Annotated in this window: 62 protein-coding genes and 1 other annotated feature (1 of these 63 only partly in view); of the genes, 45 read left to right on the plus strand and 17 right to left on the minus strand. The window is 35.6% G+C overall.

From position 1 onward, the window contains the following. Both HOY35_RS00240 and HOY35_RS00245 read left to right on the plus strand, forming a co-directional pair. Positions 1–155, plus strand: partial view of a CtsR family transcriptional regulator gene (locus tag HOY35_RS00240; protein WP_172210014.1) — the final stretch only. It extends 304 nt beyond the left edge of the window; only the last 155 of its 459 coding nucleotides appear in the window; the start codon falls outside the window, past its left edge; the stop codon is at positions 153–155. A 14-nt stretch (positions 156–169) separates the two neighbouring features. Next, on the plus strand, positions 170–2,665 hold the full coding sequence (locus HOY35_RS00245; protein ID WP_172210015.1) for an ATP-dependent Clp protease ATP-binding subunit: 2,496 nt from the start codon (positions 170–172) through the stop codon (positions 2,663–2,665). 89 nt (positions 2,666–2,754) lie between these two features. On the opposite strand, the gene HOY35_RS00250 is transcribed toward HOY35_RS00245, so the two are convergent. Together HOY35_RS00250 and HOY35_RS00255 are read right to left on the minus strand one after the other, a co-directional pair. Further along, positions 2,755–3,285 (minus strand): ClbS/DfsB family four-helix bundle protein, encoded by a 531-nt coding sequence (locus HOY35_RS00250; RefSeq protein WP_172210016.1) that lies wholly within the window; start codon positions 3,283–3,285, stop codon positions 2,755–2,757. A 41-nt stretch (positions 3,286–3,326) separates the two neighbouring features. Next, positions 3,327–3,704, minus strand: a complete 378-nt coding sequence (locus HOY35_RS00255) for a hypothetical protein (protein WP_172210017.1) — start codon at positions 3,702–3,704, stop codon at positions 3,327–3,329. A gap of 143 nt (positions 3,705–3,847) precedes the next feature. Between HOY35_RS00255 and HOY35_RS00260 the strand changes: the two genes are divergently transcribed. Next, on the plus strand, positions 3,848–4,663 hold the full coding sequence (locus HOY35_RS00260; RefSeq protein WP_172210018.1) for a MerR family transcriptional regulator: 816 nt from the start codon (positions 3,848–3,850) through the stop codon (positions 4,661–4,663). Positions 4,664–5,127: 464 nt separating this feature from the next. Here the strand turns inward: HOY35_RS00260 and HOY35_RS00265 are convergent, their stop codons facing one another. After that, positions 5,128–6,045 (minus strand): LysR family transcriptional regulator, encoded by a 918-nt coding sequence (locus tag HOY35_RS00265; protein ID WP_172210019.1) that lies wholly within the window; start codon positions 6,043–6,045, stop codon positions 5,128–5,130. 265 nt (positions 6,046–6,310) lie between these two features. Here HOY35_RS00265 and HOY35_RS00270 point away from each other — a divergent pair, with 265 nt between their 5' ends. Then, complete coding sequence (locus tag HOY35_RS00270) at positions 6,311–7,600, plus strand: HAD hydrolase family protein (RefSeq protein WP_172210020.1); 1,290 nt, start codon at positions 6,311–6,313, stop codon at positions 7,598–7,600. 150 nt (positions 7,601–7,750) lie between these two features. Then, positions 7,751–10,261, plus strand: coding sequence for a DNA gyrase subunit A (gyrA, locus tag HOY35_RS00275; RefSeq protein ID WP_172210021.1), 2,511 nt, complete (start codon positions 7,751–7,753; stop codon positions 10,259–10,261). 132 nt (positions 10,262–10,393) lie between these two features. Here the strand turns inward: gyrA and HOY35_RS00280 are convergent, their stop codons facing one another. Beyond that, positions 10,394–11,800: an MFS transporter gene (locus HOY35_RS00280; RefSeq protein ID WP_172210022.1), complete on the minus strand. Its 1,407-nt coding sequence runs from the start codon at positions 11,798–11,800 to the stop codon at positions 10,394–10,396. A 217-nt stretch (positions 11,801–12,017) separates the two neighbouring features. On the opposite strand from HOY35_RS00280, the gene rplK reads away from it, so the two are divergent. From rplK to HOY35_RS00310, 6 genes are all read left to right on the plus strand, one after another. After that, positions 12,018–12,443, plus strand: a complete 426-nt coding sequence (gene rplK, locus HOY35_RS00285; protein WP_172210023.1) for a 50S ribosomal protein L11 — start codon at positions 12,018–12,020, stop codon at positions 12,441–12,443. Positions 12,444–12,571: 128 nt separating this feature from the next. Beyond that, positions 12,572–13,261 (plus strand): 50S ribosomal protein L1, encoded by a 690-nt coding sequence (gene rplA / locus HOY35_RS00290; protein ID WP_172210024.1) that lies wholly within the window; start codon positions 12,572–12,574, stop codon positions 13,259–13,261. A 514-nt stretch (positions 13,262–13,775) separates the two neighbouring features. Next, positions 13,776–14,405: a DUF1533 domain-containing protein gene (locus tag HOY35_RS00295; RefSeq protein WP_172210025.1), complete on the plus strand. Its 630-nt coding sequence runs from the start codon at positions 13,776–13,778 to the stop codon at positions 14,403–14,405. A gap of 111 nt (positions 14,406–14,516) precedes the next feature. Next, positions 14,517–14,635, plus strand: a sequence feature (ribosomal protein L10 leader region). 48 nt (positions 14,636–14,683) lie between these two features. After that, positions 14,684–15,184: a 50S ribosomal protein L10 gene (gene rplJ, locus HOY35_RS00300; protein WP_172210026.1), complete on the plus strand. Its 501-nt coding sequence runs from the start codon at positions 14,684–14,686 to the stop codon at positions 15,182–15,184. A 46-nt stretch (positions 15,185–15,230) separates the two neighbouring features. Continuing rightward, positions 15,231–15,602 (plus strand): 50S ribosomal protein L7/L12, encoded by a 372-nt coding sequence (rplL, locus tag HOY35_RS00305; RefSeq protein ID WP_172210027.1) that lies wholly within the window; start codon positions 15,231–15,233, stop codon positions 15,600–15,602. Positions 15,603–15,959: 357 nt separating this feature from the next. Beyond that, positions 15,960–16,493 (plus strand): LysM domain-containing protein, encoded by a 534-nt coding sequence (locus tag HOY35_RS00310; protein ID WP_172210028.1) that lies wholly within the window; start codon positions 15,960–15,962, stop codon positions 16,491–16,493. A 604-nt stretch (positions 16,494–17,097) separates the two neighbouring features. Here the strand turns inward: HOY35_RS00310 and HOY35_RS00315 are convergent. Together HOY35_RS00315 and HOY35_RS00320 are read right to left on the minus strand one after the other, a co-directional pair. Further along, positions 17,098–17,613: a GNAT family N-acetyltransferase gene (locus HOY35_RS00315; RefSeq protein ID WP_172210029.1), complete on the minus strand. Its 516-nt coding sequence runs from the start codon at positions 17,611–17,613 to the stop codon at positions 17,098–17,100. A 111-nt stretch (positions 17,614–17,724) separates the two neighbouring features. After that, a complete protein-coding gene (locus HOY35_RS00320) occupies positions 17,725–17,874 on the minus strand; it encodes a hypothetical protein (RefSeq protein ID WP_172210030.1) in 150 nt (49 codons plus the stop codon). 296 nt (positions 17,875–18,170) lie between these two features. On the opposite strand from HOY35_RS00320, the gene prfB reads away from it, so the two are divergent. The 3 genes from prfB (at position 18,171) to ftsX (ending at position 21,012) form a co-directional block, all read left to right on the plus strand. Continuing rightward, positions 18,171–19,281 (plus strand): peptide chain release factor 2 gene (gene prfB / locus HOY35_RS00325; RefSeq protein WP_172210031.1). Its coding sequence is split into 2 segments (ribosomal slippage): positions 18,171–18,242 and positions 18,244–19,281, totalling 1,110 coding nucleotides; the frame shifts between segments, so codons are not numbered across the junction. 98 nt (positions 19,282–19,379) lie between these two features. Further along, positions 19,380–20,072 carry a cell division ATP-binding protein FtsE gene (ftsE, locus tag HOY35_RS00330; RefSeq protein ID WP_172210032.1) on the plus strand — a complete coding sequence of 231 codons (693 nt, stop codon included), beginning with the start codon at positions 19,380–19,382 and terminating at the stop codon, positions 20,070–20,072. Next, complete coding sequence (gene ftsX / locus HOY35_RS00335; protein ID WP_172210033.1) at positions 20,065–21,012, plus strand: permease-like cell division protein FtsX; 948 nt, start codon at positions 20,065–20,067, stop codon at positions 21,010–21,012. The genes ftsE and ftsX overlap by 8 nt, the downstream gene beginning before the upstream one ends. A gap of 109 nt (positions 21,013–21,121) precedes the next feature. On the opposite strand, the gene add is transcribed toward ftsX, so the two are convergent. The 3 genes from add to HOY35_RS00350 are packed head-to-tail and all read right to left on the minus strand — an operon-like array spanning position 21,122 to position 23,433. Beyond that, entirely contained in the window at positions 21,122–22,138 is a 1,017-nt protein-coding gene (gene add, locus HOY35_RS00340) for an adenosine deaminase (protein WP_172210034.1), read from the minus strand. Positions 22,139–22,158: 20 nt separating this feature from the next. Further along, a complete protein-coding gene (locus HOY35_RS00345) occupies positions 22,159–22,611 on the minus strand; it encodes a GNAT family N-acetyltransferase (RefSeq protein WP_172210035.1) in 453 nt (150 codons plus the stop codon). 15 nt (positions 22,612–22,626) lie between these two features. Continuing rightward, positions 22,627–23,433 (minus strand): Cof-type HAD-IIB family hydrolase, encoded by an 807-nt coding sequence (locus HOY35_RS00350; protein ID WP_172210036.1) that lies wholly within the window; start codon positions 23,431–23,433, stop codon positions 22,627–22,629. 184 nt (positions 23,434–23,617) lie between these two features. On the opposite strand from HOY35_RS00350, the gene HOY35_RS00355 reads away from it, so the two are divergent. Both HOY35_RS00355 and trxB read left to right on the plus strand, forming a co-directional pair. After that, on the plus strand, positions 23,618–23,848 hold the full coding sequence (locus HOY35_RS00355) for a DUF4059 family protein (protein WP_172210037.1): 231 nt from the start codon (positions 23,618–23,620) through the stop codon (positions 23,846–23,848). A 100-nt stretch (positions 23,849–23,948) separates the two neighbouring features. Then, a complete protein-coding gene (gene trxB, locus HOY35_RS00360; RefSeq protein WP_172210038.1) occupies positions 23,949–24,863 on the plus strand; it encodes a thioredoxin-disulfide reductase in 915 nt (304 codons plus the stop codon). Between the two features lie 61 nt (positions 24,864–24,924). On the opposite strand, the gene HOY35_RS00365 is transcribed toward trxB, so the two are convergent. Next, positions 24,925–25,689: an exodeoxyribonuclease III gene (locus HOY35_RS00365; RefSeq protein ID WP_172210039.1), complete on the minus strand. Its 765-nt coding sequence runs from the start codon at positions 25,687–25,689 to the stop codon at positions 24,925–24,927. Positions 25,690–25,789: 100 nt separating this feature from the next. On the opposite strand from HOY35_RS00365, the gene HOY35_RS00370 reads away from it, so the two are divergent. The 11 genes from HOY35_RS00370 to recN all read left to right on the plus strand — a co-directional run bounded on the left by HOY35_RS00370 (position 25,790) and on the right by recN (position 35,721). Next, positions 25,790–26,854 (plus strand): Xaa-Pro peptidase family protein, encoded by a 1,065-nt coding sequence (locus HOY35_RS00370; protein ID WP_172210040.1) that lies wholly within the window; start codon positions 25,790–25,792, stop codon positions 26,852–26,854. Positions 26,855–26,987: 133 nt separating this feature from the next. Next, the gene (gene efp, locus HOY35_RS00375; RefSeq protein ID WP_172210041.1) at positions 26,988–27,545 is read left to right on the plus strand and encodes an elongation factor P; all 558 of its coding nucleotides are present in this window, start codon (positions 26,988–26,990) and stop codon (positions 27,543–27,545) included. 236 nt (positions 27,546–27,781) lie between these two features. Further along, entirely contained in the window at positions 27,782–28,198 is a 417-nt protein-coding gene (locus tag HOY35_RS00380) for an Asp23/Gls24 family envelope stress response protein (protein ID WP_172210042.1), read from the plus strand. After that, complete coding sequence (nusB, locus tag HOY35_RS00385; RefSeq protein WP_172210043.1) at positions 28,191–28,613, plus strand: transcription antitermination factor NusB; 423 nt, start codon at positions 28,191–28,193, stop codon at positions 28,611–28,613. Before HOY35_RS00380 ends, nusB begins: the two co-directional genes overlap by 8 nt. An 86-nt stretch (positions 28,614–28,699) precedes the next feature. After that, positions 28,700–29,548 (plus strand): bifunctional methylenetetrahydrofolate dehydrogenase/methenyltetrahydrofolate cyclohydrolase, encoded by an 849-nt coding sequence (locus HOY35_RS00390; RefSeq protein WP_172210044.1) that lies wholly within the window; start codon positions 28,700–28,702, stop codon positions 29,546–29,548. A 327-nt stretch (positions 29,549–29,875) separates the two neighbouring features. Further along, positions 29,876–31,219 (plus strand): exodeoxyribonuclease VII large subunit, encoded by a 1,344-nt coding sequence (gene xseA / locus HOY35_RS00395; RefSeq protein WP_172210045.1) that lies wholly within the window; start codon positions 29,876–29,878, stop codon positions 31,217–31,219. After that, positions 31,220–31,447, plus strand: a complete 228-nt coding sequence (locus tag HOY35_RS00400; RefSeq protein WP_172210046.1) for an exodeoxyribonuclease VII small subunit — start codon at positions 31,220–31,222, stop codon at positions 31,445–31,447. It begins immediately after the preceding gene. Next, entirely contained in the window at positions 31,440–32,306 is an 867-nt protein-coding gene (locus HOY35_RS00405; protein WP_172210047.1) for a polyprenyl synthetase family protein, read from the plus strand. The genes HOY35_RS00400 and HOY35_RS00405 overlap by 8 nt, the downstream gene beginning before the upstream one ends. After that, positions 32,303–33,115: a TlyA family RNA methyltransferase gene (locus tag HOY35_RS00410; protein WP_172210048.1), complete on the plus strand. Its 813-nt coding sequence runs from the start codon at positions 32,303–32,305 to the stop codon at positions 33,113–33,115. The genes HOY35_RS00405 and HOY35_RS00410 overlap by 4 nt, the downstream gene beginning before the upstream one ends. 72 nt (positions 33,116–33,187) lie before the next feature. Further along, entirely contained in the window at positions 33,188–33,631 is a 444-nt protein-coding gene (locus HOY35_RS00415) for an arginine repressor (protein ID WP_172210049.1), read from the plus strand. A gap of 425 nt (positions 33,632–34,056) precedes the next feature. Further along, positions 34,057–35,721 (plus strand): DNA repair protein RecN, encoded by a 1,665-nt coding sequence (gene recN / locus HOY35_RS00420; protein WP_172210050.1) that lies wholly within the window; start codon positions 34,057–34,059, stop codon positions 35,719–35,721. 944 nt (positions 35,722–36,665) lie between these two features. Here recN and HOY35_RS00425 read toward each other — a convergent pair. Both HOY35_RS00425 and HOY35_RS00430 read right to left on the minus strand, forming a co-directional pair. Beyond that, positions 36,666–37,157, minus strand: a complete 492-nt coding sequence (locus HOY35_RS00425; protein ID WP_349627486.1) for a VanZ family protein — start codon at positions 37,155–37,157, stop codon at positions 36,666–36,668. Continuing rightward, positions 37,154–37,945, minus strand: coding sequence for a DUF1189 domain-containing protein (locus HOY35_RS00430; protein ID WP_172210052.1), 792 nt, complete (start codon positions 37,943–37,945; stop codon positions 37,154–37,156). The genes HOY35_RS00425 and HOY35_RS00430 overlap by 4 nt, the downstream gene beginning before the upstream one ends. Positions 37,946–38,160: 215 nt before the next feature. Here HOY35_RS00430 and HOY35_RS00435 point away from each other — a divergent pair, with 215 nt between their 5' ends. The 16 genes from HOY35_RS00435 to HOY35_RS00510 all read left to right on the plus strand — a co-directional run bounded on the left by HOY35_RS00435 (position 38,161) and on the right by HOY35_RS00510 (position 52,366). Continuing rightward, on the plus strand, positions 38,161–38,769 hold the full coding sequence (locus HOY35_RS00435; protein ID WP_172210053.1) for a superoxide dismutase: 609 nt from the start codon (positions 38,161–38,163) through the stop codon (positions 38,767–38,769). Positions 38,770–38,907: 138 nt separating this feature from the next. Further along, entirely contained in the window at positions 38,908–40,854 is a 1,947-nt protein-coding gene (locus HOY35_RS00440) for an alpha-amylase family glycosyl hydrolase (protein WP_172210054.1), read from the plus strand. 114 nt (positions 40,855–40,968) lie between these two features. After that, the gene (gene lysS / locus HOY35_RS00445; RefSeq protein ID WP_172210055.1) at positions 40,969–42,477 is read left to right on the plus strand and encodes a lysine--tRNA ligase; all 1,509 of its coding nucleotides are present in this window, start codon (positions 40,969–40,971) and stop codon (positions 42,475–42,477) included. 48 nt (positions 42,478–42,525) lie between these two features. Next, entirely contained in the window at positions 42,526–43,407 is an 882-nt protein-coding gene (gene scrK / locus HOY35_RS00450) for a fructokinase ScrK (protein ID WP_172210056.1), read from the plus strand. A gap of 464 nt (positions 43,408–43,871) precedes the next feature. Continuing rightward, on the plus strand, positions 43,872–44,186 hold the full coding sequence (locus tag HOY35_RS00455) for a PadR family transcriptional regulator (RefSeq protein WP_172210057.1): 315 nt from the start codon (positions 43,872–43,874) through the stop codon (positions 44,184–44,186). Continuing rightward, the gene (locus HOY35_RS00460) at positions 44,183–44,782 is read left to right on the plus strand and encodes a DUF1700 domain-containing protein (RefSeq protein WP_172285794.1); all 600 of its coding nucleotides are present in this window, start codon (positions 44,183–44,185) and stop codon (positions 44,780–44,782) included. Before HOY35_RS00455 ends, HOY35_RS00460 begins: the two co-directional genes overlap by 4 nt. Next, entirely contained in the window at positions 44,772–45,605 is an 834-nt protein-coding gene (locus HOY35_RS00465) for a DUF4097 family beta strand repeat-containing protein (protein WP_172210059.1), read from the plus strand. Before HOY35_RS00460 ends, HOY35_RS00465 begins: the two co-directional genes overlap by 11 nt. A 194-nt stretch (positions 45,606–45,799) precedes the next feature. Then, a complete protein-coding gene (locus HOY35_RS00470; protein ID WP_172210060.1) occupies positions 45,800–46,621 on the plus strand; it encodes an undecaprenyl-diphosphate phosphatase in 822 nt (273 codons plus the stop codon). A gap of 34 nt (positions 46,622–46,655) precedes the next feature. Next, a complete protein-coding gene (locus HOY35_RS00475) occupies positions 46,656–47,252 on the plus strand; it encodes a TVP38/TMEM64 family protein (protein ID WP_172210061.1) in 597 nt (198 codons plus the stop codon). 120 nt (positions 47,253–47,372) lie between these two features. Next, entirely contained in the window at positions 47,373–47,645 is a 273-nt protein-coding gene (locus tag HOY35_RS00480; RefSeq protein WP_172210062.1) for a Veg family protein, read from the plus strand. Between the two features lie 244 nt (positions 47,646–47,889). Continuing rightward, on the plus strand, positions 47,890–48,537 hold the full coding sequence (locus HOY35_RS00485) for an amino acid ABC transporter permease (RefSeq protein WP_172210063.1): 648 nt from the start codon (positions 47,890–47,892) through the stop codon (positions 48,535–48,537). An 8-nt stretch (positions 48,538–48,545) separates the two neighbouring features. Then, a complete protein-coding gene (locus HOY35_RS00490) occupies positions 48,546–49,181 on the plus strand; it encodes an amino acid ABC transporter ATP-binding protein (protein WP_172210064.1) in 636 nt (211 codons plus the stop codon). A 9-nt stretch (positions 49,182–49,190) separates the two neighbouring features. Then, positions 49,191–50,015 carry an amino acid ABC transporter substrate-binding protein gene (locus HOY35_RS00495; protein ID WP_172210065.1) on the plus strand — a complete coding sequence of 275 codons (825 nt, stop codon included), beginning with the start codon at positions 49,191–49,193 and terminating at the stop codon, positions 50,013–50,015. A 121-nt stretch (positions 50,016–50,136) separates the two neighbouring features. Beyond that, on the plus strand, positions 50,137–51,162 hold the full coding sequence (locus HOY35_RS00500) for an NAD(P)H-dependent glycerol-3-phosphate dehydrogenase (protein ID WP_172210066.1): 1,026 nt from the start codon (positions 50,137–50,139) through the stop codon (positions 51,160–51,162). Between the two features lie 22 nt (positions 51,163–51,184). Then, the gene (gene galU, locus HOY35_RS00505) at positions 51,185–52,099 is read left to right on the plus strand and encodes a UTP--glucose-1-phosphate uridylyltransferase GalU (protein ID WP_172210067.1); all 915 of its coding nucleotides are present in this window, start codon (positions 51,185–51,187) and stop codon (positions 52,097–52,099) included. A 66-nt stretch (positions 52,100–52,165) separates the two neighbouring features. Further along, complete coding sequence (locus HOY35_RS00510; RefSeq protein WP_172210068.1) at positions 52,166–52,366, plus strand: CsbD family protein; 201 nt, start codon at positions 52,166–52,168, stop codon at positions 52,364–52,366. A 113-nt stretch (positions 52,367–52,479) separates the two neighbouring features. On the opposite strand, the gene HOY35_RS00515 is transcribed toward HOY35_RS00510, so the two are convergent. The 5 genes from HOY35_RS00515 to HOY35_RS00535 all read right to left on the minus strand — a co-directional run bounded on the left by HOY35_RS00515 (position 52,480) and on the right by HOY35_RS00535 (position 55,489). Next, on the minus strand, positions 52,480–53,127 hold the full coding sequence (locus HOY35_RS00515) for a VTT domain-containing protein (RefSeq protein WP_172210069.1): 648 nt from the start codon (positions 53,125–53,127) through the stop codon (positions 52,480–52,482). Positions 53,128–53,662: 535 nt separating this feature from the next. Then, positions 53,663–54,070: a hypothetical protein gene (locus HOY35_RS00520; RefSeq protein ID WP_172210070.1), complete on the minus strand. Its 408-nt coding sequence runs from the start codon at positions 54,068–54,070 to the stop codon at positions 53,663–53,665. 11 nt (positions 54,071–54,081) lie between these two features. Then, positions 54,082–54,489, minus strand: coding sequence for a ribonuclease G (locus HOY35_RS00525; RefSeq protein WP_172210071.1), 408 nt, complete (start codon positions 54,487–54,489; stop codon positions 54,082–54,084). A 302-nt stretch (positions 54,490–54,791) separates the two neighbouring features. Next, a complete protein-coding gene (locus HOY35_RS00530) occupies positions 54,792–55,178 on the minus strand; it encodes an ImmA/IrrE family metallo-endopeptidase (protein WP_172210072.1) in 387 nt (128 codons plus the stop codon). After that, the gene (locus HOY35_RS00535) at positions 55,175–55,489 is read right to left on the minus strand and encodes a helix-turn-helix domain-containing protein (protein WP_172210073.1); all 315 of its coding nucleotides are present in this window, start codon (positions 55,487–55,489) and stop codon (positions 55,175–55,177) included. The genes HOY35_RS00530 and HOY35_RS00535 overlap by 4 nt, the downstream gene beginning before the upstream one ends. Positions 55,490–56,028: 539 nt before the next feature. Here HOY35_RS00535 and HOY35_RS00540 point away from each other — a divergent pair. Beyond that, on the plus strand, positions 56,029–56,457 hold the full coding sequence (locus tag HOY35_RS00540; RefSeq protein ID WP_216656300.1) for a transcriptional regulator: 429 nt from the start codon (positions 56,029–56,031) through the stop codon (positions 56,455–56,457). A gap of 392 nt (positions 56,458–56,849) precedes the next feature. Then, the gene (locus HOY35_RS00545; RefSeq protein WP_172210074.1) at positions 56,850–57,203 is read left to right on the plus strand and encodes a hypothetical protein; all 354 of its coding nucleotides are present in this window, start codon (positions 56,850–56,852) and stop codon (positions 57,201–57,203) included. Positions 57,204–57,671 lie beyond the last annotated feature (468 nt).

Genomic DNA, 57,671 nt, shown 5'->3' on the forward strand with positions numbered 1-57,671 from the left:
TTCAAAGACTCTTTGATGATGGTATTATTACGCAAAGGGAAGCAAATCTTGTCTTAGCTATGGTTAGTGAGTCTACTTTTAAGGATTTTTCGGATGCTAATAAGGCTAGAGCAAAGATATTACGTGCGTTTTTAGAAAGATTGGCATATTCATAGATTGAGGTGAAAAAATGAAAGATGTATTTACGGAAAAGGCAAGACGAGTATTAGAAATCGCCCAAGAAGAGGCAAAGAATTTTAAGCATCGTTCAGTAGGCTCAGAGCATCTACTTTTAGCACTGGTGATTGAGGAAAACGGTATCGGTGGGAAGGCACTGAGGGAACTAGGTGCTGATGAGGAAGAAATTAGAGAAGAAATAGAACAAATTGAAGGATTTGGTACGGTCAATAGCTATGCAGCAGATGCCTATTTACCATATTCACCACGGACAAAGCAATTATTTGAGTTTGCATCAGAGGAAGCTAAAAAAATTGGTGCGCCAATGATTGGCACAGAACATTTATTATTAGGTATACTTCGGGATCGAGATATTTTCGCCAGTCGGATTATTAATAATATCGGTATCAATTTACAAAAATTACGTCAAACCTTATTAAAAAGAATTGGTGTAGAGTCTCCAGCGGTTAGTTCATCTGTTAGCAATGCTAGGGATAGAATGGCACAGGGGAGCAAACGCCCGGGCGCTTCAAAGACTCCGACCTTGGATAAATTAGCTCGAGATATGACGAAGATGGCGAGTGAATTAGCTTTAGATCCTGTAGTAGGTCGTGAAAAGGAGGTCAAGCGTTTAATTCAAATTTTATCTCGACGCACTAAAAATAATCCAGTGCTGGTTGGCGATCCCGGAGTTGGGAAAACAGCGATTGCTGAAGGCTTGGCGCAGCGTATTGTGGCAGGAGAAGTGCCGAGTGATATGCGTGAAAAACGTTTAATGATGCTTGATATGGGCTCTTTAGTGGCAGGTACAAAATATCGTGGTGAGTTTGAGGATCGCTTAAAGAAAATCATCGAAGAAATTTATAATGATGGACAGGTAATCCTGTTTATTGATGAATTACACACGCTAATTGGTGCGGGCGGCGCAGAGGGTGCCGTTGATGCCTCTAATATTTTAAAGCCTGCGCTTGCTCGTGGCGAGCTACAAACAATTGGTGCAACGACCCTAGATGAATTTCAAAAATACATTGAAAAGGATTCAGCTTTGGAACGCCGTTTCGCCAGAATTATGGTTGATGAACCGAGCGCAGAGGAGGCTGAGCAAATCTTACTTGGTATTCGTCCAAAGTATGAAGCCCATCATGGTGTTGAAATTACCAGTGAAGCAATTCAGGCAGCAGTTAAATTATCGGTGCGTTACATTAACAATCGTCAACTACCAGATAAGGCGATTGATTTAATTGACGAGTCTGCGGCAAGTGTCCGTCTTTCTGTGGTCAGTGAGCCAGTTGAAATGGAAAAGCTTCGTGGAGAGATTACTGAATTTGCTAAGCTGAAGGATGCAGCAATTATGTCAGGCGATTTTCCGGATGCGGCCAAATACCGTGAGCTGGAAAAAGCGGCAATTGATAAGCTTGAAAAATTGAATGAGAAGTATATCAAGGAAACGTCAAGTAAATCACAGGTGACTGCTCATGATGTTGAAGAAGTGGTTTCACTATGGACAGGCATTCCATTAACACAGCTTGAGAAAAAGGAAAGTCAACGCTTGCTTGATTTAGAAAAAATTCTACATCAACGCGTCATTGGTCAAAATCAAGCGGTAACGGCAATTGCCCGTGCGATTAGAAGAGCTCGCAGTGGCTTGAAGGATCCGAATCGGCCGATTGGCTCATTTATGTTCTTGGGACCAACTGGTGTCGGTAAAACTGAATTGGCAAAGGCTTTAGCTGAGGCGGTATTTGGCTCGGAGGATTCATTGATTCGTGTTGATATGAGTGAATTCATGGAGAAATATAGCACTTCTCGCTTGATTGGTTCACCACCGGGCTATGTTGGTTATGACGAAGGTGGTCAATTGACTGAGAAAATTCGTCAAAAACCTTATTCAGTGGTGCTTTTAGATGAAATTGAAAAAGCACATCCTGATATTTTTAATATACTGCTACAGGTATTGGACGATGGTTTCTTAACAGATGCCAAGGGTCGTAAGGTTGATTTTAGAAATACGATTTTAATTATGACAAGTAATATTGGCGCACAAGCAATTCGAGAAGAAAAAACAGTTGGTTTTAATGCGAGTGATATTCATCAAGATTTTAATAAAATGCAAAAGCGTATTCTGGAAGAATTGAAGAAAGCATATCGTCCAGAATTTCTAAATCGGATTGATGAAACGGTTGTCTTTAGAAGCCTTGAAAAACCAGAGCTACACCAAATTGTTAAGATTATGACAAAATCAATTACCAATCGTTTGGCTGAGCAAGGTATCAAGATTAAAATTACACCGAGTGCGATTGATGTGATTGGTAAGGTTGGCTTTGATCCTGAGTACGGTGCTCGTCCAATTCGCAGGGCAATCCAACGAGAAATTGAAGACAGGTTATCTGAAAGTCTACTTTCTGGTGAATTTACCTTTGGCGATCAAGTGACAGTTGGGGCAACGCAGGGTAAGATTACTTTGAAAATTAAAAAGCCTGTCTTGAAGCTAGAAAAAGAATTGGTTTAAATAAAATATATTAAAGACCGTCACTACAATAGTGGCGATCTTTTTTGAGTGCTATATGTATTTTTGGGAACTGCTGACTGATTTTGTTCCTATAAAGACTTCTTGTATTTTCTTATTTTTTTCATAGCCCAGTCATAATGACTTGAAGTAACAGATACGAAATAGCTACCCAATGTGCTACCCCCGACCCATTCGTAAACATCCTTAGAGAATAATTCATCATTTGAAAATGTATCGGCGAGCTTTATCACCTCTGTATGACTTTTCTTTAATAATTCTAGTGAGCTCTCGTATGAAGTATTTTGGTGCTTTTCCCAAAAGACTATATTCATTTTTCCATATGTTTTCCAATTATATCCATCCTGTAAAAATTGTTTTTTTATTCCTTTTTGATTGGCCTCTACCCAATGTAAAAGTAAACTATGCCATTCATATAAATGGATTAATATGTCTCTAATATTTTTATCCCTTTCCCAATGTGCGCCTTTTTCTTTTTCAATTTCAAATTGAAAAACGCCATTTATGCTTTCCTCTGGAATCGAATGAATAAGCGTCATTAATTTCTGATATTTCTCATTTCCTGTTTGAATTAAATCAGTCTTTGTTGTCGGTCTTGCCATATAAATATCCTCCTTATTTTCAATCAATTATGTTCTGGTAATTACAGGAATAGTCTAAATGAAATTATTAGTAATAAACTGGCGATTACATTTAGATAAAGTAGACCATTATTTTTTGTACTCGTTTTTAAAATCACAAATGAGCTTGCGATAGATAATGGTGCAGCTAAAAAATAATAATAACTAGCTAATATTGTAAAGCAAATATAAATGAACTGGTTTTTAATTTTTACATCGCTTGAAAATAAATCGGGTGATAATAAGTAAAGCATCAAAAAAAAGATCACTAAACATAAATTTATAGTCCCTATTATTTGATGAAACCTGTCTAAATCCCATCCTTTCTTCTTTATTATCAAGCTTTCAATCAAAAATAAAATTAGACCTCCTGTAGCTAAGTAGCTCAATGTCATTAGCATAATATTCCTCCTCTCTATGCATACTCTTATTATGAACTCGTACGTTACGTAAGAGTCAAGGATAAAAAAATGATAGTTGACACTTGCCCAATGTATCGGTATATATTTTAAGTAAGCTAGCTAGTGAATAAGGAGATTAGAAAATGTTTAAAATAGGTGATTTTTCAAAATTAACCAATCTAACAGTCAGAGCACTGCGCCACTATGAAGAGCTGGAGCTATTACTTCCTGAAAGGATTGATGATGTTACCAACTATAGATATTATTCGACACATCAATTAACAACGGTCAATAAAATAAAAATGCTTCAGCAAATCGGTTTACCATTGAAAACTATTAAAGAAGTGATACAAAGCAATGATACAAAGCTATTAGAATATCACTATAATTTAAGAGAGGCTGAGATACGTGATGAGCTTGATGCGTTAACGAAGATGCAAAATATTATAGATCAGCTTAGAGAAAAAATGAAAGAAGGAACTTTTATAGAGAAATACAATGTCAAACTAAAAGAAATACCAAAAAGAAAGGTCATGGCAATTAGAAAAAAGATTTCGTCATATAATGATGAGTATGAGTTATGGACTTCTCTACATGAAGAATTTATAAAGCAAAGTGTTAAAATGGCTAATCCGCCGTTAGGGATGACCATTTACCATGATAGGGAATATAAAGAAGCAAATATCGATATCGAAGTGCAGAGTAATATCATTGGTGACTATACTAACACGGATGATGTCAAATTTTATGAAGATTCTGGATTTTTGATAGCCTCTGTAACATTTAACGGCAGCTACGAGCAAATGCCAGAAGTAACCCAAGCGATTGCTTCTTGGATTGAAGCAAATAATTATGTGATTTGCGGACCAATGATAAATATCCCATATATTTCACCTGCGCAGAGTCCTAATCCGGATAGCTGGATTACGGAGGCGGGCTATGTGGTGTGTAAGTGTTAAATGAATTATGTTATACAGGTGTAAAGGAAACAGGATTAGCTAAAGACAGCTAGGTACATTCATTGGCCAATCATCTGGTGATATTTCCACCGTTTAAGAAAATATTGCTATATTTTCATATTTCTACATAGCTACGTCATATATTAGTAATAATATGATTACCAATTTTACCTGTCTTTAAATCTGCAATCAACTGTTTAAATGCAAGATCGTTTTTCGGTATTCCTTTTGTTATTTATAAAAAACAAAAGGAGGTGGAACAAAAGACATTTAACGACGTATCTATTGAACAGTTTTGAGAGATAAAGTCCATAAATTACGAACATTACGAAAGCGGTAAGGCGTACGTCATCTCTCTATATTGATTTTATATTAATTAAGGTTTCCGAGCTATCCAATTAATTTGTTTTAGGAAAATAGTTCTTTTATGTAAGATAAGTTTTAGTGGCGATTATTTAGTCAAATTATAATCCAAGTTGTTCATTTTCAATAATCGCTTGCAGCTCTTTCAGAAAATTTTCAGCCATTAATGAAAATTTGCCTTGCAGATGAGAAATATAACCAATTTCAATTTGCTCAGTGACCTCTAAAGGAATGGCGATGATATTGTCACCGTTCAGATCACTATTTAAAACCCCAGTCGAAATTGTGTAGCCATCTAGGCCGATTAGTAAATTAAACAAGGTCGCGCGGTCACTGACGACAATTGATTTGCGGTGCTCAACAGTAGATAGAATTTCTTCTGCAAAATAAAAGGAGTTATGATTACCCTGCTCATAGCTAAGATAAGGGAAATCCTCTAAATCACTTAAAGTCACTTTTGTTTTATTAGCTAAAGGGCTTTGGCGAGAAACAAAGACATGAGGCTTAGCCGTAAATAAATGCGTAAATCGAAGCTGATTTTCATCAAATAATTTAGTCAAAACATCACGGTTGAAATCATTTAAATAAAGGACGCCTACTTCACTTCTAAAATTTTTAACGTCTTCAATGATTTCAAAAGTTCGAGTTTCTCTTAATGTTAATTCATATTGCGTCATATCATAATCCTTTAGCAAATGAACAAAGGCGTTAACCACAAAAGCATAATGCTGAGCAGATACAGCAAAAAGCTGTTTTTTGATTTGCTTACCTGTATAACGTTCGATTAGTAGATCGGCCTGCTCAACTACCTGACGTGCATAGGATAGAAACTCAGTACCCTCACGGGTTAAAGTAATGCCTCTGGGCTGACGGATGAAGATTTGAATGCCCATCTCCATCTCCAAATCCTTGACGGCATTAGAGAGACTTGGCTGTGTAATAAATAATTGTTTGGCAGCCTCACTCATTGAGCCGACTTCAACGATTTTGATAATATATTGTAATTGTTGAATACGCATACTTACTCCGTTTCTATATTTAGCGATAGTTATTAACTATATATTACCAAATATCATTAAACTTGCAATCTAAATCAGCTTGTGACTAGTCATAGGTGTTTTTTAAAGAGGCTTAAAATTTATTCTCGTGATATTTAGAGCGTACTTTTTATCAGAAAATAGATTATTTATAAACTTTTCACAAGCTATTATTGTTCTGTTTAACGATTAACACTATAATAATAAATAAATGATTTTATAAAAGACAAATAAGGACTGTGTGACTTTGATTAAAAAAATGCAACAAATAGAATTGCCACCAATTGGCATGAGAATTATAAAATCGGCAATTGGTGTTTTAATTGGCTTCTTAATTTATTTATTAAGAGGTGAGAACGGGGCGCCATTTTATACAGCACTTTCAGTACTCTGGTGTATGCGAGCTTATGATAATGAATCCTATGGCATGGCTTTACAGCGGGTAATTGGCACCTTTATCGGTGGCTTTTACGGTTTGATTATGATTTTGCTAGAGTTCCAATTTTTTAAATCCGAACCAGACTATATTCGCTTTATAGTTATTTCTTTATTTATCATTCCAGTTATTTATACAACAATTTTATTGAATAAGAAAAATGCATCCTATTTTGCATGTGTTGTTTTTTTAAGTATTGTTGTGCTTCATCTAGGAGAAGCTAACCCGTTTCTTTTTGTAGGTGATCGTATTTTTGATACGCTACTCGGTATTGGTATTGCATTATTTTTGGTACGCTTGCATTTTCCTAGACATAAGCGCAAGGATATTTTAATTGTCTGCTCGGTTAATGATCTATTGCTCTTTAATAATCAGGGCTTAGCGGGCTATTCTAAAATCGAACTCAATCGGATGATTCAAAATGGTCTACAGTTTACGATTTGTACCGTCAGAACGCCAGCGGATTTAATTGATCGAATGTCAGATATTCAGTTTAAGCTACCGATTATTTCGATGGATGGCGCGGTGCTTTATGATATCGAAGAAAATCGTTATTTAAAGGTTAGGACAATTAATCAGGTAATTTCTAAGCACATTATTGAATTTTTACAGACCTTTGAAATTCAAATTTTTCAAAATATTATCAAAGAGGATGTTTGGTTAATTTATTATGGTGATTTTACCAATAAGGCTGAAGAAAAAATTTATGAGGGACATCGTCGTTCACCGCATCGTAATTATTTATATCGTGCAGAGCCACTAGCTCATGAAACTGTTTATTTTTTAATTATTCAAAAAGAAGCAATCATTAATCAAATTGTTGAAAAGCTAAATCAGCAGCCGTTTAGTCAAGCATGTCGAATTTTGACCTATACTTCTGATGATTACCCCGGCTATAAATATTTGAAAATTTATCGACATGATGCTACTAAGCAAAATTTAATCGAAGAATTAAGTGAAACCTTGCCAGTTAACGAAGTCATTACGTTAGGGACAGTACCGAATGATTATGATTTAACCATCCATTCTGAAAGCGCAGAGGAGACAGTAAAAAAAATCAAAAATATTTTTGAGCCATATCTTTGGACCCCCAAAAAATAAAGCTGATAAGGCTTTATTTTTTTTGTAAATTAAGCAGATATTGTAGGATTGTTATCCGCTCAAATAGCTAATTTTTATGGTATAATAGAAACTGTTAGATTTTGTGTTAGGGGCTATTTTAAATAGCTTAAAAACAAAAGTGAGGTTGTAATGGAAGATCGTAATTTAAGAGACGTTAATCTCGCTCAGGAGATGAAAACGAGCTTTATTGACTATGCAATGAGTGTTATCGTTGCGAGAGCATTGCCGGATGTACGAGATGGCTTAAAGCCTGTACATAGACGAATTTTATATGGCATGAATGAATTAGGAGTGACACCTGATAAGCCGCATAAGAAATCAGCCCGTATTGTTGGTGATGTCATGGGTAAATATCATCCACATGGTGACTCTGCGATTTATGAATCAATGGTTCGGATGGCTCAACCTTGGAGCTACCGTCATATGTTAGTTGATGGTCATGGGAACTTTGGTTCGGTTGATGGCGATAAAGCAGCTGCGATGCGCTATACCGAAGCTAGAATGAATAAAATTGCCCTTGAGATGCTGCGTGATATTAATAAACGTACCGTTGATTATATGGACAATTATGATGGAACTGAGCGTGAGCCGGTTGTTCTACCAGCTCGTTTTCCTAATCTATTGGTTAACGGTACAACAGGGATAGCAGTTGGGATGGCAACTAATATTCCGCCACACAATCTTTCAGAAACGATTGATGCGGTAGATTTAGTAATGGCAAACCCAGATGTGACGACTCAGGAGCTGATGGAGGTCTTACCTGGTCCTGATTTTCCAACAGGTGCGATGGTTATGGGTAAATCAGGTATTCGTCGTGCCTATGAGACAGGCAAGGGCTCAATAACGGTTCGCTCAAAAGCAGAAATTGAGACCTTGTCTAGTGGTAAAGAACGAATTATTGTCAGTGAGCTACCGTATATGGTTAACAAGGCAAAATTAGTTGAGCATATTATGCGATTGCATCAAGAAAAAAGAATTGAGGGTATCACTGCATTACGTGATGAATCCAATCGTGAAGGAATGCGCATTGTGATTGAAGTGCGTCGTGATACCTCAGCCAGTGTCGTCTTAAATAATCTTTATAAGTTGACCAGCCTGCAAACCGGCTTTGGCTTCAATATGCTGGCGATTGTTGATGGTGCACCGAAAATTTTAAGCCTTAAGGCAATTTTACAGCATTATATCACCCATCAACAAGAGGTGATTACTCGTCGAACACAGTTTGATTTGGAAAAGGCAGAAGCGCGTGCGCATATTTTAGAAGGCTTGCGAATTGCGCTAGATCATATTGATGCAATTATTGAATTAATTCGAGCTGCGGAAAACGATAAAATTGCGCAGGAACAGCTGATGAGTCAATTTAGCCTTTCTGAGCGCCAATCTCAAGCCATTTTAGATATGCGCTTACGCCGCTTAACAGGCTTGGAACGCGAAAAAATTGAAGCTGAATATCAGGAATTGGTTAAACTAATTAGCGATTTGAAGGATATCTTAGCGAAGCCAGAGCGCATCAATCAAATTATTCGGGAAGAATTGGACGAAATTCGTCGTAAATTTGCTGAACCAAGACGAACAGAATTATTGGTTGGAGAAGTCTTATCACTTGAAGATGAGGATTTAATTAACGAAGAGGACGTTGTGATTACGCTATCGAATAATGGTTATATTAAGCGGATGGCGGCAAATGAATTTCGAGCTCAAAAGCGTGGTGGACGTGGCGTTCAAGGGATGGGTGTTAACGATGATGATTTTGTTAAAAATCTAGTTTCAACCAACACGCATGATACCCTGTTATTTTTTACTAATACAGGAAAAGTATTAAAATCAAAGGCCTACGAAATCCCAGAATATGGTCGAACTGCTAAAGGCATTCCAATTGTTAATCTATTAGGTATTGATTCGAGTGAATCTATTCAGACGGTGATTAATGTTAGCGGTAATCCAGATAGTAATCAGTATCTTTTCTTTGTGACTAAAAAGGGTCTAGTGAAGCGAGTTGAAGCAGGCTTATTTGCCAATATTCGTCAATCTGGTCTTAAGGCGATTAATTTGAATGAATCTGATGAATTGATTAATGTGATGCTGACGAATGGCGAGCAAGACATTATTATTGGTACACATAATGGCTACTCGGTTCGCTTTGAAGAAGCTTCAATTCGAGCAATGGGACGTGGTGCCGCAGGTGTCAGAGGGATTCGACTGCGTGAGGACGACTTTGTTGTCGGCTCATCTACTGTCAATGAGCAGCAAGAGGTATTGGTGATTACTGAAAATGGCTTTGGAAAACGAACGGTTGCGAGAGAGTATCCAACTAAGGGTCGTGGCGGTAAGGGGATTAAAGCCTTAAACCGTACAGAGCGGACAGGTGCGCTGATTGGTTTAGTTGTTGTCGATGGTAATGAGGATGTGATTTTAATTACTGATACCGGTGTGATTATTCGCTTTAAAACGAGTGATATTTCACAAACTGGTAGAGCAACTCAGGGTGTTCACGTAATGCGAATGCAAGATGACGCTAAAGTGATGACGATTGCTCTAGCCGAGTCAGAAGAGAATGATGAGGCTGCAGAATTAGATGAAAATAATGATTTGCAGGCTGATATCTCTGATCAAAATATTTCAGAGTCGACTGCTGATTAGTATCATGTGAATTTTGCTATCTCATTATTAATGATAATTTTTGATTGTTTATAACTTATTAATAATAGTATTAGTTTATAAAAAAGGCTGGAAATGAAGATTATTCTTCAATATCCAGCCTTTTTTTAAGCATTACTTTTTAAGCTTAAATAAACGATAGCTAACTAAACAAAGTGTGATAAGTGCTAAAATAGATGAGATATAAAATGCGAGGTGCATTCCGTTTAAGAAATATTCTGGGTGCTCCGGCAAATAATCAGTGACATGCTTACCTGCTTGACGGCTCATACTTGTAAACAAGGTAATGGTTGCAATGGAAATGCCTGAAATCATGCCTAAATTTCGAGCTAGGGCATTGATTGAGCCAGCAACTCCAAAATATTGTTTGTCAACACTGCTCATGACCAGTGCGTTATTAGATGATTGGAAAAGCGTTGAGCCCATTGCATTGAGTGCGGTAATCCCTACAATTAGAATAAAGGATGAATGGTAATCTAGTGTTGTGTAGCAAAGCTGAGCGATGACGACAATCGCAATCCCAATTGCTGTAATTTTTTCTTTATTGAAATAATCACCAAGATAGCCGCCAATCGGGCTGAAAATTAACATGGTTGCAGGAAAGGCCATTAATACAAGTCCAGCAAAGCCAGGATCCCAACCTAGGTAGTTTTGCAAATAAAAGGGCATAATAATATTAGCAAAAAAATTGGTAGTAAAGATAAGTAACGCTGAAATTAAACTAATTGAGAATAATTGATTTTTAAATATTTTTAGCTCAATTAAAGGTATTTTAATTCGATTTTCCTGAATGATAAAAATAATTAATAAAATTAAACCAATTATCAGTAAAGAAATTGTTATCAGATTAGCAAAGCCTTGAACCTGTCCGATTTCGATTCCTAAGAAAATTGAGACAATTGAAAAGAAGAATAGAATCGTTCCTAAATAATCAATTGGTGGTACTTGTTCAATTGGTTTCGCTTTTGGAAATAATTTTTGCCCCATTAGAATAGCAAAAATACCGATAGGGACATTAATCCAAAAAATATAACTCCATGGTAGAAATTGTAAAATTAAGCCACCAAGTCCTGGACCGGTCACAGCACCAAGCGATACGAAAATACCTATAAAGCTCATTGCGCGTGCTCTAAGCTGTAATGGAAATGATTCAGTGGTGATTCCAAAGCTATTACTCATTGTCATTGCAGCACCAATTGCCTGAATGAACCTTGAAAATAATAGAAAATAGATTCCGAAATTAAACCCCGCAAGCAATGAGCCAAGGGTGAAAATGACTGTCCCAATTTTAAAAACTTTAATTTTACCAAAAATATCACCCAAGCGCCCAAAGAAGATGAGGAGACCAGAAACAGCAATTAAATAGATAGAAACTGACCAAGTTGCTTCATTCATTGGAATATTTAATTCTTTTGAGATGGTTGGTAATGCGATATTAATAATTGATGAATCTAAGGTTGACATAAAGGTGAACAGGCCAACAGCGATGAGGATCAACCAGCTCTTTTTATTATTTTGCATTTAAAATCCTTTCAATAAATAATAGTACATGAAATTATTACTAAACAATTATAGAACATTTTACACAAAAAAGCATATGAAAAAGTTAGCAAAAAAATATTGAAAAAAAAGGAAAAATCTGCTAGAATGTAAAAGCATGTGTTTTGCATGTATGGCGTGGGAGGAGAAATATCAGCTCCAATATAACCACATCACGGAACTTAAGGAGGTTTGTACCGTGGCAAAAAAAGTAGAAAAATTAGTTAAATTACAAATTCCTGCAGGGAAAGCGACTCCAGCTCCACCAGTAGGTCCAGCATTAGGTCAAGCAGGGATCAACATCATGGGATTCACTAAGGAATTTAATGCACGTACTGCTGATCAAGCAGGCTTGATTATTCCAGTTGTAATCTCTGTATATGAAGATCGCTCATTTACATTCGTTACAAAAACACCACCAGCAGCAGTTTTATTGAAAAAAGCAGCTAAGGTGGAAAAAGGTTCTGGCGAACCAAATACTAAAAAAGTTGCAACTGTGACTAAAGCACAAGTCCAAGAAATTGCGGAAGCAAAAATGGCTGATCTAAACGCTGCAAACGTTGAGTCTGCAATGCGCATGATTGAAGGTACTGCACGTAGTATGGGATTCACTGTTTCTGAATAATCAGAATTGACACTGATTTAATTTTTTTAACAGTAGTAAATTCCCACACGCAGTAGATTTTACCAGAAATGGAAAATCATGTGGAAGGGAAAACCGTTAGACCACATTCTTAAGGAGGAAATAATATAATGGCTAAGAAAAGCAAAAATTTACAAGAAGCTTTGAAAAAAGTTGACTCAAGCAAAGTTTATTCAGTAGAAGAAGCTGTTGCATTGGCTCAAGAAACAAATATTGCAAAATTTGATGCAACTGTTGAAGTTGCCTACAATTTAAATATCGACCCTAAAAAAGCGGATCAACAAATTCGTGGTGCAGTTGTCTTACCTAATGGTACTGGTAAAACACAAAAGGTTTTAGTTTTTGCTAAAGGCGATAAGGCAAAAGAAGCTGAGGCTGCTGGTGCTGATTTTGTTGGTGAAGATGAATTAGTAGCAAAAATTAACGATGGCTGGTTTGATTTTGATGTTGTTGTTGCAACACCAGATATGATGGCTGTTGTTGGTCGTTTAGGACGTGTTTTAGGACCTAAAGGCTTAATGCCTAACCCTAAAACTGGTACTGTAACAATGGATGTTACGAAAGCGATTGAAGAAGTTAAAGCTGGTAAGGTAACTTACCGTGTTGATAAAGCAGGAAACGTTCATGTGCCAATTGGTAAGGTTTCCTTTGATTCAGCAAAGCTTGTTGAAAACTTCAAAACAATTAATGATGTGATTGCAAAAGCGAAGCCTTCAACTGCTAAGGGTGTTTATATTACAAACTTAACAGTAACGACTACCTTTGGACCTGGTATCAAAGTAGACGTAGCAAGCTTCTAATCAATTATTGAAATGTCAGATAGTATTTATTAAAATACTATCTGATTTTTTTTATTATTGTTAACTTTAGTCCCCAATTTTCATAAAATAAAACAATCAGATGTCACTACTTTTATTCATTTAGCAATAGCAATATCACATGAGAAAAGATTATCTGAGCTTGTATCTGAAAGTAAGCCATTTTTAATAAAAAGTGGCTTGCTTTGTTGTCTAGTTGTACCAGACGAATATGCCTTTAAAATTATCTATGTAATCTAGGATATTTTCTAATAGCATACTGTTTCTTATTCTGGATGGCTTATTTTTCATTGTCAAAGAAATAGCTGGAAATGCTGATATATGTGCGATTAACAAGATATAATCTCGTAATAAAGACGTTGATAAGTATGATTGCTTTTTCAAATAAATTGAACGGTGAATTTTTTAAAGGTATTTTTCTCTTAAATTTTTATAATACTTATGCATAATGAATAGTTTCAGAAATGGTCTTTTTAGTTCACAAATGACTCAAAAAATGGCTATCCTTAATCTTAGGTTTCTAAGTCTCAAAATTAAGTATTGTTTTAATGAAGGTAGTTGGCAGTATGAATTTAAAGCAGCGGATAATTATTATACCTACTATACGTTTGCTGAAGCAAACGGTGTGATTACAGTTAATGGACAGCCAATGACCTATCAAGGCCTGGGCAATGTGTCTTCGACTGGCTATGTGCAATCATCGGCAGGCTCGGCGAGAATGCTCTATATTTCGGCTGACTTATTGACAGAAGAAACGAATACTGTGACATTCTCTCGTAATGGTTACGTAGACATGACGCTAAGTGTGGCAGGCAAAACACCGAGACTTGCCGCCCCGACCTTGTCGGTTGATACGGTTGCGAGTAGTCAAAAAACAATTACTGTCACCATTTCAGAAGATGCGACAGAAGATTGGTGGTCAAAGGTTGCAAGCTTGACGACTGCTGGTACTAAATTGACTTATGGTAGCTCAAGTACAGCTACGATTTCACAGCTCGTAGCGAATCGAGAAGAACGAACTCTGACAATCACCACGAGCTCCAATTTGTCTAATTACTATACTTATCAGTTAGTGCTGGCACCGAGTGGGTATTTGCCAACGAGCCTATCGTTTAAACCAGCTTAAAATTTTAGTAGTGATAGTTTTTAATTATCACTACTAATTTTGATAAATAAAAGTAGCTATCTTTTTCCAAATTAACACTTGTATCTTACTTCAAAATATGATAATCTATTGAAGGTTAAAAAAATATGACCTAAGACAGTAGGTGACGTGAGTCTTAATTTCCTACCGAGGCGTTGAATATATCAATGGTCTCTCTGTGTCTTAAAGATGTGGAGTTTTTTTATTTCACAAAGTATTTTTTTGAAAAATACTTAAAAAATAAGACGGAGGTGAAAAAAATGAGTGAAGCTACAATCGCTAAAAAAGCGGCTATCGTAGATCAAGTTGCTGAAAAATTTCAAGCTGCTGCTTCAGCTGTTATTGTTGACTCTCGTGGTTTAACAGTAGAAGAAGTAACTAACTTACGTAAACAATTACGTGATAATGGTGTTGAATTTAAAGTAATCAAAAATTCTATTTTACGTCGTGCTGCTGAAAAACAAGGCTTAGAAGGCTTGGAAGAAGTATTTACTGGCCCAACAGCTGTTGCCTTTTCAAATGAAGATGTTGTTGCACCTGCTAAGATTTTAAATGACTTTGCAAAAGATGCAAAAAATCTTGAAATTAAAGGTGGTGTGATTGAAGGTAAGGTTTCAAGTATTGACGAAATCGTTGCGCTTGCTAAATTACCAAACAGAGAAGGATTGCTTTCAATGCTTTTATCTGTACTTCAAGCACCTGTCAGAAACGTTGCCTATGCTGTCAACGCAGTGGCAGAAGCAAAAGAAGAAGTGGCATAATCGCTGCTTAGCTTAAATATTAAAATTAAAAATGGAGGATTTAACAATGGCATTAAACATTGAAAACATCGTAGCTGAATTAAAAGAAGCTACTATCTTAGAATTAAACGACTTAGTAAAAGCAATCGAAGAAGAATTTGGTGTATCTGCTGCTGCTCCTGTAGCTGCTGTAGCTGCTGACGCTGGTGCTGGTGCTGGTGAAGCTCAAACTGAATTTACTGTAGAATTAACTGCAGCTGGTGATCAAAAAGTTAAAGTTATTAAAGCAGTTCGTGAAGCAACTGGTTTAGGACTTAAAGAAGCTAAAGCTTTAGTTGATGGTGCACCAAACGCAATTAAAGAAAACATTCCTGCTGACGAAGCTGAAGCATTAAAAGCTACTTTAGAAGAAGTTGGCGCTTCAGTAACTGTAAAATAAATTTATTTAGCTTTTAAAAGCGATTATCTTAGGATAATTGCTTTTTTATTTTGATTTAATAAAATATATTTAGGTAGTGTAGTAGCTCTCATTTTTTGCTAAACATTTATTATTTTTTAGTGTGCTTTTCAAGGTGTTTTATCACCAAAAAACAGTCTTTTTAGCATTTTTTTCAACTGTTATAGTGTGTTTAGATGTTGATAGTGTTACAAATGCTGAATTTTATTATATTCTTGAAATAATTATAAACATATATTAATAATTATGATTTAAACCTTAATCCTTTTTCAATTATTCTGTAAAAATGTAACGCTATAATATGGATTATGTTGTTAATAAGGAGGATTTATAAAACACATGAAGAAACTAACAATATTAGGAATTTTAGCAGTAACTCTATTTTTAGGTAAGGCTGCAAGTGCAGAGCAAGTAGAAATTAAAGCGGGCGACACATTAAGTGAATTGTCTGTTAAATATGGTGTTTCTATTGATGATTTAGTTAAAATTAATAATATCGATGATCCATCACTCATTTATGTTGGTGAAATAATCGAAACAGAAGCGGCGGCTAATACTGCTCAAGCAGCTACAGCAGTCTCTGAACAGCCTGCAACAGCAGCTACGAGCGAAGCGACAGCTGCTACGTCAACGGCTTCAAGCTATACAGCAGCAACTAGTAGTGCGAAGGAATGGATTGCTCAAAGAGAATCAGGTGGTTCTTACGATGCTAGGAATGGTATCTATATTGGACGGTACCAATTAACAGCTTCATATTTAAATGGCGATTATTCAGCTGAGAATCAAGAACGTGTAGCGGATGCTTATGTCGCAAGTCGTTATGGCTCTTGGGAGAATGCACAAGCATTTTGGTTAGCAAACGGTTGGTATTAATCATAAATGAAAAATTGCAAGACTAGACTCAATGTCTAGTCTTTTTTATATTATCGAAATAATTATTTGTCAGCCAAATTTAGTTCATGCTATAATGAAGTCAGTAAGATATATATTTTATCGATTTTTGCGAAGGTAGGATTGAGATGGCTAAATTAATCGTTTTAACTTTATTACAGTTGATCAAACAAATTAAAAGTTATCTTTTCAAGTATCTTATGTTTTTATTTGCTTTTGATGATTTAAATAATAATTCCAGCACACAGGTTACTATCTTTTATTAGAGGAAGCCGTGTGCTGTTTTTATATATCAAAAATCAAGGAGGATTTAACTATGTGTAATCCAAGTTATTTTTTTGAGCATCGAAAATATGGTATGAGGCATAATGAAAACAAATTAAGAGATATACAAGGCAATGTGACATTAAATGTTCGTGGAGAGCCTCCCTAAATCCTTTAGGATAACTATTAATTGTCGATATGGCAGAAAGTTAGAGGTGATCCATTAATCTCGTTGGCTGCGATAAAGCTGAAATGAAAAGAACAAGTCATTGTGAATTTAGTCGACCTCTAAAGGCTGATGTCGTTCATAATGACTTGCTTTTTATTTATTATTGCCTTTCAATGCTTCATAGTGACTTCTTGAAAATCCCATAAAAAAGCTATCCTTATACTTACCGTTAGCGAAGAACTGTTCTTTTAAGGTCCCTTCAATCTCAAAACCAATTTTTTGGTAAATATGAACAGCGACCGCATTTGTTGTATCAACATATAGATAAACCTTGTGCATATTTAAAATTGAAAACGCATATTCAATGCCCTTTAACAAAGCCTTGCTTGCTAAGCCTTGACCTCTAAAATCTTTGATTACAACGATTTGAATTTCACAGTTTCGATGGATATAATCAATCCACATTAGCTCTACTACACCTGCAAACTGGTCATCAATTTCAATGACGAAGCGGCGTTCATGTGTGTCATGGATATGCTTATCATAAAGGCTTGTCAATTCATCTAATGATTCATAAGGCTCTTCAAACCAATAAGCCATTGTTTCTCTCTGATTATTAATTTCGTGGATATGTTTTAAATCACTGCGTTCTAATGCTCTTATTTTCATAAAATATCTCCCTTACTTAATTTACTTTAATCTAATCAAAAGGCACCTACTCATCATTAATGAAAGTAGATGCCTATTGCGAACTGTAATCGTTCATTAGGGTTTAACTCCTTATGCAGATTTTTTCAATTCATTGACTGCTTGTTCGATTGTAACACCAGTAGCAAAATGATTTTCATTTGTTTTATCGAAAACAACAAAGAGATTCAAATTTGTATTTAGGGTTACCCGATATTGCAAGTCTGTGTTATAGAATGTCATATTCATTCTCCTTTCTTGATAATGCGAAAGGCAACTAGATTGTTGATAACGAAATTCCATTAATAATATAACATGAATATTGTTTTATTTCCATAAATTTGAATGAATGCTTCATTTATTAAATAATCTTAACTTTTAAAAATTGTGATGGACACTTAGCGCGCGATAGGGCTATCAATGTTTTTTGGAATTTTTATAAATTTGTCATTCTCAATTGAGCTTAAATTACTCTATAATGGGCTTCATTTTTGTGATAAAATAGCTAAAGATAATTAAATTTGAACGGAGTAATCATAATGGAAATCTCAGAAATTAGAAATACAATTGAAAAGGCTGATATAAGTATTCAATCTTTCAGGAGGTCTCTTTGACTTAGATGATTTAGAGGCACAAATTGCCAATTTGGATGATCAAATGAGTCAGGGCGACTTTTGGAATGACAATGAAGCTGCGCAAAAGGTGATTGATGAAAGTAATGCTTTGAAAGCGCAATATGATTCCTTTCGCCTATTGGAGCATCAATATGAGGATGTCACAATTTTATTTGATATGTTGCAAGATGAGGCAGATAGTGAAGTTGAAGCAGAATTGATTCAGGCGCTTAATGATTTGATGTCAGAAATTGAAAAATATGAATTGGCAATGCTTTTAAGTGAGCCATATGATCACAACAATGCCATTTTAGAAATCCATCCTGGTGCTGGTGGTACTGAATCGCAGGACTGGGGTTCAATGCTCTTGAGGATGTATCAGCGATGGGCAGACAAGCATCAGTTTTCGGTAGAAACCTTGGATTATCAGGTAGGTGATGAAGCAGGTATCAAGTCGGTAACTTTATTAATTAAAGGCTATAATGCGTATGGCTATCTGCGTTCTGAGAAGGGCGTTCATCGCTTAGTCAGAATCTCACCCTTTGATTCGGCGAATCGTAGGCATACTTCGTTTGCCTCGGTAGATTTAATGCCAGAATTAGATGATGATGTTGATGTAGACATTAATCCGGATGATTTAAAGGTAGATGTTTTTCGTGCAAGTGGTGCTGGTGGTCAGCATATTAATAAAACTTCTTCAGCAATTCGGATTACCCATTTGCCTACAGGAATTGTTGTCTCTTCACAGGCACAGCGCTCACAGTTTCAAAATAGAAATCAGGCCATGTCAATGCTCAAGGCAAAATTATATCAGCTTGAGCTGGATAAAAAAGCGGCTGAAGCGGCCAGCCTAAGAGGTGAACAATTAGATATCGCATGGGGGAGTCAGATTCGCTCTTATGTCTTTCATCCATATTCGATGGTTAAGGATCATCGAACCAATTATGAGGTTGGTAATACCCAAGCAGTTATGGATGGTGATTTGGATGGATTTATTGATGCCTATCTGAAATGGCAAATTGCAAACAAAATTTAATCTTTGCCTTGAAATCGTTAAATAATTGAGAATTAATAATATTTGAATTGTGTTAGAATGAGTAGAAGTATGTCTATATTGCTTGATCAGGAGGAATAATGGGAATAATTGAATTAAATAACGTTCAAAAGAAGTATTCGAATGGTACGACAGCCTTGAGAAATGTCACAATTAGTATTGAACAAGGTGAGTTTACATATGTTGTTGGTCCTTCGGGAGCGGGGAAATCGACTTTTATCCGTTTGCTTTATCGTGAGGCAAAGGCAGATAAGGGTACCGTTTCAGTTGCAGGTCATAATTTGGGGAAAATAAAAAATAAAGAAGTGCCGTATTTACGACGTGAAGTTGGCGTAGTCTTTCAGGACTATAAATTACTTGCCAAGAAAACGGTCTATGAAAATGTAGCTTATGCCATGCAGGTTATTGGCAAACGACCAAGAGAAGTAAAAAAACGTGTTCTTGAGGTTTTGGATTTAGTTGGCCTAAAGCATAAAGTGAGAATGTTCCCGAGTGAATTATCTGGTGGTGAGCAGCAGCGTGTTGCTATTGCTCGTGCAATTGTTAATACGCCAAAGGTTTTAATTGCTGATGAACCAACGGGAAATTTAGATCCAGAAAATTCTTGGGAAATTATGAATCTTTTGGAACGAATTAATTTACAAGGTACAACGATTTTAATGGCGACACATAATTCACAAATCGTGAATACATTACGTCATCGCGTGATAGCGATTGAAAATGGCCGAATTGTTCGAGACCAGAAGGAAGGAGAATACGGCTACGATGATTAGAAACTTTTTTAGGCATATACTTGAATCATTTAAAAGCTTAAAGCGTAACGGCTGGATGACTTTAGCTTCCACCTCAGCGGTAACGATTACCTTGATTTTAGTAGGTGCATTTTTATCAGTTATTCAAAATACCGCCAAGCTAGCTTCGGATATTGAAAATAATGTAACAGTAACGGTATTTGTCAATGTTGGTTTTGACGACAATAGTAAGACAATTAAAGATGATGAGGGAAAAGACATTGATAATCCTAATTATCATAAATTGAAAGATGCGCTTGAAAAGCTCGATGATGTTGAGACGGTTACTTTCTCTAGTAAGAACGATCAGTTAGAGAAAATTATTGATGTCATGGGTTCTTCCTTCCAATTATTTAGCGGAGATGCCAACCCTTTATACGACGTTTACGAGGTTAGTGCAACTTCACCTCAAAAGGTGAAATCAGTTGCCAAAGCGGCACAGTTTAATGGTAATGAAGAATTAAAAGCGATGGTCAATAAGGTTGATTATGGTGGCGACAACTCTGATAAGGTATTAAGTATTGCAACTGCTGTTAGAACGTGGGGACTTTTGGCTACGATTTTACTTTTATTTGTTGCAATGTTCTTGATTTCCAATACAATCAGAATTACGATTTTATCACGTCAAAGAGAGATTTCAATCATGCGATTAGTTGGTGCTAAAAACGGTTATATTCGTTGGCCTTTCTTCCTTGAAGGTGCTTGGATTGGTATTCTAGGTGCGATTATTCCTTCTATTTTGGTTGTTTGGCTGTATCGGGTTGTTTATGAGGGACTTAATCCACAGATGATTCAGAGCCATCTATCTCTTATCCCGCCAAATGAATTTGTGCCATTAGTCATTGGTATGATGTTCGCTGTGGGGATTGTTATTGGCTCACTTGGTTCAATTGTTTCAATGCGTAAATTCTTAAAAGTATGATTAATTAAAAATGCGATTAGCCTTTTTTGGCTAATCGCATTTTTTAGGTCGAGTTTATGCACACATTGCTCAGCTCATAGCCAGAGATAAGTAAAAGCGATGTAGACTTTTAATTTGTATTTTCAAGATAGGGTCGATAGATTTGTTCTATTTCCTTAATTAGTATTTTTTTTAATTCATCAGATGCAAAGGAATATTGAACAGCGTTAGAGGTGACCTCTAGCATTTGTTTGATAGTTAATTGACAGTATTGTGCTAATTTTAAAAATTCTTGAGTTAGATTAGTGTTTGAGACTGTTCGATTATCCGTATTAATGCAGCAATTAATATGATTTGCTAAGAAAAATTGAAGTGGATAATGCTGCCAATCTTCAATCGCATCTGTTTGAATATTACTTGTTGGACAAAGCTCAAGTAATATGTTGTTTTGCTGACAAATTGACATCGCCTTTGGGTTATCCTTTATGGCGACACCATGACCAATTCGTTTCGCACCGAGATGAATTGCTTCTATTACGTTGTGGCTACAGCCACATTCACCAGAATGTAGAGTGACCTCTAACCCATTTTGGAGAGCTTTTTGGACAATGGGTGCTATTTTTTGATTGTCTACCTTTGCTTCATCGCCTGCAAAGTCAAAGCCAACCACCCTCTTTTCATGTAAAGTTTTTAGCTCAGCTAACAGTGACAAGTTAAGCGCATCAGAATGATTTCTCATTGCACAAATTAATAAATTAACATGAATATTATTTTCTTTTTGTGCTAAGGTGATGCCTGAGCAAACGGCGTTAATGACTTCAATGACAGATAGACCTTGCTCAAGATGAAGTAAGGGTGCAAAGCGCAGCTCTAGGTAACGCACGTTTTCTTGCGCAGCAGCTTGGATTGTGGCAAGCGTAGCAATTTCAATGCTTTCAGTAGTTTGTAACATTTTTAAAATAACATCAAAGCTTTCAAGGTATTCTGCTAAATCATGACATTTTTCTGGCGCCTGAATTTTTGCAAATTGCTGTTGGTTGATTTTAGCCTTAACAGCTAATTCTTGTAAGGTTTTGACTGGCACTGAACCGTCGAGATGGCAATGCAATTCAGCTTTTGGGAGTGATTTAATTAAATTTTCATTCATAACTGCTCCTTTTAATCCTTCTATTTTGCGAGCTGTTTTTGCAAATAACGCATATCCTTGAGCTGAATCCCGTTTTCAATAATCGGATGATCGTAGTTTTCAAGGAAAAAATTGGGTACGAGATGGGCAAGCTGATAACCACATTTTTGATAAAAAATTAAATTATCACTACCCTCTCCAGTACCAACAAGGAGTTTTTTAGCTGTTTTTAGATAATATTGTTCAAGATAGTTTAAAATGGCCTTACCATATCCTTGCCCTTGCCAGTCAGGCTTAATTGCCAAATTTTTTATTTCATATGTTTCATAATCAATTGATAAAACAACTGCAACGCCAACGAGTTTATCGTCTTGATAAAAGGCAAAAAGTGTACCATCTTTAAGATATTGGTTGATTAACGAGCTTTGTTCATCACCCAATAGAAGTAATGGCATAAATGCTGCTTTATTTGAGTGGATGATTTTAGCCTTCATTTTACTGCTCCTATCTTAGTCTAATATTCTTTTCAAAGTTTTCGCCATTCCGTCTTGGTTATTATCCCAATTTGTTTCAAGATTAGCGATTGCTTTAAGTCTCGGATTTGCATTTTTTAAAGCAATTCCTAAGCCAGCGTATTCAATCATTTCTAGGTCATTTAATTCATCACCAAAAGCAATGACATCAGTCTGAGCAATTTTAAAATAATCAGCTATCAGCTTTAAGCCTGTCGCCTTATTGACATTTTTAGGAATGATTTCCAAAATTTTATTAGGACCGCCCCAAGGGTTGATATTCAGTCGATTTTCAAAATAGAAATTAAGGTCTTGCGAAAAGCGCTGCTTGTCTAGCACTGAGGTTTGGATTAAGACAGCCTGTGGATTAGTTGTTAATTTTTTAAGCTCTAGCTGAAAACGTTCGTCTAACGAATCTCGACCAAAAACAGCTGCATGTGCATTATCTAAATGATTGATAAAAAATTTCTTTCGATATTCAGCGGCTACAAAATCTAATTGAAAGTCCTTTTGATTGATAACAAGACTGCGAACATCCTTCTTATCAATATCGAAGCTCAAATCCTTGAAGCGATTATCAGTTGGATGATGCGTTAAGGCACCATTGAAATTCACCATTGGTGTTTTGAGCATCAGCTGATTATAATATTCGATCGCCATTCGGTATGGTCTACCAGTAGCAATCACAACGATATGACCATCTTGAATGGCTTGTTGCACTATTTTTTTTGTATAATCGGTAATTTCACCTGCTTGGTTCAGAGTTGTACCGTCTAAATCAAGGGCAATTAGCTTTCTATTCATAATTTCTCCAAAAAACCTATAAATTAGTAAATTCAATTCAGGGACTACTTTATTTATAACAATTTTCATGAGATAATACAAATTGCGTATTATCAGAATTATAAATAAAAAGCCTTAAATTTTGGCAAAAGATAATTTCTTATTATTTAGAAAGTAAGTGATGAAGGATGAAGAGGGTGAATAGATGAAGTTATTGATTGAGCTTTATATCAAAGGCTTAATAACGGTTTCAATCATAGAATTAATCATAATTTTTCTTTATTTACTTATTGTCTTCATCAATGGACACTTAAAAAGACGAAGCTTTCAAAAGTTAGTGATTGAATTAATTTTGATTTTTTTATCAACTGTCCCAATCTTGTCCTTTGCTTATATAGCAGTGATAATGATGATGAAAGCAAGTAGTCTGAGTTAGACTGGCGGAAATACGATAAGCAAATTATTTTATGAATTGTTTATTAAGGCGTAGAATTAGCTTACTGGATAATTAAACGATTAGAAATGGAGATATAATAATGTATGATGTAGTTGTTATTGGTGCTGGTCCTGCTGGTATGACAGCGGCACTTTATTCGGCACGTAGTGAATTAAAGACGTTACTCTTGGAAAGAGGTGCGCCTGGTGGTCAAATGAATAATACCGCCGAGGTAGAAAACTATCCTGGCTTTGATAATATTTTAGGGCCTGATTTGGCATACAAAATGTATGAGCCATTAGAAAGATTTGGCGTTGAAAATGCTTATGGCTATGTTACAGAAGTTGTCGATCAAGGTGCGACGAAGTTAATTAAGACAGAAGATGATACCTTTGAGGCGAAATCAATAATAATCGCAACAGGTGCTTCTCATCGTCATCTTGAAGTGCCAGGAGAAGAGGCGTACGCTGGACGTGGTGTTAGCTACTGTGCGGTCTGTGATGGCGCTTTTTTTAAGGGAAAAGCGCTGATTGTTGTTGGTGGCGGTGATTCTGCTGTTGAAGAAGCAATCTATTTAACCCGTTTTGCGTCAAAGGTGACGATTGTGCACCGACGTGACGAATTACGTGCCCAAAAAATCATTCAGGAGCGCGCATTTAAAAATGAAAAGATTGAATTTATTTGGGATTCCGTTGTTGAAGCAATTAATGGCGATGATAAATCAGTAACAGGTGTGACAGTAAAAAACATTAAAACTGATCAGGTCTCGGAAGTCGTTGCAGGAGGCGTCTTTATTTATGTTGGCCTAGATCCAATTACTGAGCCATTCACTCATTTAGGCATCACAGATGCTGCCGGTTGGATTATGACAGACTCTGATACAAAGACCAGCATACCAGGTATCTTCGCTTGTGGTGATGTTCGGGCGAAGGATTTACGTCAGATTACGACTGCGGTGGGCGAAGGCGGTACCTCTGGTTTTCAGGTTTACAAATATTTACAGGAACAAGAATAGATAAAAAGGTAGGACTGCCGGCGGGCTGCTCTACCTTTTTAATTATTAATTATCAATTATTTTAGCTGATGTCTAATTCAAGGAGAACAGGGCAGTGATCACTGCCTAAAACATCTGCTAATATTTCAGCTTTTTGGATTTTATCATTCAGCTTGTTATCAATAAGCCAATAATCAATGCGCCACCCAGCATTATTTGCCCGCGCATTAAATCGATAGCTCCACCAAGAGTACGCCCCTTCTAAGTCAGGATGGCAATAGCGGAAGGTATCGGTGAAGCCAGCATCAAGCAAAGTACCAAATTTACCACGCTCTTCGGGTGTAAAGCCAGCATTTTTTTGATTGGTTTTCCAATTTTTTAAGTCAATATTTTGGTGGGCAACGTTTAGATCACCACAAAGCACAACATGCTTTTGTTTTTTTAAATTGATTAAATAATCCTTAAAGGCATCCTCCCAGGCCATCCGATAATCGAGCCGAGTCAGCTCACGTTGTGCATTTGGTGTATAAACGTTAACAAGATAAAAATCAGGATATTCTAAAGTGATTACGCGACCTTCATTATCGAAATCAACTAGATTGATACCATAACTAACACTTAAGGGCTCGGATTTAGTGAAAATTGCTGTTCCAGAATAGCCCTTTTTTTGTGCATAATTCCAGTATTCAAAATAATCTGCCAAGTCAAGCGGTGATTGTCCAGCTTGAAGCTTTGTTTCTTGAATACAGAAAAAATCAGGATTTAAAGTGTTAACGATTTCACTAAAGCTTGGGCTCTTTTTTTCGACTGCCCTTAGTCCGTTGACATTCCAGCTAATAAATTTCATTGATATTCTCCATTGTTAATATAATTTTATGATTACTTAGAACAGTTTAAGTGTTAAACTAATGATAGTTTAACAATCTTTTCTTAAAAAGGGGGTAAATATGCAAACATTAATTGAAAAAATGCGTCAAAAAATGAAGAATAGTGGATTAGATGCCATTTTGATTCAGAATTTAAAAAATGTTTTTTATTTAACAGGCTTTACTGGCACAAATGGGACGGTTTTATTGACGCCAGATGATAATATTTTTATTACGGATTCTAGGTATACTGAACAAGCGACTAAACAAATCAAGGGTTATACAATTTCAGAGAATCGTAATATTTACGAAGTAATTGAAATGTTTTTAGGTACAGCTATTGAATTTACAATTGGCTTTGAGGATACAATTAGCTATCGAGATTATTTACGCTTGGAGGAGCTACCGTTAAATTTAACGCCCTTGGAGCAAAGTAACTTTGTAGAAGAATTACGTGAAATTAAAACACCTGGGGAAATTGAAATCATACGGCAAGCCTGTGCGATTAGTGATCACGCCTTTTCTAAGCTTTTAGATTTTATTCAAATTGGCAAGACAGAATTAGAACTCGCTAATTTTTTAGACTTTGAGATGCGTAAGCTTGGGGCTTCAGGTCTTTCATTTGATACCATTGTTGCGAGTGGTGTTCGTTCGGCAATGCCGCATGGTGTCGCTAGCCAAAAGAAAATTGAAACAGGTGATGTCATTACCTTTGATTTTGGCTGTTATTATGAAAATTATGTGAGTGATATGACACGAACAATCGTCATCAATCAAGCCTCAGACGAGGTAAAAGCCGTTTATCAGACTGTATTGTCCGCTAATCAGGCTGTTTTAAAGCAAGCGAAAGCAGGGATTAGCTATGGCAATTATGACCGTTTTGCACGTTCAATAATTGAAGAGGCTGGTTATGGGGATTACTTTACGCACAGTATCGGTCATGGCATTGGTATTGATATACACGAAGAGCCTTTTTTCGCTAATCGAGAATTGAAGCTGATTGAAAACCAAGTAATCACTGATGAACCTGGCATTTATCTACCAAATCAATTTGGTGTCCGGATTGAAGATGATTTAGTGGTGACTCAAACGGGTGTTTCTATTTTAACGCACGCACCTAAAGAATTGATTGTCTTGAAAAAATAAGTTTTGCACGTGATTATAGTCAGAAAAAATAGCGATTTCCGTGCTTTCATGGTAAAATGTTAGAGAAACAATTTTGTCATTTTTGTGTTTGAATATAGGGCAAAATAAAAATTAGTGGAGGAATTTTAAGTTAATGATTAATATTAATGATTTGAAAATTGGTATGACAATTGAAGTTGATGGCGGGTTATGGAAAGTATTAGATTTTCAGCATCATAAGCCAGGCAAGGGCAATACTATTGTTCGGACTAAGCTAAAAAATATGCGTACCGGCGCGGTTCAGGAAAAACGTTTTAATGCAGGAATTAAGGTTCAAAAAGCAATGGTTGATACCAAAAAAATGCAATATTTATATGCTGATGGTGAAAATCATGTTTTCATGGACTTAGATAATTACGAACAGATTGAAATTCCATCAGTTCAAATTAAAGATGAGCTTCAATATTTATTAGAAAATATGGAAGTTTCAGTTGTGATGTTTGAATCAGAAATTTTAGGTGTTAACTTACCAACAACTGTGGAGCTAGTTGTTGCAGAAACTGAACCAAATATCAAGGGAGACACCTCCTCTGGTGGCTCAAAACCAGCAATTATGGAAACGGGCTTAACGGTACAGGTACCATTTTTTGTCAATGCTGGTGATAAATTAATCATTAATACTCAAGATGGTTCATATTCTTCAAGAGCATAGAGAAAAAAATTGGAAACATCTGACATTGGTGGTCAGTAATTGAGCTAAAATATGCTTAGTGAGGTGCTATATTTAATAGCTTATTAGCCCGATCTCAAGCTAATATTTTTCTTCAGAAATGCAACTAAGTAATTAAAAAATTGCCCGTTTTGTATATTTTGAAAAAAATATTTCCTGCTCGTTCACAATTGTTAGAAAGATTTGTTTCGGCTTTTTAGAGATAGAAAGGAAATCAAATGAGCGAAGAAAAAATTATAGAAACGCAGGAATTAGGAGAGGTAGTTATTGCTCCTGAGGTTATTGAAATCATTATTGGAATTGCAACCTCAAAAATTAAAGGCGTTTATGCGATGCAGGGTAATCTTGCTTCTAATATTGCTGAAAAATTAGGTCGTTCTTCACACAGTAAGGGTGTTTATTTAAAAAATAATGACGATGGCTCTGTCAATGCGGATTTATATGTTTATTTAGATTATGGGGTTTCAGTGCCAAAGGTGGCAATGGCAATTCAAGATAAGGTTAAACACCAAGTATATGATATGACGGGCTTAAATCTTAAAGAGGTCAATATTCACATCGTTTCGGTGATTCCTGAAAAATTTACTCAGGCAGATTTATCTGAATTATTTGATGAGGATGAGTTGAATGGCTAAATTATCACGTCATGAAATTCGGATTAAAGCGATGCAAGTCTTATTTATGCAAGATTTCGATGAGGGTTTATCTAAGGAGCAGGCTATTTCAGATGTTTTTGATTTAGATGAGAACTTAGTTGCTGAAAATACTTTAACACCGGCTTACTTAGATCAGTTGGTCTCAGGTGTGATTGCGCATCAAGCGGAAATTGAAGCAGAGATTGGCAAGTATTTAAAGGCAGGCTGGACAATTGGTCGATTGACTAAAGTTGATCGAATCGTTTTAAGTATTGCTGTTTTTGAAATTAAGTATACAGAGGAGACACCAGCAAAGGTTGCAATTAATGAAGCGATTGAGCTGGCAAAGGACTTCGGAGAAGCACAATCGGCCAATTTTATTAATGGTGTTCTGAAACAGGTTATTAATGAATAATAATCGTTATAAAAATAATTCATGAAAACCACAGCAGACTTTACTGTGGTTTTCTTTTATAAAAAAGATGAATGTGAGGAGAAAAAGTGATTATTGATGGCAAAGCATTAGCAGATCAAAAAGCAATCGAATTGAAGGCGAAGGTTTCAGAGTTAAAGGCGATAGGGATCACCCCCGGTTTAGTTGTTATTTTAGTGGGCGAAGATTCAGCAAGTCAAGTTTATGTACGAAATAAAGAACGACGTGCAAATGATGCAGGCTTTTTATCAACAGTTGTTCGTTTGCCAGAGACAACCACACAAGCAGAGCTATTAGCCATTATTGAGCAGTATAATCACGATACTCGCTATCATGGTATTTTGGTTCAGCTCCCAGTACCCAAGCAGATTGATGCCGATAAGGTTTTACTTGCAATTAAACCAGAAAAGGATGTAGATGGTTTTCATCCAATGAACGTTGGTCTGTTAAATGTTGGCAATCCGTTAATGATTCCTTCAACTCCAGCTGGTATTATGGAAATGCTTAAAGCATATCAAGTCGATTTAAGTGGTAAAAATGCTGTTGTAATCGGTAGGTCTAATATTGTTGGCAAGCCGATTGCTCAGCTGCTACTGGCTGCCAACGCTACTGTGACCTTAGCACATTCACGTACCAAAAATTTAGCAGAGATTGCCAGACAGGCTGATATTTTAGTTGTTGCGATTGGACAGGGACATTTTGTAACGAAAGAATTTGTTAAAGAAGGTGCAGTTGTCATTGATGTTGGTATGAACCGTGATGAGAATGGTAAATTAATCGGTGATGTCAAGTTTGATGAGATTGAACCGATTGCTAGTCTAATAACCCCCGTTCCTGGTGGAGTCGGTCCAATGACGATTACAATGCTAATGGAACAAACCTTTGACGCCGCAAAAAAAGCTGAGATGGCTGATTAGGCATACTAGAACGGTAAATCAGGATTTTTGAGATAAAGGAAACTTTCGGCTTTAGTCGTTAGTTGACTTATCGAAAAAAATATTGGTTTCGGGAGAGTATTGCCTAGCCATTGAAGCTAGAATATGTCAAAAGTGAAGTTTCATTAGCGTGGGTCCCATCAAATATTGATATTTGATGGGAAAAGGAGAGACTACGAAGCGATAATTAAAGTGAAGCTTTATTGGCATGGACTTTGTTTGTGCATTTTCAGAAGTATAGATAAAAATTGGATATATTAATATACTTAATTATCAATTAAATTCATTATTATATAGAAAGGAACTTAGATGGAATATTTATCAGTCACGACCTTGACTAAATATTTAAAGGCCAAATTTGATCGTGATCCATACTTAGAGACTGTCTATTTAACTGGTGAAATTAGCAATTTTCGGAAACGGCCAACTCATCAATATTTCTCCTTAAAGGATGATGGGGCGGTAATTAATGCCACAATGTTTGCAGGTAAGTTTAGACAGCTAAAATTTCAACCTGAGAATGGTATGAAGGTTTTAGTTGTTGGTCGTTTGACTTTATATGAAAAAAGTGGTCAATATCAAATTGTTTTAGAGGAGATGATTCCTGATGGTGTTGGCGCTTTATTCCTACAGTTTAATCAGCTCAAGGCGCAGCTTAGTAAAGCGGGATTATTTCAAGAACAGTTTAAACAGGCGATTCCTGCATTTCCTAAGGTGATTGGTGTGATTACATCACCAAGCGGTGCAGTCATTCGAGATATTATTACCACCGTCGAGCGACGTTTTCCATTAGCAAAAATTTTATTATTTCCAACAAAAGTCCAAGGCGTAGGCGCAAAGGAAGAAATCGTTAAAAATATTCAGCGAGCAAATCAGATGTCAGAGATTGATGTTTTGATTGTTGGTCGTGGTGGTGGTTCGATTGAGGACTTGTGGGCATTTAATGAAGAATCGGTGGTTCGAGCTATTTTTGAATCAAAATTACCGATTATTTCTTCAGTAGGGCATGAAACGGATACTACTCTAGCGGATTTTGTGAGTGACCGCCGTGCTGCAACACCAACAGCAGCAGCAGAGATTGCGACACCAAATATGATTGAATTAATCAATTTACTTCAGCGACAGGATCAGCGCTTAACGAAGGTGCTTCAAAATCAAATTAGTCAGTATCGATTAAGGGCTAATCAGCTGGCACAATCAGTTATTTTTAGACAACCGATGCGTCTGTATGATGGACATTTGCAAAAGGTTGATTATCTGAGTGAAAAATTGACAAGTGCCTTAAAGGAAAGACTGAACCAGCAATATCAAATGACTGAACGAATCCTTAATCGCTTAGCACACCAATCACCTGATCGAGCAATTAAACAATATCTGCAGACGCTAGCGATGCTTGAAAGGCAGCTAAATCAAGCAATGCGCGAATTAATTAGGCAAAAGCAAAATAAAGCAGCTAATGCGATTCAAGCGCTTGATCTATTATCACCATTAAAGGTGATGTTAAGAGGCTTTTCGATTACAGAAAATGAGACAGGTCAAGTGATTCGAAAGGCTGATGCTATTAACATAGGCGATCAAATGCTGACGAGGCTACCTGATGGCAAGCTGATTTCAATCGTTCAGGCTATTGAGAAGTCAAAGGAGGGAGAATAAATGGCAGAGGAAAAAACATTTGAACAATCATTAGAAGAATTAGAAGCAATTGTGAATCATTTAGAAAATGGCGATGTACCCTTAGAGGCTGCTTTAGCAGAGTATCAAAAAGGAATGGCTATTAGCAAAAAGCTTCAAGTGACTTTGAAAAATGCCGAAAAAACCTTAGCTAAAATAGTGACAGATACTGGCGATATTGTTGATTTTGAAGGGATTTCAAATGAATAACCAAGAGATTAAGGCTCAGATAGATCAAATACTTATAGCATTTTATCAGGAAGATGAGTCTTTATTAAGTGAGAGTATTTGCTACTCAATTCAAGCGGGTGGTAAGCGATTCAGACCAATTTTATTGGTTAAGATACTTGAGGGCTTGAATTTTAAAATCACGACTGATGTTTTAAAGGTTGGCGCAGCTCTTGAAATGATTCACACCTCATCTTTGATTCACGATGATTTACCGGCGATGGACAATGATGATTATAGACGAGGCATGCTGACAAACCATAAAAAGTTTGGTGAAGCAAATGCAATTTTAGCTGGTGATGCGTTATTGTTGGATCCATATCAGCTTTTATCAACTGTCGATTTTAAAGCTGACATAGTTGTTAAATTGATTTCGGCGCTAGCGAAGGCTAGTGGCTTTCGAGGTATGGTTGGCGGTCAATCTATTGATATTAATAGTGAGAATCAGACGATTTCTTACGAGCTTTTAAAAGAATTACACGCAAAAAAAACTGGCGCAATGATCGTTTTTCCTTTTATTGCAGCGGGAATTATTGCTGGTGTGCCAGAAAAAACGGCAAATCAGTTGCAAGAGCTAGGGGAACGAATTGGTTTGGCATTTCAAATTCGAGATGATATTATTGATGTTACGGAAAGCTTTGAAACGCTTGGAAAAACGCCACAAAAGGATATTGCTGAAAATAAGGCAACCTATGTCAGCCTTTTTGGATTGGAAAAAGCGAAGCAGCTACTAAGCGAGCAATTAGAACATTCAGAATTATTGCTTGGGGAAATAGTAGATTTTAATGCCAATAAAATTGAACCTATTATTAGTCAGTTAAAAATAAAGGATGAAACATGAAAAAAGAGCGGGTTGATGTACTGGCGTTTCAACAAGGACTATATGAAACTAGGGAAAAAGCGAAACGCGGGATTATGGCTGGACAGGTCTACGATCAAAATAATTTGCGTTTAGATAAAGCAGGTGAAAAAATATCGCTTGAGTCTATTCTGCATATTAAAGGCGAAAAATTAAAATATGTTTCAAGGGGGGGCTTAAAACTCGAGAAGGCTTTGACCTGTTTTGACATCATTCTTGATGCTAAAATTGTGATTGACATTGGTGCCTCGACGGGTGGCTTTACCGATGTGATGCTACAAAATGGTGCAAAGCTGAGCTATGCGGTTGATGTTGGTACCAATCAGCTTGCTTGGCGATTACGACAGGATGAGCGAGTGATTGTGATGGAGCAATACAATTTTCGCTATGCTAAGCTCACCGATTTCAAGCAAGGCTTACCAGAATTTGCGAGTATCGATGTTTCTTTTATCTCACTCGCTCTAATTTTACCAGCCTTATTACCATTGTTAACTGATGGCGGCGAAGCGATTGCACTCATCAAACCACAGTTTGAAGCAGGTCGTGCACAGATTGGAAAAAATGGGATTATCAAGGATTCCAAGGTGCATCTATCGGTTTTAGAGAAAACGATTGAAATGATTTTATCAATCGGCTTTTCGATAAAGGGTCTTGAATTTTCACCAATTACTGGTGGTCATGGTAATATTGAGTTTTTAGCCTATTTAAAAAAAGATGGACTGGCAGAGCTTAATCCGGCGATTAATCCAGCTGAGGTTGTTAAGCAGGCACATGATAATCTGCATCAATAAATTTTTGGCTTGAAAATTAAATAAGGCAAATAATTCGGGTTGACATACCCTTTAATCATAAGGAGATTAACAATGAAGAAAAGTGTTCGTCAAGAATTAATCGCCAATTTAATTCTGGAAAATGAGATTTCAACACAGGATGATTTAGCAAAAGCGATTAAAATCGCAACTGGTGTTGATGTGACGCAAGCGACCATCTCAAGAGATATTAAAGAATTGGCGCTTATTAAAATTGCTGGTGAGACGACCAATTTTAAATACAGTCTGCCACAGACTAATCTTTCAGACGGTAGTCATCGCTTAAAAAATTTAATTCAGTCATCGTTATTAGAAATTAAGACGCGTGAAGGGATTGTTGTGATCCGAACAATTCCAGGTAGTGCACTCGCTTTAAAACGCTTGATAAGAGAGCAATTTTCGGAGGATATTTTTAGTATTTTCGCGGATGATGATAGTATACTGATTACGCTTGAAGCTGGGATAGAGTCAATTACTTGGATTGCTTATTTAAAATAAAAAGTATTTAGGGGGCGTCCAAAAAATATAAGGGATTATATGAGTATTAATAATGAAAGTAAAACGCTTCGTTCGTTATATTATTTTAGTGTAGGCATAGTTTATCTTTTTTTACTGCACTAGGGCAATGCCTTCTTTTCTCGATATCATCGCTAGATTGTAAAGATAGTACGATTTTTTTGGTTAATTTGAACGAAGCTAGTGACTTTACCGATAATATTGATCGGCTGGTTATTTTATCAAGACAATCAGTTTGCGAATAAGCACATTCGAAAGTTTAGTTTGGCTTTATTTTTTATCAGTATGTTTTGCGTAGCGAGTTTTTTATCTTTATTTATATTGCCATTTATTATAATGCTTTTTCGAGATTTATGAAGTTATAAATCATTTAATTATATAGGATAATTATTTGAAATGAGGTGGATATGCTATTAGAATTGTCTATTAAAAATTTTGCGATTATTAAATCAGTTACGGTTCCATTTGAGGCTGGTATGACCGTCTTGACAGGTGAAACTGGCGCAGGAAAGTCGATTATCATTGATGCGATGAATTTATTGCTTGGTAGCCGTGCATCGAGTGATTTTATTCGTCACGGTGAAGATAAGGCTGAAATAGAGGGCCTATTTGCTATATCCTTGACCAATAAATTGGCTGATCAATTGTATTTATTAGGCATTGAATTAGACGAGGCCCAGTTAATTGTTAAACGAGAAATCTATCGAACCGGTCGCAGTATCTGTCGAATCAATGGTCATCTGGTTACGCTTACCAATTTAAAAGAAATTGGTGGTGCTTTGGTTGATGTTCATGGGCAACACGAGCATCAGGAGCTAATGCAGCAAGCGCATCATATTGAGCTGCTTGATCAATTTGGCAATCAGAACTTTAAAACGCTTAAATCAAATTATCAAACTATTTTTTATGACTATGCTAAGCTTCATAAACAGATGGTTGAACGGCAAAACAATCAGGTGAAGTTTAATCAAAGGTTGCACGAGTTAAAAGCTTCAATGGCTGAAATTGGCGCCGCAAATTTAGAGGTCGGAGAAGAAGAACTGCTTCGTAAAAAAAGATTACAATTACAGAATCAGCAAACGATCGTGCAGCAGTTACTGGAATCATTAAATATTTTACAAAATGAAGATTTTTCACCGAATGATCTTTTAGGACAGGTTGGCTCCAAATTGAATCAGCTCTCTGATTTTGATCCAGATTACCCTAAGCTGCTTGATCAAATTGCAATTCTTTCCGATGGCCTATCTGAAATTGCCAATCAGCTTGAAAATAAGCTCGATCAGTTTGATTATCAAGATGAATCGCTTGATGAAATAGAAGAGCGTTTAAGCTTAATTGGTCGACTTGAAAGACAATACGGGGAAACAATACCTGAAATATTGGATTATTATCAAGCAATTTCAGAGGAATACGACGAGCTTCAGGCAATTGAATTAGCTGATTCTGGGCTTCAAACCAAAGCCAAGGCATTAAAATCAGAATTAGTTAGTCAGGGTGATGCGCTAAATGTGGCACGACGGAAAATTGCCACCGCCTTAGAACAAGAAATCGAGCAGCAATTTAAAGAGTTATATTTGGAAAAAGCTAAATTTCAAGTCGTTTTCTCTAAGGCAAAATATTCAGTAAATGGCAATGAACGCGTTGAGTTCTTTGTTTCAATGAATCCAGGTGAAGGTTTTAAGCCACTTGCTAAAACGGCATCTGGCGGTGAATTATCAAGAATTATGCTTGCCTTAAAGGCTATTTTTACAAATGATACCCAGACAGCAATTGTATTTGATGAGGTGGACACAGGTGTTTCAGGGCGTGTTGCTCAGGCAATTGCGAATAAAATTCATAAAATTTCGGCATATTCACAGGTACTATGTATTTCTCATTTACCTCAGGTTGCCGCGATTGCTGATTTCCAGTATTTTATTGAAAAAGTGAGTGATGGTCACTCAACTGAAACACGTGTCAAGGTTTTGAGCTTTGAAGAACGAGTTAACGAGGTAGCGAGAATGTTAGCTGGTGAAACAGTAACAGAATTGACGCTTGAGCACGCAAAAGAGCTGTTAATGACTCAGCATTAATAAAAAAGGAGATGGAAAAAAAGACGTTTAACGACGTAAAATAGGGTGCTTTCTATCTCTGATTAAAGCTGTGAAAGATAGACGAGTCATTCGTTTATTCAGTCAGACGCTTTCTTTCTCACCGGATGACGTATCTATTTGAACAGTTTTGAGATAGAAAGCCCGCCAAAGCAAGCCGCTTACGTCATTTTTCTAAATTTCTACAACAACAAGGTGTTAAATCAACTCTCTCAGAAAAGTGCGGACAAGCTAGTCTTGCATTCATGCACTTTGGCGATTTGTGCCAAAGTGCAAGCCGTACTTGTATCGCTACTTTTCTAGTTGATTTAACCCATTCACGCTAAACGGTCGTTTACGCTTTTTAGACAATCTGGCTTCAATGACCAGTGTTTAGGAAATTAGAGAAAAAGTACGCACAAGCTAATCCAGCTTCAATGCCTAGAAATTTTCACATAAGTACACTCTGCGCTCGGGCAAAGTCTGCCTGAGTAAATAAACGCAGAGTTAGCTTATGTTTCAACTTTCTGAGCAAGGCATTTCAGCATTTTAGATAATCTAGCTTCAACGGCTTGAAAGTATCGGCATAAGCTGAAAAAATAATTCGCGGCAACAATTGAACTAAACTTTTAAAGCTCTCCTTGGTCGCTTATAAAAGTAAGTTCAATTGCATACCTTGCCGACTAACTGCCTCAAATTTCATTCTGAAATTCTCGGAGAGTAAGTCGTCATGGCAAAGAGCGCCTTTTACTATTTTTCAGTCTTATGCTCAACTTTCAAAGCAAGCCGTTTCAGCTTTTTAGACAGTATTCAGAAATTTGTCTATTTTCCTATGGCATTGACTAGTCGTTGCCGCATTGTTTCCTGTAAATTATGAAAAAACAAAATGGGTTGGGACAAAAGTCCCAACCCATTTTGTTTTTAATGCTTGTCATCTGCGCGCTTTTCTAACAGGTATGTTCAGTACTCTTTGTCATACCTTTTTTTATTAGTTTAAAAAGAAGAAAGCCTAGTAGGCCCCCAATTGTATTGAAAATTAAATCATCAATATCGACAATTCGATTGAGTTGTAGGGTGATATCAAGTATTCCCTGCCCAAGTTCAATCACAAAGCTGACGGTAAAGGCCAAAAGGAGTGCATTTTTTAAATTTTCATATTTAGGAAAAGCTATGGCAAAGAGCATCGTGAGTGGTATTGTCATCAAAATATTAAAAAAGCTTTGAAGAAATACCTTTTGATTTGTAAAGCTATAATAAACCGAGTTTAACGGTATTATTTGATACCAAAGCTGTCCGTTATTTTTTAAGTTTGGATAATTAAAATCGCCAAATTGTCCTGGATAAGCTTTAGCAGGCAGCCAGCAAAGCATTACCAGTGCAATAAAATAAAGACCGATTAATATTTCACGATGCTTATGAATCCAATTAAAGAGTATTATTTGTAATCAGTCCTTTTATTGATATGATAGTACAAAATACAGGTCATCAAGCTTTGGATAAATGTATAATCAAAGCTTGGAAAGATAAAGGCAAGCAAGGTAGTCAAAATAATTGGTGAGGTACTGCAGACTAATACTGATTTATATATTTGTCCGAAATACTGAATTTGATTTTTTGAAAATAGATTGACGATTTTGATGATTAATGCAACCATCAATGTCATATAAAGCAGATTAATTAGTGCTGGCAATAAAGCTACCAAATAGGTTACTAAAAACAGCCAGCCCGGTTTATGTAATCGATTGAAGGCTGCTTGAATCGATTTATTATTAAATGAACCTAAATCCTGATAGTCAATTGTAAGATGACTTGGTTGATCTAGATTTTCAGAAATATTACTTGACGGTAATATGATATGAATTTCATTTTGTCTAAGAATAATTGCTGTTGCTTGTCCTGAAGCATCTGTTTCAGCCTCGTTTAAATCACGCTGATTTTTAGGATCTAAAGTAACAATAAAGTAGTTAGTTTGGAAAATACTCGGCTCAGCCTCAGTCTGTAGCTGTCCGTCTTTAACCTCAAATTTAGGTAAACGGTTGCTAATGGTTTGTGCGTCACTAATCAAATTATCGGAGAATGTCCAAAAATCTGTAGTAATTGTGATTGCTAATGTAAACATTAGTAAAAAGAAATAGACAATTGTTTTATTCCAGCTTAAAAGGCTAGCTTTTTTGAGTTTAGGTAAATCGGTAAATGAATATTTAAATAGGTTTATTATATCAGCCATAAATCTGCCTCCATATCGCATTATAGCATAGAAATTTTACATAATAACCATGAATTAAAATTAATGGCAGAGAATTAATTTAGGTATAAAAAGTAACGCATATTATTTGCTAAAGAAGGCTTGGGTTAGTATGATAATAATATAACAGTTGGAACTGTTGACAATAAAAAAACGTGCAAAATAATGCATGCTACAGACAATAGGAGGAATTATAAATGAGCTATACTTTACCAGAATTACCTTATGCATATGACGCTTTGGAACCTTTCTTCGATGTAGAAACAATGCACTTGCATCATGATAAGCATCATCAAACTTATGTCACTAATTTAAATGCAGCCATTGAAAAGCATCCTGAATTAGGTGAAAAAACCGTTGAGGAATTAGTAGCAGATTTAGCAAATGTACCTGCAGATATTAAAACTGCAGTTCAAAATAATGGTGGTGGGCATGCTAACCACTCATTTTTCTGGGAAATTTTAGCACCAAATGCTGGTGGCGCACCTACTGGAGAAATTGGCGATGCGATTGCTAAAACGTTTGGTAGCTTTGAAACCTTTAAAGAAGAATTTAAGACTGCAGCAACTGGTCGTTTTGGCTCAGGCTGGGCTTGGCTAGTCGTTAGTGGTGGTGAATTAAAGGTAACTTCTACAGCTAATCAAGATTCTCCATTGTCTGATGGTGACACACCTGTTTTAGGCTTAGATGTTTGGGAGCATGCATACTACTTGAAATACAAAAATGTTCGTCCTGATTATATTGCAGCTTTCTTTGAATTAGTAAACTGGGATAAAGTTAACGAATTGTATGCAGCAGCAAAATAATTAATTAAAGATAGATGAAAAAAGGCTTGAAGTGGCTACTTCGAGCCTTTTTTTGTTTGATCATCATTAACTCAATTTCCTAGAACTGTGATATGATGAGGTTAGTAATTACAGGGTAAAAAAAGAGGGAGGTTCGTTATGAAAAAATGGCAAATATTACGACGTGATCCATGGCTAGAGCCTTATAGTGATGTTATTGATGATCGCATGAAGCGCTTTGAGTATACAAAGCAACGCCTACTACAGCCTGATCAAAGCCTATCTGATTTTGCAAATGGAAAGCGCTTTTTTGGATTTAATCAGGAAGCTGATTATTGGCTGTTTCGTGAATGGGCGCCTAATGCTGAAAAAATGGCTTTAATTGGTGATTTTAATCAATGGGATGAGACTAAACATCCACTTAAGCCACTCGCTTTCGGACAATGGGAGTTGCGTGTATCAGGTGAACTACCTGAGCTTAGTAAGGTGAAACTACGAATTTGGGCAAACGGACAGGTATTTGATCGAATTCCGAGCTATATTGAATACGCTGTTCAGGAAAAAAATCAGTCAAGCTTTGTTGGTGTGATTTGGCAGTCACATTATGAATGGCAAAATCAGGCACCCACTCGACCGTTGGATCCTTTGATTTATGAAACACATATTGGCATTTCAAGTGAGGAAGGTAAGATAAATAGCTATGGTGAATTTGCACGGAATATTTTGCCTATTATTGCTAGAGATGGCTACAATACAATTCAAATTATGGCAGTTATGGAACACCCGCTTTATGCTTCGTTTGGCTATCAAGTCTCAAATTTTTTTGCACCGTCTTCAAGATTTGGAACACCAGATGATTTAAAAGCGCTAATTGACTCGGCGCATGGTCTTGGATTAACGGTGCTCTTAGACGTGGTTCATTCACACGCAGTTTCAAATGTTGGCGAAGGGTTGAATTTATTTGATGGTTCAGAAGATCAATATTTTCATGCAGGTCATGCAGGTAATCATCCCACTTGGGGGACAAAACTGTTTAATTATGGCAAAACGGAGGTTATTCATTTTCTTTTATCTAATTTAAAATATTGGCTAGATGAATTTCACTTTGATGGCTTTCGTTTTGATGGGGTCACTAGCATGCTTTATGATCATCATGGCTTGGGAGTTGCCTTTGATAATTATCAAAAGTATTTTGATGGTGCGGCGGATTTAGATGCCATTACCTATTTGCAGCTAGCAACGGCACTTATTCATCAGGTTAATCCAGAAGCAATTATTATCTCCGAGGATATGTCAGCAATGCCTGGGATGGCCTTACCTATTTCAGAAGGTGGCCTTGGCTTTGATTATCGCTTGAGCATGGGGGTGCCAGACTATTGGATTAAGCTATTAAAAAATGTTCGAGACGAGGATTGGAATTTACATCAGCTATGGCATGAGTTGACAACGAGAAGAGCCGGCGAAAAAAATATTGGCTATGTTGAAAGTCACGATCAAGCTTTGGTTGGTGATAAAACAATTATGTTCCGTTTAGCTGATGCAGAAATGTATACTCATATGAGTATTGCTTCACAGAGCTTAATTATTGACCGAGCGATTGCTTTGCATAAGCTCATTCGTTTGGTTACCTTCTCTTTAGCAGGTGAAGGCTACCTAAATTTTATGGGCAATGAATTTGGACATCCAGAATGGTTAGATTTTCCAAGAGCAGGCAATAATGATTCATATCATTATGCGAGACGTCAGTGGCATTTAGCAGCTCAAAAGGATTTAAAATATCAGTTTTTATTAGCTTTTGATCAAGCGATGATTAAACTAGATCGATGCTATCAATTCTTAACAGCTTCAACAATCGAACGTTACATTCAAGAGAATCAAAAAATATTAGCTTATCAAAGAGGGAAGCTGTTATTCGTTTTTAATTTCCATCCAACAGAGGCTGCCTCTCTTAGCTTGAAAACGATGACCTCACCTAAATTTATTTTAGATAGTGATGAAGGTCAATTTGGTGGCTTTGGCCCAAGAAATCATTTTGAATATATTGAGATAGACGAAACGGTCAATTTTTATTTAGTGCCAAGAACAGCAATGATTGTTGAAGTATAATCATTCAAAAATGGCTAGTGCAAAATTAAAGTTTTTTTGATATGATTGTAAAAGTGAACATTTCATTTAATTGATGCGAAATAGCAATTTAACTTTAATTTTAAATTAAAAATAATGGAGGATAACGTGGCGAAAGAACATAGTGAACACATTGAAGAACTAAACGATCAGATGCTTGCAAGACGTGAAAAAATGGAAGAAATACGTCAAAAGGGCTTGGATCCGTTTGGCAAACGCTTTGATAGAGATTATACAGCTGAAGCGCTTCATGAAAAATTTGATGGACAATCTAAAGAGGTATTACATGAGCTAGGAGAAACAGCCACTATTGCAGGTCGAATGATGACCAAGCGTGGCAAGGGTAAAGTTGGCTTTGCACATATCCAAGATCGTACCGGACAAATTCAAATTTATGTTAGGAAGGATGCTGTGGGCGAGGAAGCTTATGAAATTTATAAGCACGCCGATTTGGGAGACTTCTGGGGTGTGACTGGTGAAGTGATGCGTACAGATATGGGAGAGCTTTCAATTAAAGCAACCAAGGTGACGCTTTTATCAAAGGCCTTACGTCCATTACCTGATAAATATCATGGTTTAACAGATGTCGAAACGCGTTATCGCAAGCGCTATTTGGATTTAATTGCGAATAAAGAAAGCTTTGACCGATTTGTTAAGCGTTCTCATATCATTTCCTCAATTCGTCAATATCTGGATGGTTTAGGCTATTTAGAAGTCGAAACACCCGTTTTACACAATGAAGCTGGTGGTGCAGCGGCACGTCCATTTATCACCCATCACAATGCCTTAGATAAGGATTTATATTTAAGAATTGCGCTTGAATTGCATTTAAAACGCCTGATTGTTGGGGGCATGGAAAAGGTTTATGAATTATCACGTGTTTTTAGAAATGAGGGTGCAGATACAACGCACAATCCTGAATTTACAATGCTTGAAATTTATACCGCCTATACCGATTTTAAAGATGTGATGGACCTAACAGAAGGCATCATTCGCAACGCTGCCGAAAAGGCACTTAGCTCAACAACAGTCATCTATGAAGATGTAACGATTGATTTAGGTAGTGAATTTAAGCGGAAGCATATGGTTGATTTAATTAAAGAAGCCACAGGCGTTGATTTTTGGCAGGAAATGTCTGTAGATACAGCACGTCAATATGCCGATGATAACGATGTACACTACGAGCCACACTTTACAGTTGGTCATATTATTAATGAATTTTTTGAAAAATTTATCGAAGATACACTAATTCAGCCTACCTTTGTTTACGGTCATCCTGTTGAAATTTCACCATTAGCAAAGAAAAATACCGATGATCCAAGGTTTACTGATCGTTTTGAATTATTTATTACTGGTCGAGAATTTGGTAATGCCTTTACAGAGCTTAATGACCCTATCGATCAACGAGAACGCTTTCTAGCTCAGGATGCTGAACGCTCTGCTGGTAATGATGAAGCGCATGGTATTGATGAAGATTTTGTCGAAGCGCTAGAATATGGTATGCCCCCAACAGGTGGCTTAGGCATAGGAATTGATCGTTTGGTTATGCTTTTAACCAATGCACAATCTATTAGAGATGTTTTACTTTTCCCAGCGATGAAGTAAAACAATTAATAATTAATAATTAATAATTAATAATTAATGGAGGAATAAATGTCTGAATTATTATTAGGTAGTATTGAAGCAGGTGGCACAAAGTTTGTTTGTGCAGTAGGAAACGATTTATTTCAAGTTGAAGAGTCGGTTAGTTTTCCGACAACGACCCCCGAAGAGACCTTGCAAAGAGCTGTTGATTTTTTTAAACAATATCAGGTTTCAGCGATTGGTGTCGGTTCATTTGGTCCAATTGATATTATTCGTAATTCAAAAACCTATGGATATGTCACAACGACACCCAAGCCAAATTGGGCGAATGTCGATATGATTGGTATCTTAAAAAAATCCTTAGATGTGCCAATGTATTTTACAACTGATGTTAATTCATCTGCCTATGGTGAGATGATTGCGTATGATAATTTGGGCATTAAAAATATTGTTTATTTTACCATTGGTACAGGAATTGGTGCTGGTGCGATTCAAAATGGTCAGTTTATCGGAGGTATTTCTCATGCTGAAATGGGACACCAATTTGTCAAACGCCATGCAAATGATTTAGATTTTGATGGTGTTTGTCCATTCCATGGTGATTGCTTGGAAGGTTTAGCTGCTGGTCCTAGTTTAGAGGCACGTACAGGTATTCGTGGCGAAAATATACCTATGGATTCAGATGTTTGGGATATTCAAGCTTATTACATTGCCCAAGCTGCAATTTCGGCAACATTAACGCTAGCACCTGAAAAAATTATTTTTGGGGGTGGCGTGATGGCGCAAGATCATATGATGCATCGTGTACGCAAGCATTTTAAAGAATTACTAAATGGCTATGTGGTAACACCACCGTTAGAAGATTATTTACAAATCCCTTCAATTGTTAATAATGGTTCAGCCACTCTTGGTAATTTTGCTTTAGCATTACGTGAGCTAAAGAGCATTTAAGAAGTAGAAACGTTTCATCAAAAAAAAGTCTAGCCTTGTCTAGGCTTTTTTTATTTCAAATGATACTTGACATCATATTATACATCGTATAATATGTATTTAGTAATAATATTATATAAAATAAACAATTTAGTTTATGTAATACATTAAAAAACTCGAAAGTTTTCCTGAATTTGTATGGCGCTGAGCGCGATTGAGCGCATTTTATTACGCCAACTTCAGCGGCTTGAAACTTACGCCATAAGTCAAAAGATATTCACGGAAAAATGCGTCGTTAAAATTTTTTGAACTTATGTTGCAGTTTCAAAACGAGCCGTTTTAGCTTTTTATTAATCCAGCTTATCACCCGCAACGCCTAGCAAATTAGATAAAATTTAGCTGAAATAAAGACCATTTCAACTAAATTTTCCTAAATTTGTACGGTGCTGAACGCGATTAAACGCTTTTTATACAAGGAGGTTTCAATGGATATTAAAATACCAACGGTATTACTCGATGGTGCCGTGTTAACATTACTCAAAAATGAAGATTTATACGGTTATACTTTAACTAAAACGATTCAGAATTGCTTAAATGTCTCTGAAAGTACGGTTTATCCGGTTTTGCGTCGATTGGCTAAAGAGGGCTACTTAACAACTTATGATGAACCTTATGAAGGCAGAATGCGCCGCTATTATCATTTGGCTGAAAGTGGACAAAATCAACTAGCAGAAATTAGGAAAACTTGGATTATTTTTAGAGATGTTATGGATACAATCATCGGGGAGGGTGCCACATGAACGATTATTTTATTGAGGTAGCGAAGCATTTGTCGATGCTACCGATTGAGGAACGAGATATTCTAATTCAATTTTATTCAGAATATTACGAAGAGGAAGGTAAAACAGAACAACAATTATATGATGAGCTGGGGATGCCGAAAAAGTTCGCCAAAGTCTTAGTCAGCAATTATTTGGCTGAAAATGAAGATGCGGTGATTTTTAAGGAAAAACCGTTTAAGTCAATTCGCTGGTTATTGCTTGGCATTTTAGCTTCGCCGATTTTATTGCCTGCTGCTATTGCGCTTGTTGCTGTTTTATTCGCCTTAATTATTGTGATTATTTCATTAGTTTTTGCTCTAATTGTCACAATTGGTTCAATTTTTATTGCTGGTATTGCTTTGATAGCTTCAGCATTCTTTGTGATCAATAGCTCAATATTTACCTATCTCTTTTTTACCGGCTCTGGCTTAATCTGTCTTGGAATTAGTCTCCTATTTGTACCACTATTAGTTAAATTTTCAAAATGGTGCGTGTCGCTAGTTCAAAGATTTTTACAGTTCGTGGTTAGAAAAATTGGAGATAGAAAAAAAGTAGGTGTGCGTTATGAAAACTAGAAAAATAATTAGTACTGCCTGCTTTCTGATTACAGTTGGCATTGTTTTAATGATTATTGGTGGAATGAATGGTGCTTCAATGGGATTAAATGTAATTAAAACTGAGCAGAACTCAATTGAAGTAATACCAAATAAAAAAATCAAAACGATTGAGCAGAAAATAGACGGTTCGATTAAAGATATTGAGTTAGAAAATTATGACTTACAAATAAAAAAGGGCACAGAAAATAAAATCAGCATCAGTTATTATCAGCAAAAACCAGAATTTGAGTTAGCTAATCAAACGCTTAAAGTCAAAGAAAATGAACAAGGGCTTGGTTCAATCGGTAATTTTTCATTTAGCTCCAAGTCGGAAGTATTACAGCTTGTATTAACTGTTGCGGATTCAACATTTTTTGACGATTTGACGGTTAATTCAAAGGGTAGTAGCTATTTAGAAATAAATGATTTAACTTTATCCAATTTAGTAATTAATAATAAAAATGGTTCAATAGAAATTAATAATGTTACAAGTGAACAGATGGCGCTTCAGTCTCGAAATTCATCAATTGAAATTACTGATAGTGTACTACCGTTATTGAATATTGAGCAACGAAACGGTGATATTGAAATAACTGACACAACTTTAGCTGCTGGTAAAATTACCCAGCGAAATGGGATGATTGATTTTGAAAATAACTTAATTGATGGTTTAGATATTCAAATTAAGCAGGGAGTTATTGATATTGATGACGAGGAAGTGGTGAATAATCATTATCAAAAACGAAGTACAAATCAGGCATTAACGATTAATATAGAAAAAGGCAGCTTTGAATTAAACTAACCAGTCTTTAAACTGATTTTGAATTTATCAAATGATTGTAAACTAAAAATTAGGAAATACTAATTATTTCTTAAATTAAACTTAAATCTTTTAAAAATAATTAATATTACCTGTTATTTAGATTGAAATTTGTTAAAATAAATTGGATAGTTAATAAGTTTTCAATTAATTAGGTAGAATGGAGTAATTAGTTAGTGGACATTATTAAGGCAATTATTTTAGGGATTATCGAGGGTATTACAGAATGGTTACCGATTTCATCAACTGGACATTTAATTTTAGCAGATGAATTTATCAAGATGAAACAAAGTGCTGATTTTATGGAAATGTTTAACGTCGTGATTCAGCTTGGGGCGATATTAGCAGTTGTTTGGCTATATTTTAATAAGCTTAATCCTTTTTCTTCTACAAAAACAACGCAAGAAAAATCAGATACATGGCAACTTTGGTTTAAGGTTGTTGTTGCCTGTATACCAGCAATGATTATTGGTTTACCACTTGATAATTTTTTAGAGGCACATTTTCATAAATTTGTACCCGTTGCGATTGTATTGATTATTTACGGAATCGCCTTTATTGTTATTGAGCGCTGGCAGAAAGATAAGAAGCCACGTTTATCAGATTTAAATGGTATGACTTATCGTGCGGCAATGGTAATCGGTTTTTTTCAGGTACTTGCGCTAATTCCGGGTACTTCTAGAAGTGGTGCAACGATCCTAGGAGCGATTATTATTGGTTGTTCTCGCTTTGTTGCGACAGAATTTTCGTTTTTCCTTGGTATCCCGGTAATGTTTGGGGCGAGTGGCTTGAAAATTTTGAAATTTTTACTAAAGGGAAATATGTTTACAGGGATGCAAACGCTTGTCTTGTTAGTTGGCTGTATTACAGCTTTTATTGTTTCCGTTTTGGCAATTAAATTTTTGATGAATTATTTAAAACGTAATGATTTCCAAGTTTTTGGCTGGTATAGAATAGCCTTAGGTGTTATACTAATCGCGTATACACTGTTTAAGTAAAGTAGCAAATATAAGGATAGATATGGGGGGCTTGATGAATTACACAATTGCAAAAAAAGTGGTTAATGTACTTTCATTGCTAGGAATTGCAGCATCATTTCTTTTAGTGTTTTATTTTTATCGACTTGGTGTATTTAGCGATCAGACTGTCCTAACGCATTTAGTGGATAATCGAGTCATTTTAGGTCCAATCATCTTTATTTTAATTCAAATTATTCAGGTTGTAATTCCAATTATTCCTGGAGGGGTTTCGACAGCTGCTGGCGTGTTGATTTTTGGCCCAGTGAAAGGCTTTATTTATAATTATATTGGTATCGTAATTGGTTCAATTATATTATTTTATTTAGGTCGAACCTTTGGTCGAGATTTTATTCAATTATTTGTGAGTGAAAAAACTTTTAATAAATATGTTGGGTGGCTAGATAAAGGCAAAAAATGGGATATTTTCTTCTTTGTGATGATGATTTCACCAATTGCACCTGACGATGCGCTGGTTTTGATGGCGAGTTTAACCAAAATGAGCCAAAAATCATTCCTTTTTTCAATATTTGTTGGTAAACCATTACCAATTTTCTTGTATAGCTATGCCTTATTATATGGTGGTCAAATCCTACAATCAATTTTCTTTTAGGGAATGTATTTTCATGAGCTTATAATGAATAAATAAACAAAAAATCGGGAATAATTGCCGGTAACTATTGAAAACACTCCATAATTGTGTTATAATTTTAAGGATTAAAGGAGTGTTTGTATGGCTACGACATTATCAACGATTAAAGAAGCTTTAAATGAAAAAATTGGGATGAATATTCAAGTAACTTCACAGACTGGTCGAAAACGCCAATCTATCCGACGCGGTCGATTGACAGAGGTATATCCGTCACTTTTTGTGGTGGAGCTAGATCAGGATGAAAATAAATTTGAACGTGTTTCATATAGTTATTCTGATGTCTTAACAAAATCAGTCGAGATTTTGTTTGATGATGAAGCAACAAATGATGATTTGATGATTCAAGAGGCTTAAGCTTAGGGCTTGAGCCTCTTTTTTTTTTGCCATTGCCACTTGACTCCTGAAATTTTCAGGAGTTAAGTGGCAATGGCAAAAACAGAAATTTTTAAATTTTTTGACACACTAATTGATTATAAATTGATGCTAATTATTAAAGTTAAAACTTTTAGATTTTAAGATAGAGAAGTCGACTTTAAGTAAAATGACTATGCTATAATTGAAATATTGTTAAGAAATGTAAGTAAAAAAAGGAGTTTTGATGAGTTATATTTTAGAAATTTTGCCAGCATTAATTAAAGGTACTGTCATGACCTTAAAAATGTTTGGAATTACTTTACTCGGTTCAGTGCCATTGGGATTATTAGTTGCTTTTGGATTGAGGACTAAATTTAAGCCATTAACTTATTTATTAAATGTCTATGTCTGGATTATGCGTGGTACACCGTTATTATTACAATTAATTTTTATTTTTTATGGTCTGCCCCTTTTACAAGGTGGTATTGTTTTTGAGCGCTTTGATGCAGCAGCATTTGCCTTTATTCTAAACTATGGTGCCTATTTTGCCGAGATTTTTAGAGGTGGTTTGCAAGCAATTCCTAAAGGACAATATGAGGCAGCAAAGGTGCTCAAATTTTCCAAATTTGAAACTGCCCGATATATTATTCTACCTCAGGTTTTTAAAATTGTATTGCCGGCAGGAGCAAACGAGGTCATCAATTTAGTTAAGGATAGCTCGTTAATTTATGTTTTAGGGCTTGGTGATTTATTGCGTGCAGGTAAAATTGCGATGAGTCGAGATATCAGCTTAATACCAATGATTTTAGTTGCAGCGATTTATTTATTATTAATTGGTATATTAACAATTATTGCTAAGCAAATTGAAAAGCATTATGATGGCTGGAAATAGGAGGAAAGATGTTAGAACTCAAAAATATCAATAAATCATTTGGCAGTAAGGAAATATTTAAGGACCTAAATCTTGTGGTCAATGATGGTGATATCTTAGCAATTGTCGGTCAATCGGGTGGTGGCAAAACGACGCTGTTAAGAATGCTAGCAGGCTTGGAAACAATTGATTCAGGAGAGGTTTTTTTTAACAATCAAAAGGTTGAAAATGATGCGCTGACTGACGGCGAACAAATTATGGGAGTTGTATTTCAAGATTTTCAATTATTTCCACATTTAACCGTTTTTGATAATTTAACAATCTCACCGTTGAAGGTTTTAAAAAGAGCTAGTCAGGATGTTTTTATAGAGGCTAAAAAATTACTAGAGCAGCTTGGCATTGATGATAAATCAGAGGCTTATCCGTATCAGCTATCGGGTGGACAGAAGCAGCGTGTTGCTTTGGCGCGAGCTTTAATGATGCATCCAAAAATTATTGGTTACGATGAACCGACCTCAGCTCTTGATCCAGCTTTAAGAAAAGAAGTTGAAAATCTTATTTTATCAGGAAAAGAATCAGGAATTACGCAGATTGTTGTGACTCATGATATGGCATTTGCAGAAAATATTAGCAATCACATTTTAGAAGTGACACCAGTAAAGTAGGTAAATTTTATGAAAAAAGTCTTAGTCTTAGTCATAGGTCTATTCTTCTTAGTCGGTTGTTCTGGTGTTCATCAAAAAACAGCTACAGATCAATGGTCGAGAATTGAAAAAAATAAAAAAGTAATTATTGGGTTAGATGATACCTTTGTTCCAATGGGCTTTCAGGAGAAAAGTGGCAATTTAGTTGGTTTTGATGTTGATTTGGCACGTGCAGTATTTGAGCCATTGGGTATTACTGTTGATTTTCAAGCAATCGACTGGGATATGAAGGAACAAGAGTTAAATAATCAAACAATAGATTTAATTTGGAATGGGTATACAAAAAATTCTGAGCGAGAAGCACTTGTGCGTTTTTCAGACACTTATATGAAAAACGAACAAATTTTAGTAACCTTGAAATCAAGTGGTATCACCTCTTTTCAAGCAATGACTGACAAAACGGTTGGCATGCAAACGAATTCGGCAGGCTATGATGTTTTTAATGCTCAGCCTAATATTTTGAAGCAATATGTTAAAGACGCAGATGATCCAGTATTATATGATGGCTTTAACGAAGCAATTATTGATTTGAACGCAAAGCGGATTGATGGTTTATTGATCGATCGTGTCTATGCTAATTATTACCTCGAACAGGCAGGGGAGTTTGATCAGTATAATTTAATTAATGGTGGCTTTGATAGTGAGGATTTCGCAGTTGGTGCTAGAAAATCAGATGCGCAGTTAGTAGCGGTCATTAATCAGCAATTTAAAAGGCTGGTTCAGTCAGGTGAATTTGAACGAATTTCAATTAAATGGTTTGGCGAAAATGTTGCACCCGAAGATTTATTAAAATGAATAAATATTTTTAATAAATAAGCCGGAATATTATATAATTAGTTTGGTTGATTTTCTTAATTAATTGATAATATTTTAGATAATTAATAATAATCCTTGATAAAAGTTTAGGAGTATAGAGATGAAAAAACAAAAAGTTGCAGTTTTAGGTGCTGGTTCTTGGGGAACAGCTTTAGCGCAAACATTAGATGATAATGGACATGAGGTCAGAATTTGGGGTAATGCACCTGCACAAATTGACGAAATTAATCAAGCGCATACTAATAAGCGTTATTTACCTGAATTGGTTTTAAGTAACCGGATCCACGCTTTTCTTGATTTAGAAAAAGCAGTGTGTGGGGCAGATGCAGTTCTTTTTGTTGTACCGACGAAGGTTATGCGCTTGGTTGCGAAGCAATTTGCTAAAGTTAACCTAACTACTAAGCCTGTTATTATCCATGCTTCAAAGGGACTTGAGCAAAATACGCATGAACGAATTTCAACGATACTTGAAGAAGAAATTCCAGTTGAAAAAAGAGAGGCAATCGTTGTCTTATCTGGGCCTAGTCATGCTGAAGAGGTGGCTGTTCGAGATATTACCACTATTACAGCAGCTAGCAGTAGTGAAAGCGCAGCGGCATATGTACAAAATTTATTTACTAATAAATATTTTAGAATTTATACAAATCATGACGTTATTGGCGTTGAAACTGCAGGTGCATTAAAAAATATTATTGCAGTTGGAGCGGGAGCGCTTCATGGGCTTGGCTACGGCGATAATGCCAAGGCGGCCATTATTACTCGTGGCTTAGCGGAAATTACCCGCTTAGGTGTTGCAATGGGAGCTGAACCCTTGACCTATATCGGTCTTTCTGGTGTTGGTGACTTAATTGTTACAGGAACCTCAATTCATTCTCGCAATTGGCGAGCTGGTGATGCACTTGGTCGTGGCGAGAAATTGTCGGATATTGAAAAGAATATGGGCATGGTGATTGAAGGTGTTTCAACTGCCAAGGCGGCTTACGAATTATCACAGCAATTAAAGGTTGATATGCCGATTACGGATGCGATTTATCAAGTGCTTTATCAAGGAAAGGATATTAAGGCGGCGATTACTGATGTCATGCTAAGAGACGCTAGACCTGAAAATGAGTATTATGAAAAATAAAGATATGAAAGAGGAATTTACTATGGAAAAAGTAAAAAAAGCTGTTATTCCTGCTGCTGGTCTTGGTACAAGGTTTTTACCAGCAACTAAGGCTATCGCCAAAGAAATGTTGCCGATTGTCGATAAGCCGACCATTCAATTTATCGTTGAAGAAGCACTTGCTTCAGGTATTGAAGATATTTTAATTGTTACAGGAAAGGCTAAACGCCCAATTGAAGATCATTTTGATGCAAATTTTGAGCTTGAGGCGAATCTTCGAGAAAAAGGCAAAACGGATTTACTTAAGCTAGTTGAGGAAACAACTGATATTAATCTTCATTTTATTCGTCAATCTCATCCTAATGGCTTGGGCCATGCAGTATTACAGGCGAAGGCCTTTATTGGTAATGAGCCATTTGTAGTTATGCTTGGTGATGACATTATGGTTGATGAGGTACCATTGACAAAGCAGCTTATCGAAAAATTTGAAGATACGCACGCCTCAACAATTGCTGTAATGAAAGTGCCTAAAGAGGATACTGATAAGTATGGTGTGATTGATCCTAATGGTCAAGCAATTGATGGCTTGTACAATGTTAAAGGCTTTGTTGAAAAACCAAAGGTTGAAGATGCGCCAAGTGATTTGGCAATTATTGGTCGTTATCTTCTAACGCCTGAAATTTTTGATATTTTGGAAACTCAAGCACCGGGTGCTGGTGGTGAAATTCAGTTGACTGATGCCATTGATCGTTTAAATAAAACACAACGTGTTTTTGCGCATGAATTTAAAGGGAACCGTTATGATGTTGGTAATAAGCTAGGCTTTATGACTACCTCGATTGAGTATGGCTTAGAGCATCCGCAGATTAAGGATGAGCTTAAGCAATATATAATTGATTTGGGTAAAAAATTGGAGCATCAAGCACAGGGGAATTCAGACGATGACGCATCATCGTAATCGTTTTCTTTGATAATATCTTTAAATAACGATATAATTACATTATTAAAGATTGGAGGTTTGATTATGGCAAATTCGGATGAAGTAAAAGGTAAAATCAAAGAAACAGTCGGTAAGGTGTCGAAAGATGATTCAAAGGAATTAGAAGGTAAAGCACAGGGTGCCTTTGGTAAGGCCAAAGAAAAGGTTGAGGATTTAGTGGATGATGTCGCTGAAAAAATCAACAAAGAAATTGATGAATTCAAGGATAAGAAAAAAGATAAATAATCATTAATATGATAAATAAAGCTTATAATTTTATATTTAAACTGCAGAGCTGTTTAATATAAATTATAAGCTTTTTTGCTCGGATTAAAATTAATAATTAACTGACTATTGAATCACTCCAAATTAGTGTTTACCCTATTTTGTCTTAAAAAGACAATTGCTGCTGGTAATAGCGAGATGAAGATAATAGCAAGCATGATAATTTCAAAATGATTTTTAACAAATGTAATGTTGCCGAAGAAATAACCAGATAAAATAGTTATTAATATCCAAGTAATGCTCCCAGTAATATTAAAGAAAGAAAAAGTTTGTGTATTCATTTTTCCGATACCTGCGGTGAAAGGGACAATTGTACGAATAATCGGCATAAATTTGCCTAAAAATATTGCCATGGCTCCATGTTTTTTGAAAAATATTTCTGTTTCATCCAGATGCTTTTGTTTAATCAATTTTTTAAATATTTTACTTTGCGATATTTTTTTGCCAAAATGCTTCCCAATTTGATAATTTATTGTATTTGCCAGAATTGTGGTCATTGTCAATAAAGGTATTAAAACAAGGATAGATAAGTGATTGGTGGCTAAAGCCGCTAATGACCCTGAGAAAAAAAGTAATGAGTCACCAGGTAAAAACGGAAAGATCACTAATCCAGTTTCAATGAAAATAATAAAAATAACAATAATATAAAAACCAGATAAATGATTGTTTAATAAGGTTTCCAGAAAGCTTTGGAGATTGAAGAACGCTAAGGTTGTTAACATAAAAGTTTTGCCTCGTTTCTAATAAATGAGTGTTGATTGTCAGGTTGAATCATAGCATAATCTTTTATTAAAATGATTTAATCTTAAATTTTTTTAAGAATGAATTAAGTAATTTTTATTAATATGTCATGAATTGTAGTTTTTTTGTAATTGACTTCTACTTTTTTAGGGAGAATGAAAAATAGAGCATTGAGTACTTGAGGCATAATTCTGATTTTTTTGTTTTAGTTGTAGTTATTTTGGAAGCCTATTTTAAGCGGTCAAAGCAGTAGGTGAAAAATAGTGTAATTCATCCTGGATTTTCAGCTGCTGGCATAATTAATTTTTATAAAGCCCAAATTATTATTAAGTTGAGAGATAACAGCTTGGATAGCTCAAGAATTACAAAAATATTTGTTATTTTAAAGATATCAGTGTCATGACTAATAAATATTGGGATACTTGAAGGCTATAAAAAAGGCCAGATACGAACCGTATTGACCTTTAAATATATTAAGCTGGTGTATTCATATAAAGGCTGATTTAATTTATTAAATCAATCCTTCTTTTCAGCAATATTATGAGCTTTTATCGAATCTAAAATTAATATTTTACAAAAAACAGTACCCAGTATTAGCAAGGTTGCTGGGATAATTAAGAAAAAGCTAAAAATAATCGGTGATCCATATCCAATCGCACTAATGATCAGCCCTACGTTTTTATTACCTACAAAGGCCTTTGACAGTAGTAAATATAAGGTTAATGTAAAACCAATAACACACAGCATACTTAAGATAGACCAAAAAATGATACCACTAAAATTAAGCCAAAGACTTGTTACATCGACAAGTGGCTTGTGACCTGTTTGTGCCGCGACCTTATTAAAAAAGCCAAAGAAATAGATTATTGTTTGAATAATATTTAGACTGATTACTATTTTTAACATTTTTTGATTTAAAGCCATATTTTCCCCTTTTAATAGCTGTAATTATAGCTATTCATATCATTAATGTTATTAATGATAAATGAAAAAATAGCGATATAAAAGACTGTTAGCAAAACGATTAAAACACAATTAATAATAAACATTACAAGTCCTGCGCGGTTCCATGTCGCTTGCACTTTTTTAAACGTTTCCAAATCTTCTGGCTGGTAGTTACCGTCACGCCAAGCCCATTCATTTCCCTTAGCACCACAGACAAACATCCAGATTAAATTAAATAATGGAATTAGGCATAATAGTGGCAAGTAAGTCTTATTCCCAATACCCCAATAAATATTAAGTATAAATGCACCCCAGTTCCATTTCTTAACTTCTGCGGGTACTTCGTTAGTATTAGCTGTAACAGGCTGCTCATTTACTTCGTTTTCAAATTCTTCCATTTAGACTCTCCTTTAATAAAAAATAACATTATAATATCTTTAACATAGTATCAATATTATTTTACAACGTCAAGAAATATAAAAATTCACCACTATTATGATTGTAGTAGTGATTAGGAAACCTTGAAAAAATAGTTTAAATTATTTTTTCATTTATAATTCAAATGTTTTCAAAAGCCTCTTTGCCTGAATCCATTCGCCGTCACTATCAGCTGTAGAAATATTGCTTAAACGAAATTCTTTGGTGCATTGTTTATAGATAATGTCTTTTAATTTCGACATTTTAAATACTTCTTGATCATTTAACATAAATAGTATTCTGATAGCTCTTCCTTTACAAAGCATTCCCTGCGTTCAGGAATATTGTAGTATGCCATAAAGTTAGCAAAATTACATTGATTATCTGGGTCTAACTCATTTTCAACAATCCATTTTATAGCTAATTCATCAGCTTCTGCTTCTTCTCTAGAGCGTGATGAATGTAGATGGTCATCTCTATCTATATTATGCCCTAAAACGTGGTGAGCTATCTCATGAGCCAATATAAAAGTATCTATATAATCAATATTTATTATAATTACTTTTAACTCTGGATTATAAATTGCTGGCAAATCTTCCATTTCTTTTTCTGATAATTCAATAATTTTTAACCCACAAGTCTTCGCCTTTTTATATAACCAATCTCTCATTCATCATTTTCTTCCATTTCTTTTAAGATTGACACAATAATGCGTCTCGTTTTATCGCTAATAGGTTTGCCGTTGGCTGCAATTAATCTATACTTTTCTAAATCCTCTACTGAAATTTCTTTCTCTCTATTTAGTAAATAATCTGTTGATACATTAAAATAGTTAGCAACAGCTTCTAATTTGTCTGCAGTAGGACTTTGATTTTTCCATTTATAAAAGAGATTTTCTCCAAATCCTAGTTCTAAAGCCACCTCCTTTACATTCTTCCCTCTTTTTTGTGCAAGCGCCTTAATGATTTCAAACGTATTCATGTTTGTTTCCTTTCAATAAAAACATAAAATTAAAAACCTAAATGAATAATAAAAATTGACAAATGTATTCAATTGGATTATTATTGGTTCGTAAGCCAAATAGTTAGTCGATAGGTGTAGGTAAAACAACCAAATAATATAACCAATTTTTGTTGTTTCAAAAGAATTGAAATGTTGAATTAAATGCTTTCAAAGTCTTATTTAGCTATGCCTAAACAGTATCATTTTGAATAATTTATGTCAACAAAAATATTCAAAAAACTAACTTTTTGAATTAGAAATGATTGAAAGGAGAAAAAATGGTTAAAATACTGGCTGTAAGAGAAAAAAATTTGTCGATAGAGAAAGCAAAGGGGATTCGTATTAAAGCTTAGTGAATAGCTTAAAGGTTGCCGCTAAACAAGAGGCGGTATTCCTTTGTGCTGAAACACCGGGCGTTCTTTTTCACCCTAATCAATTGATTAGAGAATGCTTTTATGAGATAGGATGAATAATTAAAGTTAGAGTAGAGGATGAAAGTTAAGAAATGAGGCTATGAATTGACTAAAATAAAAAAAACCACTTTTAATTATATTTGGGAAATATTGAAGGATTATAACGATGTCGATGAACATATCAAAAGGCGTATCGAGGAATTACGATACCCACATCGAGAAACTGATTTGAATGCTGACATTAAGGGAACGAAGGTTAGATATGATAGTCAAGATATATTTTTAATTACGATTGAGCAGGATGCGCGTTTAGCTGCACTTGAACGGAATAAGCGTATAATTACAGAAACTTTAGAGGAGTTTGATCAGGATACAAATATGATAATCCGAGAATTATATATGAAAAAAAGACCACAGTATTCAATTCAAGGCTTAATCAGTAATCATAAGATATTTATTGGTCGGTCTAAGGCCTCCGATTTAAGAACTGCTTTTTTTATTGAACTCGCAAAAAAATTTAATTTAGATTATTAATTTTGGGTTATTCATGGATTTTTAATACTAATTAACATGATATATTGGTGTTGTGGGTAATGAGGCGAAGCAAGAATGGTGATTCAACACCAAACAACGGAAAAAATTTGGAACTGTCTGATGGCTAGGGAGTAGCTTAGAGAAGTAGTTGCAAATTGCTGAAAAATCAAAGCTGTCTTTGATTTTTGTTAAGGCCTATGACAGAAATTTTTGAATTAGGTCATAGCTTTTAGAATAATTTTTTTTGTATATTTATAATTGTCAAGATAGCTTTGATTTCTTTGCTAGCTGTCGAGTTTGAACAAGTATTGAAATATAGAAAGCTTATGTTAATTGTATGTATTGAATTTTTTGGTTTACAAATTATCAATGAGAGGCGGTGAGATATAACTTTGGAATTAGAGCAAATTGTTAATGCACATGATAAAAAATTAGCTCAGCATGATAAAGAGCTTGATCGATTAAATGCTATGACTTTGGAAATGCAGAAATCGATGAATGAGGGCCTTGCACGTGTTGATGAATCGAGTCGTTTCTTACGTGAGCAAAATACTCGTCAATCAGAGCAGAATGCAGAAATATTAAGAGCGGTTTTAAATCGAAATGAGAAATCAGATGAGCGAAATTATGAGTTAAAGCTGTTAGATAAAAGTAATATGTGGAAATTAATTTTAGGCATTGGAGCTTCAGCTGGAGCGGTTTTTGCTTTTGTCTTAGAATTGATTAAATTTTTTGGAAATCGATAAAAATGAATTTTAAAAAATAATCAGTACGATATGGCAAAATAATTTTTACGATGCTTTTGCCCGGTCTTCAGCGCTGATTGCAGGCTCAGGTTTAAGCTATGGTTTTAATACTGCTGAGCTGAAGGGGCTATGCTGTATTTGCCAGTATTACATTAAATGATATTTCTGAAAAATATAACGGTGACACGAGCAAAAAGTTCGTGTTTTTTAGCTTGGAGGAAGGCGTTGTGATTACAAGGAAATTGATATTCTTCTAGATTGAATTAGTATTGCTAAAAAATAGAGTCATTAATTCAAGCGCCTAATAAGCATTTTTTTGCAGTAAGGCGGGGATTTCAATGAGCTAAACGGTCATTTAGTAATTTAAGCAATGATGAAACAAGCAGGCTATGATGCTTATATGCATGCGGCTGAAAAAAATTAAATATACCAAGAAATTAGCAATACAGTTTTGCACCCCTCATATTT

This window comes from Enterococcus sp. MMGLQ5-1 (assembly GCF_013155265.1).
In the GTDB taxonomy this organism is placed as follows: Bacteria; Bacillota; Bacilli; order Lactobacillales; family Streptococcaceae; genus MMGLQ5-1.

Bases quoted from the DNA above. Each gene is read 5' to 3' on its own strand.
- HOY35_RS00245 (WP_172210015.1), top strand. From the start codon at position 170: ATGAAAGATGTATTTACGGAAAAGGCAAGACGAGTATTAGAAATCGCC.
- HOY35_RS00250 (WP_172210016.1), bottom strand. From the start codon at position 3,285: ATGGCAAGACCGACAACAAAGACTGATTTAATTCAAACAGGAAATGAG.
- HOY35_RS00255 (WP_172210017.1), bottom strand. From the start codon at position 3,704: ATGCTAATGACATTGAGCTACTTAGCTACAGGAGGTCTAATTTTATTT.
- HOY35_RS00260 (WP_172210018.1), top strand. From the start codon at position 3,848: ATGTTTAAAATAGGTGATTTTTCAAAATTAACCAATCTAACAGTCAGA.
- HOY35_RS00265 (WP_172210019.1), bottom strand. From the start codon at position 6,045: ATGCGTATTCAACAATTACAATATATTATCAAAATCGTTGAAGTCGGC.
- gyrA (WP_172210021.1), top strand. From the start codon at position 7,751: ATGGAAGATCGTAATTTAAGAGACGTTAATCTCGCTCAGGAGATGAAA.
- HOY35_RS00280 (WP_172210022.1), bottom strand. From the start codon at position 11,800: ATGCAAAATAATAAAAAGAGCTGGTTGATCCTCATCGCTGTTGGCCTG.
- rplA (WP_172210024.1), top strand. From the start codon at position 12,572: ATGGCTAAGAAAAGCAAAAATTTACAAGAAGCTTTGAAAAAAGTTGAC.
- HOY35_RS00295 (WP_172210025.1), top strand. From the start codon at position 13,776: ATGGCTATCCTTAATCTTAGGTTTCTAAGTCTCAAAATTAAGTATTGT.
- rplJ (WP_172210026.1), top strand. From the start codon at position 14,684: ATGAGTGAAGCTACAATCGCTAAAAAAGCGGCTATCGTAGATCAAGTT.
- rplL (WP_172210027.1), top strand. From the start codon at position 15,231: ATGGCATTAAACATTGAAAACATCGTAGCTGAATTAAAAGAAGCTACT.
- HOY35_RS00310 (WP_172210028.1), top strand. From the start codon at position 15,960: ATGAAGAAACTAACAATATTAGGAATTTTAGCAGTAACTCTATTTTTA.
- HOY35_RS00315 (WP_172210029.1), bottom strand. From the start codon at position 17,613: ATGAAAATAAGAGCATTAGAACGCAGTGATTTAAAACATATCCACGAA.
- HOY35_RS00320 (WP_172210030.1), bottom strand. From the start codon at position 17,874: ATGACATTCTATAACACAGACTTGCAATATCGGGTAACCCTAAATACA.
- ftsE (WP_172210032.1), top strand. From the start codon at position 19,380: ATGGGAATAATTGAATTAAATAACGTTCAAAAGAAGTATTCGAATGGT.
- ftsX (WP_172210033.1), top strand. From the start codon at position 20,065: ATGATTAGAAACTTTTTTAGGCATATACTTGAATCATTTAAAAGCTTA.
- add (WP_172210034.1), bottom strand. From the start codon at position 22,138: ATGAATGAAAATTTAATTAAATCACTCCCAAAAGCTGAATTGCATTGC.
- HOY35_RS00345 (WP_172210035.1), bottom strand. From the start codon at position 22,611: ATGAAGGCTAAAATCATCCACTCAAATAAAGCAGCATTTATGCCATTA.
- HOY35_RS00350 (WP_172210036.1), bottom strand. From the start codon at position 23,433: ATGAATAGAAAGCTAATTGCCCTTGATTTAGACGGTACAACTCTGAAC.
- HOY35_RS00355 (WP_172210037.1), top strand. From the start codon at position 23,618: ATGAAGTTATTGATTGAGCTTTATATCAAAGGCTTAATAACGGTTTCA.
- trxB (WP_172210038.1), top strand. From the start codon at position 23,949: ATGTATGATGTAGTTGTTATTGGTGCTGGTCCTGCTGGTATGACAGCG.
- HOY35_RS00365 (WP_172210039.1), bottom strand. From the start codon at position 25,689: ATGAAATTTATTAGCTGGAATGTCAACGGACTAAGGGCAGTCGAAAAA.
- HOY35_RS00370 (WP_172210040.1), top strand. From the start codon at position 25,790: ATGCAAACATTAATTGAAAAAATGCGTCAAAAAATGAAGAATAGTGGA.
- efp (WP_172210041.1), top strand. From the start codon at position 26,988: ATGATTAATATTAATGATTTGAAAATTGGTATGACAATTGAAGTTGAT.
- HOY35_RS00380 (WP_172210042.1), top strand. From the start codon at position 27,782: ATGAGCGAAGAAAAAATTATAGAAACGCAGGAATTAGGAGAGGTAGTT.
- nusB (WP_172210043.1), top strand. From the start codon at position 28,191: ATGGCTAAATTATCACGTCATGAAATTCGGATTAAAGCGATGCAAGTC.
- xseA (WP_172210045.1), top strand. From the start codon at position 29,876: ATGGAATATTTATCAGTCACGACCTTGACTAAATATTTAAAGGCCAAA.
- HOY35_RS00400 (WP_172210046.1), top strand. From the start codon at position 31,220: ATGGCAGAGGAAAAAACATTTGAACAATCATTAGAAGAATTAGAAGCA.
- HOY35_RS00405 (WP_172210047.1), top strand. From the start codon at position 31,440: ATGAATAACCAAGAGATTAAGGCTCAGATAGATCAAATACTTATAGCA.
- HOY35_RS00410 (WP_172210048.1), top strand. From the start codon at position 32,303: ATGAAAAAAGAGCGGGTTGATGTACTGGCGTTTCAACAAGGACTATAT.
- HOY35_RS00415 (WP_172210049.1), top strand. From the start codon at position 33,188: ATGAAGAAAAGTGTTCGTCAAGAATTAATCGCCAATTTAATTCTGGAA.
- recN (WP_172210050.1), top strand. From the start codon at position 34,057: ATGCTATTAGAATTGTCTATTAAAAATTTTGCGATTATTAAATCAGTT.
- HOY35_RS00430 (WP_172210052.1), bottom strand. From the start codon at position 37,945: ATGGCTGATATAATAAACCTATTTAAATATTCATTTACCGATTTACCT.
- HOY35_RS00435 (WP_172210053.1), top strand. From the start codon at position 38,161: ATGAGCTATACTTTACCAGAATTACCTTATGCATATGACGCTTTGGAA.
- HOY35_RS00440 (WP_172210054.1), top strand. From the start codon at position 38,908: ATGAAAAAATGGCAAATATTACGACGTGATCCATGGCTAGAGCCTTAT.
- lysS (WP_172210055.1), top strand. From the start codon at position 40,969: ATGGAGGATAACGTGGCGAAAGAACATAGTGAACACATTGAAGAACTA.
- scrK (WP_172210056.1), top strand. From the start codon at position 42,526: ATGTCTGAATTATTATTAGGTAGTATTGAAGCAGGTGGCACAAAGTTT.
- HOY35_RS00455 (WP_172210057.1), top strand. From the start codon at position 43,872: ATGGATATTAAAATACCAACGGTATTACTCGATGGTGCCGTGTTAACA.
- HOY35_RS00460 (WP_172285794.1), top strand. From the start codon at position 44,183: ATGAACGATTATTTTATTGAGGTAGCGAAGCATTTGTCGATGCTACCG.
- HOY35_RS00465 (WP_172210059.1), top strand. From the start codon at position 44,772: ATGAAAACTAGAAAAATAATTAGTACTGCCTGCTTTCTGATTACAGTT.
- HOY35_RS00475 (WP_172210061.1), top strand. From the start codon at position 46,656: ATGAATTACACAATTGCAAAAAAAGTGGTTAATGTACTTTCATTGCTA.
- HOY35_RS00480 (WP_172210062.1), top strand. From the start codon at position 47,373: ATGGCTACGACATTATCAACGATTAAAGAAGCTTTAAATGAAAAAATT.
- HOY35_RS00485 (WP_172210063.1), top strand. From the start codon at position 47,890: ATGAGTTATATTTTAGAAATTTTGCCAGCATTAATTAAAGGTACTGTC.
- HOY35_RS00490 (WP_172210064.1), top strand. From the start codon at position 48,546: ATGTTAGAACTCAAAAATATCAATAAATCATTTGGCAGTAAGGAAATA.
- HOY35_RS00495 (WP_172210065.1), top strand. From the start codon at position 49,191: ATGAAAAAAGTCTTAGTCTTAGTCATAGGTCTATTCTTCTTAGTCGGT.
- HOY35_RS00500 (WP_172210066.1), top strand. From the start codon at position 50,137: ATGAAAAAACAAAAAGTTGCAGTTTTAGGTGCTGGTTCTTGGGGAACA.
- galU (WP_172210067.1), top strand. From the start codon at position 51,185: ATGGAAAAAGTAAAAAAAGCTGTTATTCCTGCTGCTGGTCTTGGTACA.
- HOY35_RS00510 (WP_172210068.1), top strand. From the start codon at position 52,166: ATGGCAAATTCGGATGAAGTAAAAGGTAAAATCAAAGAAACAGTCGGT.
- HOY35_RS00515 (WP_172210069.1), bottom strand. From the start codon at position 53,127: ATGTTAACAACCTTAGCGTTCTTCAATCTCCAAAGCTTTCTGGAAACC.
- HOY35_RS00520 (WP_172210070.1), bottom strand. From the start codon at position 54,070: ATGGCTTTAAATCAAAAAATGTTAAAAATAGTAATCAGTCTAAATATT.
- HOY35_RS00525 (WP_172210071.1), bottom strand. From the start codon at position 54,489: ATGGAAGAATTTGAAAACGAAGTAAATGAGCAGCCTGTTACAGCTAAT.
- HOY35_RS00530 (WP_172210072.1), bottom strand. From the start codon at position 55,178: ATGAGAGATTGGTTATATAAAAAGGCGAAGACTTGTGGGTTAAAAATT.
- HOY35_RS00535 (WP_172210073.1), bottom strand. From the start codon at position 55,489: ATGAATACGTTTGAAATCATTAAGGCGCTTGCACAAAAAAGAGGGAAG.